The sequence below is a fragment of the Thermonema rossianum DSM 10300 genome, assembly GCF_000426825.1.
GTDB lineage: Bacteria > Bacteroidota > Bacteroidia > Cytophagales > Thermonemataceae > Thermonema > Thermonema rossianum.
The window spans coordinates 57,672-115,342 of record NZ_AUGC01000008.1 but is presented as its reverse complement, the minus strand read 5'-3'; the positions used below and the strand labels follow the sequence as shown (position 1 = coordinate 115,342).

General features: G+C 49.1%; 48 protein-coding genes and 1 tRNA gene (2 of these 49 cut by a window edge). 18 read left to right on the top strand and 31 right to left on the bottom strand.

Going from position 1 to position 57,671, the window contains the following annotated elements:
* The 4 genes from K384_RS07040 to K384_RS07025 form a co-directional block, all read right to left on the bottom strand.
* On the bottom strand, positions 1 to 1,286 hold the 5' portion of the coding sequence (locus K384_RS07040) for a TonB-dependent receptor (RefSeq protein WP_038030774.1). Its footprint begins 1,357 nt before the window's first position; 1,286 of the gene's 2,643 nt are visible here — the first part of the coding sequence; its start codon is at positions 1,284 to 1,286; its stop codon lies off the left edge, out of view.
* 27 nt (positions 1,287 to 1,313) lie between these two features.
* Complete coding sequence (locus K384_RS13360) at positions 1,314 to 2,186, bottom strand: GLPGLI family protein (RefSeq protein ID WP_071837465.1); 873 nt, start codon at positions 2,184 to 2,186, stop codon at positions 1,314 to 1,316.
* A 57-nt stretch (positions 2,187 to 2,243) separates the two neighbouring features.
* Entirely contained in the window at positions 2,244 to 3,128 is an 885-nt protein-coding gene (locus K384_RS13355; protein WP_051633209.1) for a GLPGLI family protein, read from the bottom strand.
* Positions 3,129 to 3,211: 83 nt separating this feature from the next.
* Positions 3,212 to 3,580 carry a hypothetical protein gene (locus tag K384_RS07025; protein ID WP_038030771.1) on the bottom strand — a complete coding sequence of 123 codons (369 nt, stop codon included), beginning with the start codon at positions 3,578 to 3,580 and terminating at the stop codon, positions 3,212 to 3,214.
* 243 nt (positions 3,581 to 3,823) lie between these two features.
* On the opposite strand from K384_RS07025, the gene K384_RS07015 reads away from it, so the two are divergent.
* From K384_RS07015 to K384_RS13350, 5 genes are all read left to right on the top strand, one after another.
* Positions 3,824 to 5,197 (top strand): cystathionine beta-synthase, encoded by a 1,374-nt coding sequence (locus K384_RS07015; RefSeq protein ID WP_038030767.1) that lies wholly within the window; start codon positions 3,824 to 3,826, stop codon positions 5,195 to 5,197.
* A gap of 347 nt (positions 5,198 to 5,544) precedes the next feature.
* Complete coding sequence (locus K384_RS07010; RefSeq protein WP_038030765.1) at positions 5,545 to 6,084, top strand: TRAP transporter small permease subunit; 540 nt, start codon at positions 5,545 to 5,547, stop codon at positions 6,082 to 6,084.
* Positions 6,085 to 6,087: 3 nt separating this feature from the next.
* Positions 6,088 to 7,410, top strand: coding sequence for a TRAP transporter large permease (locus tag K384_RS07005; RefSeq protein WP_038030763.1), 1,323 nt, complete (start codon positions 6,088 to 6,090; stop codon positions 7,408 to 7,410).
* Positions 7,411 to 7,421: 11 nt separating this feature from the next.
* Positions 7,422 to 8,573 (top strand): TRAP transporter substrate-binding protein, encoded by a 1,152-nt coding sequence (locus K384_RS07000; protein ID WP_038030761.1) that lies wholly within the window; start codon positions 7,422 to 7,424, stop codon positions 8,571 to 8,573.
* A gap of 462 nt (positions 8,574 to 9,035) precedes the next feature.
* Positions 9,036 to 10,895 carry a T9SS type A sorting domain-containing protein gene (locus K384_RS13350; protein WP_051633208.1) on the top strand — a complete coding sequence of 620 codons (1,860 nt, stop codon included), beginning with the start codon at positions 9,036 to 9,038 and terminating at the stop codon, positions 10,893 to 10,895.
* Between the two features lie 63 nt (positions 10,896 to 10,958).
* Here K384_RS13350 and K384_RS06990 read toward each other — a convergent pair whose 3' ends face one another.
* The 7 genes from K384_RS06990 to K384_RS06960 all read right to left on the bottom strand — a co-directional run bounded on the left by K384_RS06990 (position 10,959) and on the right by K384_RS06960 (position 18,246).
* Positions 10,959 to 11,981: a DUF1207 domain-containing protein gene (locus tag K384_RS06990; protein WP_038030759.1), complete on the bottom strand. Its 1,023-nt coding sequence runs from the start codon at positions 11,979 to 11,981 to the stop codon at positions 10,959 to 10,961.
* 129 nt (positions 11,982 to 12,110) lie between these two features.
* Positions 12,111 to 13,058: a DNA adenine methylase gene (locus tag K384_RS06985; protein WP_038030756.1), complete on the bottom strand. Its 948-nt coding sequence runs from the start codon at positions 13,056 to 13,058 to the stop codon at positions 12,111 to 12,113.
* A 110-nt stretch (positions 13,059 to 13,168) separates the two neighbouring features.
* A complete protein-coding gene (locus tag K384_RS06980; protein ID WP_038030754.1) occupies positions 13,169 to 15,223 on the bottom strand; it encodes a M13 family metallopeptidase in 2,055 nt (684 codons plus the stop codon).
* A gap of 121 nt (positions 15,224 to 15,344) precedes the next feature.
* Entirely contained in the window at positions 15,345 to 15,974 is a 630-nt protein-coding gene (locus K384_RS06975) for a TerD family protein (RefSeq protein WP_038030752.1), read from the bottom strand.
* Between the two features lie 17 nt (positions 15,975 to 15,991).
* On the bottom strand, positions 15,992 to 16,552 hold the full coding sequence (locus tag K384_RS06970) for a TerD family protein (RefSeq protein ID WP_038030750.1): 561 nt from the start codon (positions 16,550 to 16,552) through the stop codon (positions 15,992 to 15,994).
* A 66-nt stretch (positions 16,553 to 16,618) separates the two neighbouring features.
* Positions 16,619 to 17,179, bottom strand: coding sequence for a TerD family protein (locus K384_RS06965; protein WP_038030748.1), 561 nt, complete (start codon positions 17,177 to 17,179; stop codon positions 16,619 to 16,621).
* A gap of 32 nt (positions 17,180 to 17,211) precedes the next feature.
* The gene (locus K384_RS06960) at positions 17,212 to 18,246 is read right to left on the bottom strand and encodes a PspA/IM30 family protein (protein ID WP_038030747.1); all 1,035 of its coding nucleotides are present in this window, start codon (positions 18,244 to 18,246) and stop codon (positions 17,212 to 17,214) included.
* Between the two features lie 172 nt (positions 18,247 to 18,418).
* On the opposite strand from K384_RS06960, the gene K384_RS06955 reads away from it, so the two are divergent.
* Complete coding sequence (locus K384_RS06955) at positions 18,419 to 19,810, top strand: sodium:solute symporter family protein (RefSeq protein ID WP_038030745.1); 1,392 nt, start codon at positions 18,419 to 18,421, stop codon at positions 19,808 to 19,810.
* A 48-nt stretch (positions 19,811 to 19,858) separates the two neighbouring features.
* Positions 19,859 to 20,410, top strand: coding sequence for a DinB family protein (locus K384_RS06950; RefSeq protein WP_157630089.1), 552 nt, complete (start codon positions 19,859 to 19,861; stop codon positions 20,408 to 20,410).
* Between the two features lie 29 nt (positions 20,411 to 20,439).
* Here K384_RS06950 and lptC read toward each other — a convergent pair whose 3' ends face one another.
* Genes lptC through K384_RS06910 form a run of 8 tightly spaced genes read right to left on the bottom strand, consistent with a single transcriptional unit; the run spans position 20,440 to position 28,310 of the window.
* The gene (gene lptC, locus K384_RS06945) at positions 20,440 to 21,018 is read right to left on the bottom strand and encodes an LPS export ABC transporter periplasmic protein LptC (RefSeq protein WP_071837469.1); all 579 of its coding nucleotides are present in this window, start codon (positions 21,016 to 21,018) and stop codon (positions 20,440 to 20,442) included.
* A gap of 14 nt (positions 21,019 to 21,032) precedes the next feature.
* Entirely contained in the window at positions 21,033 to 22,352 is a 1,320-nt protein-coding gene (locus tag K384_RS06940) for a hypothetical protein (RefSeq protein WP_038030739.1), read from the bottom strand.
* Between the two features lie 57 nt (positions 22,353 to 22,409).
* Positions 22,410 to 23,672, bottom strand: coding sequence for a porin family protein (locus K384_RS06935; protein WP_038030736.1), 1,263 nt, complete (start codon positions 23,670 to 23,672; stop codon positions 22,410 to 22,412).
* A complete protein-coding gene (locus K384_RS06930; RefSeq protein WP_038030734.1) occupies positions 23,653 to 24,390 on the bottom strand; it encodes a type III pantothenate kinase in 738 nt (245 codons plus the stop codon). Before K384_RS06930 ends, K384_RS06935 begins: the two co-directional genes overlap by 20 nt.
* Positions 24,387 to 25,538, bottom strand: a complete 1,152-nt coding sequence (locus K384_RS06925) for a serine/threonine protein kinase (protein ID WP_051633206.1) — start codon at positions 25,536 to 25,538, stop codon at positions 24,387 to 24,389. Before K384_RS06925 ends, K384_RS06930 begins: the two co-directional genes overlap by 4 nt.
* A gap of 4 nt (positions 25,539 to 25,542) precedes the next feature.
* On the bottom strand, positions 25,543 to 26,580 hold the full coding sequence (locus K384_RS06920; protein WP_038030731.1) for a protein phosphatase 2C domain-containing protein: 1,038 nt from the start codon (positions 26,578 to 26,580) through the stop codon (positions 25,543 to 25,545).
* Complete coding sequence (locus K384_RS06915; RefSeq protein ID WP_038030728.1) at positions 26,577 to 27,248, bottom strand: vWA domain-containing protein; 672 nt, start codon at positions 27,246 to 27,248, stop codon at positions 26,577 to 26,579. The genes K384_RS06920 and K384_RS06915 overlap by 4 nt, the downstream gene beginning before the upstream one ends.
* A gap of 3 nt (positions 27,249 to 27,251) precedes the next feature.
* Positions 27,252 to 28,310, bottom strand: coding sequence for a hypothetical protein (locus K384_RS06910; RefSeq protein ID WP_157630088.1), 1,059 nt, complete (start codon positions 28,308 to 28,310; stop codon positions 27,252 to 27,254).
* A gap of 48 nt (positions 28,311 to 28,358) precedes the next feature.
* Between K384_RS06910 and K384_RS06905 the strand changes: the two genes are divergently transcribed.
* The gene (locus K384_RS06905) at positions 28,359 to 29,513 is read left to right on the top strand and encodes a glycosyltransferase family protein (protein WP_038030725.1); all 1,155 of its coding nucleotides are present in this window, start codon (positions 28,359 to 28,361) and stop codon (positions 29,511 to 29,513) included.
* Between the two features lie 173 nt (positions 29,514 to 29,686).
* Positions 29,687 to 29,760, top strand: a tRNA-Arg gene (locus K384_RS06900).
* Positions 29,761 to 29,802: 42 nt separating this feature from the next.
* Here the strand turns inward: K384_RS06900 and K384_RS06895 are convergent.
* The gene (locus K384_RS06895; protein WP_038030723.1) at positions 29,803 to 31,383 is read right to left on the bottom strand and encodes a GAF domain-containing SpoIIE family protein phosphatase; all 1,581 of its coding nucleotides are present in this window, start codon (positions 31,381 to 31,383) and stop codon (positions 29,803 to 29,805) included.
* 113 nt (positions 31,384 to 31,496) lie between these two features.
* On the bottom strand, positions 31,497 to 31,772 hold the full coding sequence (locus K384_RS06890) for a hypothetical protein (RefSeq protein WP_038030720.1): 276 nt from the start codon (positions 31,770 to 31,772) through the stop codon (positions 31,497 to 31,499).
* 202 nt (positions 31,773 to 31,974) lie between these two features.
* Between K384_RS06890 and greA the strand changes: the two genes are divergently transcribed.
* The 5 genes from greA to K384_RS06865 all read left to right on the top strand — a co-directional run bounded on the left by greA (position 31,975) and on the right by K384_RS06865 (position 35,091).
* On the top strand, positions 31,975 to 32,457 hold the full coding sequence (greA, locus tag K384_RS06885; RefSeq protein ID WP_038030719.1) for a transcription elongation factor GreA: 483 nt from the start codon (positions 31,975 to 31,977) through the stop codon (positions 32,455 to 32,457).
* Between the two features lie 103 nt (positions 32,458 to 32,560).
* The gene (locus K384_RS06880) at positions 32,561 to 32,965 is read left to right on the top strand and encodes an HIT family protein (protein ID WP_038030717.1); all 405 of its coding nucleotides are present in this window, start codon (positions 32,561 to 32,563) and stop codon (positions 32,963 to 32,965) included.
* Positions 32,966 to 32,967: 2 nt separating this feature from the next.
* Complete coding sequence (locus K384_RS06875; protein ID WP_071837464.1) at positions 32,968 to 33,942, top strand: acetyl-CoA carboxylase carboxyltransferase subunit alpha; 975 nt, start codon at positions 32,968 to 32,970, stop codon at positions 33,940 to 33,942.
* Positions 33,943 to 33,958: 16 nt separating this feature from the next.
* Positions 33,959 to 34,798 carry an MBL fold metallo-hydrolase gene (locus K384_RS06870; protein ID WP_038030715.1) on the top strand — a complete coding sequence of 280 codons (840 nt, stop codon included), beginning with the start codon at positions 33,959 to 33,961 and terminating at the stop codon, positions 34,796 to 34,798.
* Positions 34,799 to 34,857: 59 nt separating this feature from the next.
* Positions 34,858 to 35,091, top strand: a complete 234-nt coding sequence (locus K384_RS06865) for a hypothetical protein (protein ID WP_038030713.1) — start codon at positions 34,858 to 34,860, stop codon at positions 35,089 to 35,091.
* Here K384_RS06865 and aroC read toward each other — a convergent pair.
* The 3 genes from aroC to K384_RS06845 form a co-directional block, all read right to left on the bottom strand.
* A complete protein-coding gene (gene aroC / locus K384_RS06860) occupies positions 35,088 to 36,167 on the bottom strand; it encodes a chorismate synthase (RefSeq protein WP_038030712.1) in 1,080 nt (359 codons plus the stop codon). The genes K384_RS06865 and aroC overlap by 4 nt on opposite strands.
* 128 nt (positions 36,168 to 36,295) lie before the next feature.
* Positions 36,296 to 38,707: a GEVED domain-containing protein gene (locus K384_RS13585; RefSeq protein ID WP_084147147.1), complete on the bottom strand. Its 2,412-nt coding sequence runs from the start codon at positions 38,705 to 38,707 to the stop codon at positions 36,296 to 36,298.
* Between the two features lie 171 nt (positions 38,708 to 38,878).
* A complete protein-coding gene (locus tag K384_RS06845; protein ID WP_038030711.1) occupies positions 38,879 to 40,375 on the bottom strand; it encodes a Do family serine endopeptidase in 1,497 nt (498 codons plus the stop codon).
* A gap of 290 nt (positions 40,376 to 40,665) precedes the next feature.
* Here K384_RS06845 and K384_RS06840 point away from each other — a divergent pair, with 290 nt between their 5' ends.
* The 4 genes from K384_RS06840 (at position 40,666) to K384_RS06825 (ending at position 47,721) form a co-directional block, all read left to right on the top strand.
* Complete coding sequence (locus K384_RS06840) at positions 40,666 to 42,417, top strand: HAL/PAL/TAL family ammonia-lyase (RefSeq protein ID WP_038030709.1); 1,752 nt, start codon at positions 40,666 to 40,668, stop codon at positions 42,415 to 42,417.
* Positions 42,418 to 42,429: 12 nt separating this feature from the next.
* Positions 42,430 to 43,002: a hypothetical protein gene (locus tag K384_RS06835; RefSeq protein WP_038030707.1), complete on the top strand. Its 573-nt coding sequence runs from the start codon at positions 42,430 to 42,432 to the stop codon at positions 43,000 to 43,002.
* 136 nt (positions 43,003 to 43,138) lie between these two features.
* Entirely contained in the window at positions 43,139 to 47,110 is a 3,972-nt protein-coding gene (locus K384_RS06830) for a hypothetical protein (protein WP_038030705.1), read from the top strand.
* Positions 47,111 to 47,184: 74 nt separating this feature from the next.
* A complete protein-coding gene (locus K384_RS06825) occupies positions 47,185 to 47,721 on the top strand; it encodes a hypothetical protein (protein WP_157630087.1) in 537 nt (178 codons plus the stop codon).
* 38 nt (positions 47,722 to 47,759) lie between these two features.
* On the opposite strand, the gene K384_RS06820 is transcribed toward K384_RS06825, so the two are convergent.
* From K384_RS06820 to K384_RS06790, 7 genes are all read right to left on the bottom strand, one after another.
* Entirely contained in the window at positions 47,760 to 48,683 is a 924-nt protein-coding gene (locus K384_RS06820; protein WP_051633205.1) for a DMT family transporter, read from the bottom strand.
* Between the two features lie 41 nt (positions 48,684 to 48,724).
* Positions 48,725 to 52,036, bottom strand: coding sequence for a sensor histidine kinase (locus K384_RS13345; protein WP_051633204.1), 3,312 nt, complete (start codon positions 52,034 to 52,036; stop codon positions 48,725 to 48,727).
* A gap of 247 nt (positions 52,037 to 52,283) precedes the next feature.
* Positions 52,284 to 54,209 (bottom strand): M1 family metallopeptidase, encoded by a 1,926-nt coding sequence (locus K384_RS06810; protein WP_038030859.1) that lies wholly within the window; start codon positions 54,207 to 54,209, stop codon positions 52,284 to 52,286.
* Positions 54,210 to 54,447: 238 nt separating this feature from the next.
* The gene (pheS, locus tag K384_RS06805; RefSeq protein WP_038030857.1) at positions 54,448 to 55,473 is read right to left on the bottom strand and encodes a phenylalanine--tRNA ligase subunit alpha; all 1,026 of its coding nucleotides are present in this window, start codon (positions 55,471 to 55,473) and stop codon (positions 54,448 to 54,450) included.
* Between the two features lie 102 nt (positions 55,474 to 55,575).
* The gene (locus tag K384_RS06800) at positions 55,576 to 56,493 is read right to left on the bottom strand and encodes a TraB/GumN family protein (RefSeq protein WP_169737626.1); all 918 of its coding nucleotides are present in this window, start codon (positions 56,491 to 56,493) and stop codon (positions 55,576 to 55,578) included.
* Positions 56,494 to 56,503: 10 nt separating this feature from the next.
* Positions 56,504 to 57,499 carry a quinone oxidoreductase family protein gene (locus tag K384_RS06795; RefSeq protein ID WP_038030699.1) on the bottom strand — a complete coding sequence of 332 codons (996 nt, stop codon included), beginning with the start codon at positions 57,497 to 57,499 and terminating at the stop codon, positions 56,504 to 56,506.
* Positions 57,500 to 57,564: 65 nt separating this feature from the next.
* Positions 57,565 to 57,671, bottom strand: the 3' end of a protein-coding gene (locus K384_RS06790; protein ID WP_038030698.1) for a pseudouridine synthase. It continues 550 nt past the right edge of the window; the window shows 107 of its 657 coding nt (coding positions 551–657); its start codon lies beyond the right edge, outside the window — the gene reads right to left on this strand; its stop codon occupies positions 57,565 to 57,567.

Here is a 57,671-nt window from a genome sequence, read left to right as displayed (position 1 = left end):
TGTTCTATGGCTTGAGCAGGAAAAGCCACCTGTGCCATGTTCGCATGCCCCTTCACCTCAATATAATGCCGCACAAAAGCGGTAGCCAGGTTCTTTTCCGCCTGTATTTCTGCACGCCACTGATGCCGCTGCTCTTGCCAGCGCTGTGGTTCTACAAAATCGATGGTGTCGGCAGGTAGAAAAAAGCGCTGCCGCGCTTCGGGCTGCCAGTCGTTTTGGTCGAAGCTGTAGTGCAGCTTGCTCTTCCATTCCACATCCCGCTCGTTTTTGTGCATACCATTGAGTGCCACACTCGCCGATTGGTTGTATAAAAAAAGTTGCGGTTTGAAAGGGGGGCTGTCTTTCACCACACCGTAAACAGAGCGCTCTTGCAAGAGAGAGAAGACATTATCCCAGGTGGCACTGCCCCCTATCACCACTCTTTGCAGCTCACCGGCAAGCTGCTCGCCTGTGTTGTTGGCTTTCAGCAAGTGCAGGCTTTGCCTGCTGCTTCCGAAGCGCATCCACTGCCCGTGGTAGGCACCCAGAATGCGTTGACGGTGGTCGATGCCTGCGGCAACGGTATTGACCACGTCAGCTTTGCCCTTGAACTCCTCTTTGAGAATCACATTCATCGCCGGCGCGTCGCTCCTGACGCCCATGCTGTCGAGCATTTTCACCGGTTGATGATTCTCGTACACCTCGATGCGCTCCACAGTCTGTGGGCGCATGTTGCGGCTTGCCAGTGTATAGTTGGCATCCAGTAAGTTCAAGCCTTCCACATAGAAACGGTTGATGGCTTTGCCTTTGTAGCGAATGGTGCCGTTGTCAAGCACTTCTATGCCGGGCATGCGTCGCAGCACCTCCTCCAGACTGATGTCTTGCTTTTCAAGGAATTGGTTCAGGTCATACACTACCGTATCGGAACGGATTTCCACGGGGCGGTCTTCTATCTTCACCTCTCGAATTTGCAGGGGGGCTTCGCTGAGCCGGACCGTGCGGGGTGGCGGCAACTGCTCAAAAGCAGCGAGCGACAGGCGGCGGGTAGCATAGCCGTAAAAAGAGAATTCCAGCCATGCGTGCTTCAGACTGTCGGCTATGGAAAGCATGAAGCGCCCTGCTTCGTCGGTGATTGAGTGGGCATAGATTCGCTGCCCGGTAGAATCGGTCAGCAACACATTGGCATAGGGCAAGGGCTGCGCCGCCGTGTCTTGAACCACGCCCTCTATGGACCGTTGGGCATGCAATGCTTCCGGCAAACAGATTGCCAAAATCAAAGTAAAAAAGTAGGGGCAAAACCGCTTCATTACATGCAATGATATATGCGTGCTACATTATTGCTTCTTCCCGTTCCTCTCCGGCAGAAACTCTATGGGGTTGAAGTGTTCGATGGCTTCATAACTACCGGAAAAAGAAACGTTCTGCATACCTATAGACATTAAAACCGTTTTATAATACTTCTCAGGCTCCAAGTATTTTTGATATACAAGCTTTGTGTATTCTTCAAAGCTACTTGGCATATAGCGTTCCAATGAAGCATCGTTATAAAATATTTTTGCCGGTACGTCTATTTTTTCAATGCCGACCAGCTCGAAACGATAAGGGGCGGTACCGCTGCTTTCTGCCTTCACAATCAAACCGGGCAAACCGCGCAACTTCCACGGTCCAAAAGGCAAAGGCACTTCTCTTGTAAACCAAGCCACCCAGCGACGCCCCCGCCATGTGGTAGTAGCTTTTTGACATCGAAAACCGGCTACGTTCTCTTCTTCTTGCTCAATGGACCATTGGGGTAGTTGCGCCTCGGTATAATACACATTATTCACACCCCATGAAGTATATACTATGCTTTTATTGCGCAGCTGAACACATACGTCGTTATTCAAGTAATTTTTCTTGTACACACTCCCCCCCTTGAATACCCCTCCATACACCCGGTTGTATTCTTCAATGGTCATGTTTTCCATTGCATAGTTTAGCGAATCTTGCCGGTAAAATAAAGGGTGATGATAGTACGCTTTTCCTTGGCAAATCGTCAACCAAAGCGTATCGACCAAGGCGGTAGCTTGATTCAAAGAGTCCAACTGTCCCGTTACACGGTAGGCTGCCCTAAGCAAGGCGCGCTCTTCTGCTGTTTGTGCATGAATCGAAGCTGTTAAGCACATCAGTGTCAATAGCTCAACAAACAAGAAACTCACTTTTGACTTCATAAAACAATATACTTGGATTGACAAAAACTCACATGCCGGCACTTGCCTGTTGCACCACTACTTTTTTGCCTGCCGCTTCTCCGCTAAGAATTCCATGGGGTTAAAGTGTTCAAAGCCTTTCATTTTTGCTATACTCCGTTCTATGCCGGGCAACGTCAAACCGCCTTTCTGCATACCTATGAGGGTTGCCTGCGCCGGATTGGTATAATAAAAGTGCAAATATTCTATTGCCTCTTCATGGCTTGCTTCCACATACTCTTTTTCCAAAGAGGGGGCGTAAAACAACTTCATGGGCATTTGTACCTTCTCTATACCCACCATCAAGAAGTAGTACGGCGATGTGCCGCTACTTTTGGCTTTCACAATCAAGCCGGGCAAACCACGAAGCTTCCATGGTCCGTAAGGCAAAGGAATATCTTTGGCAAACCAAGCTGTCCACTCCCGTCCACCATAGGTCGTTTTTGCCTTTTGCAACACCAAGCCATTGACTTCTTCCGTTTCTTCAAAAATCTGCCAATCAAGTATCCCTTGTTCAACATATTTCATCTTGCCGTACTTCAACTCCGTATAAACTACCAACCAATTGGGGCGTTGCCATATGCGCTCCCAATTCAAGGGCGTAGCTGTATAATCCGGCGGCTGGGTCACATCTATTACAATGATATCGCCCCGCTGCCTTTGCAAATCCATATTATGAATGATAGAGTCTTCCTTAAAAATCGCAGGGTCAAAGTAAAAAGCGCCTTGGTCACCAATCAGTAAATGCAGGGTATCTATCAGCATCGTCCTCTTTTTTACGGAATCTACTTCGCCCCAAGCACGGTATGCTACGCGCAAGAAAGCTGTCCCTTCCTCTGGCACATCGCCCTGCGCCCGTGTGGCTTGCTCCGCCCCTGCTGCTATCAACAGCCAAACCATCATCAAAAAGTAGCTCTTTTTCATAGCTTTTACCTTTTGTATTACAGAGTTAAGATTGTTTTGGTATCGCGAGAGAGGGCATAATTGCTGCCCTCTCAAATCATTCATTAATCATTGATTAGATCTCCGGGATCCCAACCACCTGCTCCCCAATCATTGCCACTACCCATACCACATATGATGGCTGCTAAGTCACGGGCAACTCCCCGTAAATAAGAACTACTTGCTCCACAAGGCGCCGTACCGCTGAAAAATCCACAGGGCAGGTTAAAAGCAACATACGTGGAACAACTCATTGGTGTTGTATGCTCCTGTAAGTTTTCTGCATCGTCCGTTATTTTTAACGACAAATAGTCATTCATACCTGATTTTGCCGGCAATAATTCAGCATCAAACCCCGGCTTTACCGGCAGGATTTCTGCTTTTGCAAATGCTGCACACAGCAGCAAGGCGAAGAATACAACTAACTTTTTCATAACAAATACAATTTTAAAAGTCCAACCATTTTGTTTTGCAGCCAATGCCTGTGGTACCGGGCAGGCAAAGGGATGCGCTTTTTAGTGATTGCACCGGTGCTGTGTCGACACTACACAATGCTAAAAAAAAAAAAAAGCATGTCAAGTTTTTTGTGTAATTTTTTTTGATTCCAATAAAAAAACACACCTCCCCCATGTCTGCCTATTTTTTGTAACTTTGCGGGCAAATCAGAAGAGATACTTATGCAATACTATCAGCATCTTATAGAAGCCATTGGCAATACGCCTTTGGTAAAACTCAACAAGGTAACGAAGGGGATTCCGGGCACCATCTTGGCGAAGGTCGAGTATTTCAACCCGGGCAACTCCATCAAAGACCGCATAGCCCTGAAGATGATAGAAGACGCCGAAAAAGCCGGCATTTTAAAGCCCGGCGGCACCATCATCGAAGGCACTTCGGGCAATACGGGCATGGGCTTGGCACTGGTGGCCATTGCCAAAGGATATAAGTGTATTTTCACCGTATCCGACAAACAATCACAAGAGAAAATCAATGTGCTGCGGGCATTAGGTGCCGAAGTGGTGGTGTGCCCCACCAACGTGCCGCCCGATGATCCGCGCTCTTACTACTCGGTAGCCAAGAAGCTGAACCGCGAGATTCCGAACTCTTTCTACCCGAACCAATACGACAACCTGTCGAACAAGCAGGCACACTACGAGACCACCGGTCCCGAGATATGGCAACAAACCGAAGGCAAAATCACACACTTTGCTGCCGGCGTGGGCACAGGCGGCACCATCTCGGGCACGGCGCAGTACCTCAAAGAGCAAAACCCCAATGTGTTTGTGCTGGGTATTGACACCTATGGTTCGGTGTTTAAAAAATACCATGAAACGGGCATCTTCGACGAAAACGAAATTTATCCCTACCTCACCGAAGGCATAGGCGAAGACATTCTGCCCAAAAACGTCGATTTTTCGCTGATAGACCGCTTCGTGAAAGTAACCGACAAAGATGCGGCACTGATGACCCGCCGCTTGGCACGCGAAGAAGGCTTGTTTGTGGGCTGGTCGTGCGGGGCTGCCGTGCATGGTGCTTTGGAATATGCCCGCGACCATATGAAAGAAGACGATGTGATGGTGATTATACTGCCCGACCACGGCACCCGCTACCTCAATAAGATATACAACGATGATTGGATGCGTGACCACGGTTTCCTCGAACGCCGCGACTTTGCCACCGCCCGCGACATCATCCGCAGCAAAGGGAACAGCCGCCTGATTACCATCCAAGAAAAGCAAACCGTAGGCGAAGCCGTTGCCCTGATGTTGAAAGAAGGCATTTCGCAGTTGCCCGTAGTGGATGAAAACGGGCATTTCACCGGCAGTCTTAGCGAATCGAAATTGTTGCACAAGCTGATAGAAAATCCCGAGTTGCGTCAAACTGCCATCCGTGAGGTAATGGACCCGCCGTTCAAGTTCGTAGGCATGGACAACACCCTCGACGTGCTTTCTTCCTTGCTCGACAAAGAAAACAAAGCATTGCTGGTGCGTGATGAAAATAACCAAGTGCACATCATCACCCAAGCCGATTTGTTGATGGCATTGGCTAAGTAAAACAAGTGCGTTACCATACATACGATAAAAGGGCTTTCCTCACAGGAAGCCCTTTTGTATTTTGTCACTTCGAGCGTCTCTCTCCTTTTGTCATTTCGATCGTTAGTGAGAAATCTATTTTACTTCTTGTGGCTTGGTTTGATGAGATTTCTCACCTCACTGCGTTCGGTTCGAAATGACAGGGCTGCGCTTACGCTCCGTTCGAAATGACGTGCTGTTTGAGCCTCAAAAGTAAAAGCAATGATGTGCCCGTTTGAAGGCAGGCTTCGAATGCTTTTTTCGAAAGAAGAAGTTGTTTTTTGACTTTTCGAAGCATTCGTTGTATTTTTTGCCGAAAAAAGCACTTTATGTCAAAAGACTACTTCCGGATATGGGTTGACCACCTCGACCGGTTCAATGAGTACATAGGCAGGGGCATCCGATGGACTGCCCTGCTCATGGTGCTGGTCGTCTGTGTCGATGTTACTTTCCGTTATTTGCTCAAGGAAGGCAGTGCCCTTTTCCCCGAGCTTGAATGGCATCTTTTTTCTCTTATGTTTTTGCTGGGCAGCGGCTACGCCCTGCGCCACGACAAGCACGTGCGGGTGGACGTAATTTATGCCCGCCTGTCCGGCAAACAAAAAGCATGGCTCAACCTGTTGGGGCATCTGCTTTTGCTGCTTCCTTTCTGCTTTGTGCTCTTCTATGCCTCCGAGCCTTTTGTGTACCGTGCTTTCGTCATGCAAGAGCAGTCGCCCGATCCGGGCGGGTTGCCCTACCGCTTCATTATCAAATCGGCCATTCCGGCAGCCGCTGTTTTGCTGGGGCTGCAAGGGATTGTAGAAATAGCCAAGTGCGTATATGTGATTCGCTATGGTAGTTATTCTGCCAAGCATTCAAACGATTAAAGTATGAGTTTGGAAATATTTGCGCTGATTTTATTTGTTGCCATACTGGTGGTTTTGTTTCTGGGCTATCCGGTGGCTTTTGCCTTAGGGGGCGTGTCCATCTGGGTGGGCAGCATGGTGATGGGCATTAAGTTTTTCGATTTGTTGCCTCTGCGCATCTATGGCAACATGCAAAATATCGTTCTACTGGCAGTGCCCCTTTTCATCTTTATGGGTTTGATGCTCGAGAAGTCGGGCATTGCCGAACGCATGCTGCAAACGCTTACGCTGTTGATGGGCCGCCTGCGGGGTGGTCTTGCCCTGGCGGTCATTATTGTGGGTATTCTGCTGGCGGCTTCCACAGGTATTGTGGGGGCTACGGTAGTAACCATGGGCTTGCTGAGCCTTCCCACCATGCTCAAACGCCAATACTCCAAGCGTTTGGCTACGGGCGTGATTGTATCGGCAGGTACCTTGGGACAAATCATCCCGCCCAGCATTGTATTGATTCTTTTAGGTAGTGTCATGAATGTGCCCGTAGGCGATATGTTCATGGGGGCAGTCATACCGGGTTTGCTGCTCTCACTTGGCTATGTGGTGTATGTGTTGGTGTATGCCCGGCTTCATCCTCAGCAGGCGCCTGCCGCAAGCAAAGAAGAACTAGCTGCCTTTCGCAGTGGCTCTATGACCAAAGATATATTGCTTAGTTTCTTACTCCCTTTCCTGCTTATATTGGCGGTATTGGGCTCCATCTTTGCGGGCATAGCCACCCCCACCGAAGCCGCCGGCATTGGTGCTTTGGCTGCCTCATTGATGACTGCGGCGCAAGGCAAGCTCTCTATGAAGGTATTGAAAGAAGTGATGAGTGAGACCACCTTCTTGACCTCAATGGTCTTCATGATACTGGTAGGTGCGGCAGCTTTCAGCCTTACCTTCCGGGCATTGCAGGGCGAACGCCTCATCATAGAAGCCATCACGCAAAGCGAGCTTTCGCCTGCCGCCTTCTTCTGGCTGACCATGCTGGGCATATTCATAGCAGGCTTCTTCATCGACTTCATCGAAATCACTTTTATTTTCGTGCCCATTCTTACGCCCCTTTTTCAAAAGTTTGGTTTCGACTTGCTGTGGGTGGGTATTCTCATAGCCATGAACCTGCAGAGTTCGTTTCTCACGCCGCCCTTTGGTTTTTCGCTTTTTTACCTGAAAGGCGTGGCCCCCAAAGAGGTGCGCACAAGCGATATTTACCGGGGCGTTGTTCCTTTCCTTCTGGTACAAGTAGTGGTGCTATTGCTAATTTACCTCTTCCCCGGATTGGTCTTGTGGTTGCCTGATGTGTTGAATAAATAAACCAAAAAATAATGCAGCAAGATATAAACAAGCATATACCGCCCCGTAGAGACTTTCTTAAAAAGAGCCTGCAAACCTTGGCTGCGGGCAGCCTGTTGGGGCTTTCGGCTTGCCGCGACGACCTTAAGCAAGCCGCCGGGCTCGAACAAGCAACGGAAACATACAACGGTGAAACCATCGAATGGATGGCAGCTACCACTTGGCCCCCCAACTTCCCTATCTTGGGTGAAGGCGTGCAGATGCTTGCCCGGCAAATAGAAGTCATGTCGGCAGGGCGCTTAAAAATCAAAGTATATGGCGGTGGAGAGTTGATTCCACCCTTGGAGGTGTTCGATGCCGTAAGCAACGGCAGCATTCAAATAGGGCATGGCGCTGCCTATTACTGGAGCGGCAAAATACCGGCTGCCAACTTCTTTGCGGCTGTCCCCTTTGGCTTCAACGCACAACAAATGAATGCATGGCTCATCAGCGGGGGCGGCTGGCAACTCTGGCAAGAGATTTATGCCCCTTACAATGTGATTCCCTTCCCTGCCGGTAACACGGGCGTGCAGATGGGTGGCTGGTTCAACCGTGAAATCAACACACCGGCCGACCTGAAAGGCTTAAAGATGCGCATTCCGGGCTTGGGGGGCAAAGTGCTGGACCGTATGGGAGGCGCTGCCGTGCAAATAGCGGGCAGTGAAATATACACCAGCCTCGAGCGCGGGGTGATCGATGCCGCCGAGTGGATCGGTCCCTACCATGACTATACCTTGGGCTTTCACAAAATAGCACGCTATTATTACTATCCCGGCTGGCACGAACCGGGGGCTACGCTGGAGCTGCTGGTCAACAAACAAGCTTTTGAATCGCTGCCGCCCAGCTTACAGGAAATCATACGCACTGCTGCTCTGCGTGCCAACCTGTGGATGCTGTCAGAGTTTGAAGCCAAAAATGCCGAGTATTTAGAAAAAATCATTTCGGAAGGCAAGGTGGAAGTGCGTCCCTATCCTGCCGAAGTTTTGCGCGCCTTGCAAAACACCACCGCGCAGCTGTTGGAAGAGCTGGCCGCTCAGGATGCCCCTACCAAAAAAGTATGGGAACATGTACAGGCATTCAAGCAAAAGATGAACCGGTGGAATCAAATTTCTGAATCGGCTATTTTACCTTACCTGCAGGCTTAAAGCCGGGAATGCTTGCGGACCGGCTTCATAAGATAAAAGCGCTTTGCCTTTTTATCGTGTGCTTTTGTTGCCCCCCGGGGCTTTTTCACTCTTTTGAGCCCCGCCCTGTCTTTCCTGTTTCCCTTCTTTGTCATTTCGAGCACAGCGGGAAATTTCTTTTACGTTTTGTGGCGTGGCTTGATGAGTTTGAGATTTCTCGCCTCACTGCGTGAGATGAGAGATGACAAGGCACACTTCATTCCGAAGCGCAAGAAAAAAGAACAGCTTCCGGCATTGATGTTTCCTGCATGCTTTGCCCTGCCCCCCTGCTTTTCATTTTCCCAAAAAAGCAATCTATTTTCTAATAAAAGTGGAAATAAAAATTACTTATTAAACTTTACACTCATACTTTTTGTGAAAACAAAAAATATTAGTATGATTACATACAATATGCTTATTGTACAATTTTAAACCTTAAAAACTATGAAAAGAACAGTACACTTGTTGGCAGGCATCTTATTGATGATTGCCTTTTCTATTTCAGCTTACGCGCAAAAAATACGCGAAGTACAGCTTGTTGAACCCGACAGATTTCAAACTGCCGGCGGGCTTATCGGCGGTGCCGGCGACGTGGGTGCCATCTATTACGGTGCCGTGCCCCCCAACAGCAGCAGCAAACCCGTGCTGGTTTTCATTCACGGATACACCAGCAATGCGCGCGTTTGGTGGGAAGACAACGACATGTACAGCAAAGCCTACAACGACGGCTACCGTACAGCCTTTGTTTCGGTGCACCCCGACAAATCGATGTGGGCTAACGGACAGATGTTTGCCGGCATGCTCAATACCATTGCCAATCATTACGGGGTAAACCGTGTGGTAGTGATTGCACATAGCAAAGGAGGCGTAGATAGTGACGCGGCACTGGTGCATTATGGGGCTTACAACCGTGTGGAGCGGGTCATCACCTTAGGCACCCCGCACTTCGGCACGCCTTTGGCGAACCTTGCCCAAAGCGGTTGGGTATCGTGGTTGTCTTACGTATTTGGGCAAAAAAACGAAGCAACCTATGTGCTGCAAACCGGTTACATGGACTATTTCCGCAGTGTTACCGATCCTCATGTAAATCGTCCGAAAACCAATTTCCGCACTTTTGGTGCATGGGGATATAGCGGCATATTGACCGTATCGGGTTGGTATTTGAACCTGAACGGTGGCAGCAAAAGCAACGGTGGCAACGACGGCGTGGTAAACTACAACAGCACCAAACGTCCCAATTCGGCGGTTATCTTCGGCAAGCTGGACAGCCGTGGCGATGTCAACCACTTTGAAATAGCCGAAGGCAGCAAAATGTGGAACCATATCAAAGGGCAGCTGCCAGGCACACTCAGCCGTGAACAAGCGGCCGAAATGATAGCCGGTGCCTATAACCCCAATGCCGTAGTAGAGAGCCAAGCTCAAATCATAGCCAGCGAAAACGGACAAGCCACCGTTTTGGTGGAGCCCGGTGCACGTGCTCTTAAAATAGAAGTATTCACCGAATCACCGGATGAGGTATGGTTGCTTAACCCGCAAACACAGGAGCGTATCTTACTGCAAACCGAAGCCAATTTGCGCAATGACTTCTTGGGTGATTTTGTACATACTGCCGAAGTCGAGCGTGTCGGAGCTACCGAGTATATTATTCTCAATGCAAGTAAAAGCCGCATGGTGGTGATTGCTGCCACCGAGGGAGGCAGCATCCTGCGTTTCTCTTCCGACCTCAATGCGCAAAAACTCACTTATGAGCGCGGTGAGCCCATGCATTTGCAAGTGCAGGTGAATGGTTATCTGCCAAGCAATGCAGAAGTAAGCGGCACCCTGCTGTATGTAGGCGACTTGGAAGGCAAGCCCGCTGAAGGTGGTGCCGCCTACCGTTTAAGCTTCAAACATGCCGGGAACGGACAGTTCAACACTACCTTCACAGAAGACCTGAAGCCGGGCATCTATGCCATCAATCTGGAAGCGCGCGGCAATCAAATGCAGAAAAATATTGTACACACCATTGCCGTTGTAGAACGCCAAGCCAATGGTTACAACCAAGACACCCAAGATGAGCAGACAGGCTTTGCAGTGTATCCGAACCCCAGCACCACCGGTTACTTTAGTATCGTGCTGGACAAAGCCGAAGCCCCTGCCAACATACGTGTTTATGATATTGCCGGACGCCGCATTGCCGCATGGAGCACCACCACACTACAAACCCAATGGCAAGCGCCTGCCCATCTGCAAAACGGCATTTATTTAATCGAGGTTGAACAAGACGGGCAAAGCCGTACTCAACGCCTTGTACTCAACAGATAAGAACACTTCTCATGGATGTGCCAAAAAGCAGTTCTCCGCCGGAGGACTGCTTTTTTTCATACTCTATGGGCGATAAATAACACCTACACCCAGAACGGGGAAATTACCAAGATTGCGAAATTGCCCGTGATAGTTGATTCCCCAATACAACCGCATGTAGGTAAAAGTATTGCTCAAAGAGCCGTCGTTGCTGCGCCAACGGTAGCCGGCCAACAGATTCATGCAAGGCTCATAAGCTTCTTGCCGGGCGTGCTCTATCCAAAGACTGCCGCGCTTTTCATACCACGGGTAACCATAACGCACACGTAAACTCATGTCCACAGACAACACCCACAAGCCACCATAGCCCCAAAAAGACGATGGCTTCTGCCACTGATATTGGAAGTAAGGTTCGGCACTGCGCCGTGAAGGGGGCACCTTCGAAGTGTCGCTTTCGAGCGGGTCGGCACGATACCATCCTTTGCGTGCATCCCACAGAATGCGCGCCCCCAGCACAAACATATGGTTTTGCTCATCTGCCCGCGGCTGATTAAGCAGAAAAGCCAAATCCATCACCTCATAACTCACATTGATGCGGGTAATGGGCAGCGCATTGCGCAGGCGTTCTATGGTCAATTCGTCGCCCAAATGGGTGCTTTCGTGGAACAAAGGCACCCAGCGAATGCCTATGTTCCGGAAAGGCACGCCGGAAAGCTCAAAAAAGGCATTCCACTCCAACACGCCCACCCGGTAATCGGTATTTAGAATGGGCGACGTGCGCGCTTCCAAGAAGTCGAACCAAACAGAGAAAGAAATAGGGATAGACAAAGCCCACTGCCAGCGTGGGCTCCGGTGCACCGCAAGGGGCAATGCCACGCCCAAAACAGGCTCATTGTAAAGTACAAAGCGACTTTTTTCAGTACGGATATCGTAATCGTCTTTGGCAGGCATAAGGCTAAACCCTATGCGCGTCAGGGGGGCATAGTGGTCGGCGTATGCCGGCAGGTTGAAATCCCTTTTCTTGAAAAAAACGGTTTGGGAAAAGGCGCCCCAAGAGCACAGGCAAAATCCCAAAACAACTATGATGTTGCTCAAACACTTTTTCATGAATGAATGACGTATTTTTCTTTTCTCAACAAGCGAATGCTGTGATAATCTTCAATGTTTTCGAAGAAAACCATACTCCCCATTTTCTACGGTAAGAATACAAAATCATGTTTGTCTATGCTGTATTTCTCAAAAATGCGGTTCCAAGCTTCTTGGTTCATATGCATAATTGGTTATAAGTAGTTCCGATATTTTACCTCTCTTGCTGCCCTTGCTGTTAATGGCACGCCCGGCAGCTACACGAAACAAATGGAAGCCGGCATATAGCTGTTCAAAGAAATGGTCATCGGGATCCATATTTTTGGGGTCAGAGTTCGACAACATAAGCTTGGCTTTCGTTCGGCAGGCTAAATCACGAAAGAAAGCTGCCAGTTCTTTCTGTTGTTCATCGGTAAACTCATGGCCCGTATAAGTGGTAAAATTTGCGGTAGGGCTGAGGGGGCGATAGGGCGGGTCGAAGTAAACCAAAGATGCGTCATTGACCCACGAACGGCATGCCTTGTAATCGGCGTGTCGTATTTCGGCAAGCTGCAGACATTCGGATGCCCGCAAAATCAAAGCCGGATTGCAGATAGCCGGGCGTTTATACTTGCCAAAAGGCACATTGAACTCGCCTTTGGCATTCAAGCGAAACAAGCCGTTGTAACAAGTTTTGTTCAAAAAAATAAACTGGGCAGCCCGTTCTACCTGCTTATCGCTTTTTATATCGCCTGTTGATATAAGATGGCGTTGCTCGTTAAACTTTTTTCGCACTTCCAAAAACAAGGCTTTTCTTTGGGCTTCCGTTTGAGAATCATAAGTTTTTTGATAAAAATCCAAGCGCTCAATCAGTCGCTCTGCCTGCTGTTGCACGACTTGATAAGTAAGAATCAGGTCGGCATTCAGATCGGAAAGGTATGCACTTGATATTTTAAAGCGCTGCACGGTGGCAAAAAACAAAGCGCCTCCGCCCACAAAAGGCTCAATATATCGCTTGATTTCACCTTGATGCAGTTCCTTAGGCAAATATTTTTCCAGCTGGGGCAATAGTTGCGACTTCCCCCCTACCCACTTGATGAAAGGCTTTGCTTGTTGCATGCTTTGTGATGATTTGCCCAAAGTTAATATTTCCCTGCTAATGGCTCGGCAGCAAAAACAAGGGCTGCCCGAAAAGGCAGCCCTGCATATTTAGCTCTTTTTGGCAAGCATTACCAGATTTTCACCCTTTCTTCCGGCTTACGATACATCTTGTCGCCTTCTTTACACCCGAAAGCCTCGTGGAATTCAGGCAGGTTCGACAACGGACCATTCACACGGAAGCGTGCCGGTGAGTGGGGATCAACCAACACCTGTTGCTTGAGGTATTCTTCACGGGCATTGGTGCGCCATACTTGTGCCCAAGAAATAAAGAAACGTTGCTCGGGCGTGAAGCCGTCAATAAGGGGGCGTTCTTTGCCTTCAAGGGCTTTCTGCAGCGCTGTATAGGCAATAGCCAAACCACCCAAATCGGCAATATTTTCGCCAAGAGTCAGGTCGCCGTTGACTTTCACACCGGGCAGCACTTCATAAGAAGAGAACTGTGCCGACAAGGCTTGTGCACGCTCTTTGAAGCGCTCGGCATCTTCGGGCATCCACCAGTCACGCAGGTTGCCCTCCGCATCGTATTGACGCCCCTGGTCGTCGAAGCCGTGGCTCAACTCATGCCCGATGACGGCGCCCATGCCTCCGTAATTCACCGCGTCATCGGCATTGGGGTCAAAGAAAGGTGGTTGTAAAATACCTGCGGGGAACACAATTTCGTTCATGGGCGGATTGTAATAGGCATTGACGGTGGGCGGCGTCATGAACCATTCGGTTTTATCGACGGGCTGCCCCAAGCGCTTCACTTGGCGCTCAAATTCAAAACGGTGTGCATTCTTCACATTTTGCCAATAATTGTTACGCACGATTTCCAAGCCGCTGTAGTCCTTCCACTTATCCGGATAGCCGATCTTGCGCTTGAAGGCTGCCAGTTTTTTCAGTGCTTCTTCTTTGGTTTTTTCGCTCATCCAGTCCAGATCCTTGATGTGCTGCTCATAGGCATACTGTAGGTTGTCTATCATTTCCATCACCTTGGCTTTGGCTTCGGGCGGAAAAGCCTTTTGTACGTAAAGCTGCCCTAAGGCTTCGCCCACGCCGTCATCTACGGTTGCCAGCACACGCTTCCAACGCTCTTTGTTTTGTTTTTGTCCACGCAGTGTTTTGTTATAGAACTCGAAATGCGCCTGCACAAACTCATGATGCCAATAAGGGGCGCCGTTGTTGAGTGCATGGGCTTTTAAGTAGAGCTTCAAGTCTTCAACGGGGGTCTGCTGCCAAAGGCGGGCAACGGCTTTCAGGAAGTTGGGCTGCCCCACAATCACCTCCTTGGCTTGTGCTGCTCCTGCCAAAGTCAGTGCATTTTTAATAGAGAACGGTTTAGCAAGTGCTTCGGCTTCTTCTACACTCATTTTATTGTAGTTTGCAATAGGGTCACGCAGCTCAACACGCGACTTGGATGCTTCCGCCAAAGCTTTTTCTATGCCAAATACGGTCTCGGCTGCTTGCTTGGCAGCTGTCTCATCGCTGCCCGACAGCCGAAAGAGCTTGGTCAAATAGGCTTTGTAAGCTTCGCGTATCTTTTGTTTGTCTTCATCTTCTTTTAAGTAGTAATCGCGGTCGGGCATACCCAGCCCGCCTTGGTAAATGTAGATGGCATATTGCTCACTATTTTTCTCATCGGGCATTACGAAGAGAGAAAGCACGGCGCGGCTGCCATTTTTTTTCTGCTCTATCCACTGCTGCAGCAGTTCTTCTTTACCGGTAGCTGCCTCAATGGCTTGCAGCTCGGCTTGCACCCATTCGGGCGCCGCCTTTTCTATGGTCAGGGAATCCATGCCCGAAGCATAGAAGTCGCCTACGAGCTGTTCGTTGCTGCCTTTGGGGGCATTGGCTTCGGCGGCTTTCTCGGCTATCTCTTTCAAAATCTTCTGATTGCGCTCATACACTTCATTGAAGCTGCCCCAGCGGCTTTCGGTTTCGGGAATGGGGTTTTTCTTTATCCAACCGCCGTTTACATACTGAAAGAAGTCCTCACAAGGCGACACGGTGGTGTCGAAATTGGACAGGTCAATAGGCGGCGCTACTGCTACGGCTGTAGAGTCTGCTTGCTGTTTGTCTTCGTTTTTTTGCTGACAAGCGCCCAGGGCGGCGGTCAGTGCCAGCGCATAATACCATTGTTTCATAGTACTGAAAGATTGTTTTGGTTTAAGCATACAACGTTTTAAAATCCGGATTATTTTACAAAAAAAATCCGGACTGTCCACAGGCAGCCCGGTATTCAAGGGTTCTTGTTCCGGCTATGTTTTAAATAAAGTTGCGCAGACTAAGCACAATTTCGCTGTTTTTTTGGTCTTTCAAAGGCTCTCCTATGGCTTCAAACTCCCAAGCACCATCTACGCTCCGGAACAGCTTAGCCATCACCATGGTGGTAAACCCTGCAAAGCGTTCTTCTTTTTCCAGAAAGAAAGAAGCCAAAGGCTTGGAACCATCGGGCGTCTTTTCGAGAATACGTATTCTCGAAAAAGAAAGCCTTTCGAATGTATCGCCACGATAAGAGTTGATATAAAACATCAGTGTCTGCACTTCCGGGGACAGCCTATCAAGAGCAATGTCTATCACTTCGTTGTCTCTGTCAGAAGTGAAAGTATGCCCTTTCAAGTCATCGCCACTGTGGCGGATAGCCCCGTCATCGGAACGCAATTTGCCAAAATATATCAAATCCAGCAGGCGTTTGTCGGCAGCATATAATGCCACACTGCCGTCCAAATCAATCCCTTTGCCGAACAGGCGCCCCAAAAAACCTTTACCTTTTTCGGCGCCCCAGCAAAGCCCTATCTGCACATGGTTCAGCACCACATCACGCTTCTTGAGAGAGAAACGGCTGCCTTTTTTCAGATTAATACCTCCTCCTTTTTTCTGTAAATCAATGCTCATTGTCTTTCTTGTTTATTTTATGCGTAGCGATTCACAAAACCTTCCAAATCTTGTTTGGAACCAATGCCGGAAGCCACAAACACCCAGCCGTGGTCTTGGCGCTGGAGGCGTCCGAATTCCATACCCAAGTTATCTCCAAAGTCCTCATCAAGATCGTAGCGCAGCACCTCGCGTTTGCCTTCCACGTCAACAATGCGGATATAGGCGTCTTGCAACATGCCGAAGTAATGCCCACGGCTCAGGGCATCATGGATAGTAACCACAAAAATCAGCTCTTCTACCTGCGGGCTGATAAGGTCCAAGTTGACGAGTATGATTTCATCGTCGCCTTCTTCCAGGCCTTGGCGGCTGTCGCCGGTATGCTGCACCGCACCATCGGGCGACTTCAGGTTGTTGTAGAACACAAAAAACTCATCGGCAGGCAGCTTGCCGTTGGCGCCTACCATAAATACCGACACATCCAAGTCGAGCGAATGACCGGGCCGGGGTGTCCATCCCAAACCTACCATGGCTTTTTTAAGCGCCGGTTCTTTTTTACTCAGGTCAAAACGACCGCCTTTTTTTAGATTGATAGCCATAATATTCTGTTTTTATTTTGTTGGATTAAATTGATTTCACTTCATGCCAAACGTTGACCCCGCCTTTCATGCATAGCGATTCACATAGCCTTCAAGTTCCTGTGCAGAGCCCACACCGGAGGCTGTAAATACCCATCCGTGGTCTTGGCGTTGTAAGCGCCCGAATTCCATGCCCACATATTTTTCAAAGTCGTCTTGTAAGGGGAAGCGCAGCACTTCCCTGTTGGTATCCACATCCACAAGCCGGATGTAGGCATGGTGTAACAGGCCGAAGTGCTGAGCACGGGCATTGGCTTCATAAATGGTAGCCACAAAAATAAGCTCTTGCACCTGCGGGCTGATGAGGTCCAGGTTTACCAAGATGATTTCGTCGTCGCCTTCTTCCAAGCCTTGGCGGCTGTCGCCGGTATGCTGCACCGCACCATCGGGCGACTTCAGATTGTTGTAGAACACAAAAAATTCATCGGCAGGCAGCTTGCCGTTGGCACCTACCATAAATACCGACACATCAAGGTCCAGATTATGCCCCGGTACGGGGTCCCAACCCAAGCCTATCATGGCTTTCTTCAGTGCCGGTTCTTTCTTCTTTAAGTCAAAACGATCCCCTTTCTTTAAGTTGATACTCATAGCGATAAGTGCGTTAAAATAAAGTACTGATTTTATTTTTTATTGTTAAAAAAATCCTCTATCTGTTTTTTCAGATGCTCATTGATACCTTTTTGGTCGTGTTGGGCTTTTGTATCCTCTGCCGAGGCTTGATTGAAGAATGCCCGTATCATGTCTTCTTTGTTATTTTTAGCCGGATTGTCCGGGTTTTGCACCGAAGGCGGCAGTTCCTGCCCTGCCGGCACTTCTTCGGGGTTGTCCCGGAAAAACTGCTCTATGGTTTTCTTTATTTTTTGGTCTTTATTGTTCTTAAAAAACTCACTGAGCAGTTCTTCGCGCTGCTGTTTGCGGTCTTCTTCCTGCTTTTGGCGTATATGCTTTGCCTTCGATTCAGCGGTATTCAGCAAAATGGCTACCTGCTTGTATAGTTGCTCTTCTTGCTTTTTTTGCTGTTCGATTTGTTTTTGCTGCTCCTCGCGCTGCATGGCAGCCTTCAGCTCTTCTACCGAAGCGGCAGGCGAGGCATCCTGCAGCTGTTGGTCAAAAGCAGCTAAATCGTCCGTTTCATCCTGCTGCAGTCGCAATTGAGCTTCCTCTATCAAATAAGCATCTTCCACAAAGCCCAGCTCATCCATCACCTTCTGCCAATACTCATTGGCTTTCTGCAGGCTTTGCATCTGTTTCAACTCCACGGACAGGGTAGCTTTTTTGGCTTTGAGTTTTTCCAGCTTTATTTGCTGCTGCGCCTGACGCTGCAGCAAACGCTGTATCATGGTTTCTATCTCTTTGCAAAGATTGCGATATTCCTCTATTTGAGGCATAATTGCCTGCTTGCGCATCAGGTATCCTCGTGCCAGTTGCTCCTGACCTTCTTTAATGGCTTGCTTGGCAGCCTCTTCAAGTTTATTTGCTTCACGCTCAAAGTCTGCCAGCTTTTGCAAGAGGTCTTGCTGATGGGCTTGCACTTGCTTTATTTGGCGCTCGCCCGCTGCTATTTCTTCGGCTATGGCATGAATAGCCTTGGCTACCCACTTTTCGGCGTCCCGCTGGTCGTCGTCGTTCTTTTTAAAGAGATTAAAAATCCACATAATCACACGCGCTTTTCTTCTGATTGAAATAAGTCAGGCAAACCGGCTGCCTTGTCAAATATAAAAAACCATGCCAAATATAACATTCCCTTCAAGCATAAAAGGAAAATTGTATGTGCTCATTTATTTTTGCCTGCACGCATGAAATAAACAGATAAATTATTTTTCAAGTATGCAATACGACGCTACCGGCTTGTATATCATAGCGTTTGTGCTTATCAACACGCTCATAGGTCTTGTTTATGCCCGCCGGGTTCGTAATAGTCGCGATTTTTTTCAGGCGGGGCGCCGCTTGTCGTTGCCAGTCAATGCGGCTGCCCTCTTTGCCACCTGGTTTGGTGCCGAAACCATTTTGGGCGCATCGGCTGTGTTTGTTGAATCGGGCCTGCCGGGCGTCATTGAAGACCCTTTTGGGGCAGTCCTTTGTTTTTTCTTGGTCGGCCGTTTTTTTGCGGGTGCTTTTTATCGTTCCAACTGCCTTACTATCAATGACTATATGGGCAAGCGCTTCAACGAAAGCGTCGCGGTGGGCTCTGCACTGCTTATGATTCCGTCTTATTTGGGGTGGATTGCCGCACAATTGCTTGCCGTAGGCTTGATTTTGCAGCATGTATTGGGCATAGACAGCACCACCGGGCTGTGGATTGCGCTCCTGGTCAGTTTGTCTTACACAGGCAGTGGCGGCATGTGGTCGGTAAGCATTACTGACTTTATGCAAAGTTTTTTCATTATTGCGGGCTTATTGCTGATGCTTTTTTATGTGTTTCCTGACTGGCACAGCATTATGACGGCGCTGCAGCGGCTGCCTGCCGGGCACTGGCGCCTGCTGCCGGACGGCAATGCCGTTGCCATCTCGCATTATTTTGCCGCATGGTTCACCATAGGGCTGGGCTCCATTCCTTCACAAGATATCTTTCAGCGCATTATGGCTGCCCGCGATGAAGCCACAGCCCGCCGCTCTGCTTATGTGAGCGCTCTTCTATATCTTACGGTGGGCTTGCTGCCTTTGCTTTTGGCAGCAGGCATCCGCATGCAGTCCGATGTCAGTGGCGAAGATTTTATTTTACAGTGGTTAATGCAACAAAAAGAACAGACCTTCTTGCAGGTGCTTTTTGTGGGTGCTTTGCTGTCTGCCATTTTGAGCACCACCAGCGGCGCAATTTTGGCACCGGCAAGTGTGCTGAGTGAAAACATTTTGCGCCCGCTGTTTAAGCGTCATGCCAAAAAGGAAGGTTTCTTTTTGCTGATGAGCCGTTTGTCGGTTGTTCTTATGGGGCTGTTGGCTGCATGGTTGGGCTTTTCGGGACAAAGCATTTACGAGCTGGTGGGAATGTCATCGGCATTCAGCTTGGTTTCTTTGTTTGTGCCCCTGTGTTTTGCATTGGGCAAAAAGCAGCTGCGTTCGAGCCGGGGCGCCCATCTCTCTATGTGGACGGGGCTGCTGGCGTGGGCGGTGGCTTCTTATTTGGAAAGCAGCATTGCACCGCTTATGATAGGCTTGGGCAGCAGCCTTTTGGCTTATTTTTCTGCTGTTATTGCTGAAAGGTGGATTTCAAAAAAATGACAGGTGTTTATTTCTTGCCTGCAATTGCGTATCTTGAAAACAAAAAACATGAGCAAGCAAAAGGAACGTTGGCTTCAGCGCCTGCAGCGCATGAATACCGAGCTGAATGAACTGCTAAGCAGAATAGAGGCATACAACGAGCAGGAACTGCATTTTAAACCGGCCGCCGATGCCTGGTCTATTGCGCAGGTTTTACACCACCTGTTCATAGGCGAAGCCGGCACCATGCAGTATATTCGCAAAAAGCTGTCTTACGGTCCACCGCCTGCCCTCACCCGGTGGCATCGTCTGCGCGGGCGCTTGTTAAAATTGATGCTTTCACTGCCTTTGAAGTTCAAAGCACCTGCTGTGGTGAGTCAAGTGCCGGAGCGCCCCGACGTACCTGCCATCATAGAGCAGTGGCGCGCCACAAGAAAAGAAATGGAAGATTTTATCCGGAATATGCCCGCAGAATATGAGCACAAGGCACTCTTCAAGCATCCTGTTGCCGGACGCATGGGCATAGAAGGAATCCTTGATTTTTGGGAAGAGCATTTGCGCCACCATATACGGCAAATAGACCGGATAGAACAGCGCATGCAGGCATCGTTTGTAAAATAACGGAAGCAGGACGTCCTGCTTCCGGGGCATTAGTCCATACCTTCTTCAAGTGTGATGATGCCCGTGGGCTTTTGTATTTCGTAATAAGAGAAATCCTCGTTTGCCACCAAGCCTTCGCCTTTGATAATTTCCGTAGGCGTGGTAATAATCACAAACTTATCGGTATATATTTTCTTGTCCTTGGGTGCCCAAAACAGCTCTTCGGTTTGCAGGGTTTTCTTCTCTTTCAGGTCTTCCACCAGCACCTCTCCTACTACTCGATACAACTGTTTTTCTTTGTAATAGAATCCCTGCCTTGCCGACAGCACGGCTTTAGGTTTCATGAAGTCATCGAAGAAAGTAACCTTTACGCCCTCGGGGTACTCGATGTTGCCGTTTTCGTACTGTGCTTGCTTTTTGCCCTCGAGCTTGATTTTCACTTTGGCAGAGTCGCTGTATAACGACACAATGTTTTCACTTTCTACCAGTGGTCCACTATACACCTGCATCTCTTTTATGCCTTTTTTGCGCTCTTCGTCGCAGGCAGTGCTCACAAGCAAGCAATAAGCTAAAAAGAAGCATCGGATAAGGGCTTGCCCCCATCCGATGCCGGAAAATGTGTGCTTCATATCAAAAACAGGCATTATAAATCGCTCAATTGCGGAATGGTCACGGTTTCACCTATCCAGCAGTTGACGGTTACGGTCTTGCCCGCCATGCCCTCGGTAAATACTTCCTCTTTAGTGGGGAAGTACTTGCGCGCCAATGCCATTTTTTGGCTGTTTCCGGCACGCTTATACATGTTATATGCTGCAATGGCATAGGCTTTTTGTTCTACGGGATTTTCACCGTTGCTGCACTCCGACCCGCTTTTCATATACAAATCGCCGATGGTGGTATAAGCCAGAGCAGCTTCGTTGGGGTCAAGCTCTGCCAGCTTGAGCGCATAGTTGCGGCAAGCCTGCTTGGCACCTGTGCGCAGGGTCAAGCCCATCAGCTCTTTATATACTTTTGCTTTTTCTTCGTTGGTAGAAGCCAAGTTTAAGGCTTTTTGGTACATATCCATGGCTTTCGATACCTGATTTTTCGATTCGTAAAGTGTAGCCACCACAATCGCATTGTTGTAAGTAGGCTCTTCACGGAACAGGTAGTCCATGGTTTCAACAAACAAGTCGCTGTTGTAGCACTGTGCCGATTTCATGATGTCGCGAATCTGTGCGGCCATTTCTTTGTTGGGCGACTGACGGAATTTATCCCCAAAAATGCTTTCTATTTGTGCGCAGTCCAGTTTCACGTACTGCATGAAGTAGGCATCCACATTCTTTTCGGTGTCTTGCCACTGCTTTTTGCTTGTTTCGTCTTTGGCAGCTGCCAAAGCCTTGGCTATAATGTCCTTACAGGTAAGGTATATTTTTACTACTTCTGCGTTGTCGATTTTTTTCTGATTGAGCAAGTTAATACCTACCAGCAAGTAGTATTGCACATTGGCAAAGTAGGTGTTCGGGCCGTTCAGTTCGATAATGCGCTCATAGAGTTTGCGCAGCTCTTCCATTTTTTCGGGCTTCTGATAGTAGAAGTTGTAAGCATAGTAGCCCTTATAGTTCAAAGTAGTAGCTTCGTTGTCGAAGTACTTGATAGATTGATCAAAGATGCTCATCAAAGTATCTTGATAAGCTTCTTTTATAGCCGGATCTTCGGTCTTTTGAATTTTTGCATAATAGGCGCGAACGGCATCCGTATAAAGGAAAGCGCCCAAGTCGGGGGTGTTTTTCAACAGCCAGCTGATGGCATCCACTGCCCCTTCCGGTCTTTTGAACACATTCATTTCATCGCGGTAAAAGACAAACTTCTCCATGGCTATCTTGCGCAGCACCGTATCTTCAGGCCAATTGGGCTGCTGGGCCTGTGCCATCCCCACCACATAGGTAAATACCAAGACGAGAGTAACGAACCACTTTTTCATAACACACATAGTTTTGACTTTTAAAATTTTAATCGATATAGCAATTTCCGCTTTTACTTAATCGTATTTAGGACGCTTAAACCACATCAAATCGTTCATGGAAACACCTATTCCAAGCTGCACGAAGCGCTCCTGCAAGCCGTTCTTCTCTACGGTGCCACGCTGCCCCAGGCCAATGTTCCAATGCAGGTAGGTAAAGCGCACCGGGTTTACTCCTACAGGCATAGACATGCCAAAATTGATGCCAAACTCTTCTACACCATTTCCGCCCAACTGATAGGGAAGCTGCCGGTAATTCAAACCTACACGATAAGAAACACGCTCAAAGAAGCTATCTACCGAACGGAAGTTGGGGGTATAAACGCCCCCTACGGTCAGTTGCATGGTGTTGTTAAAGTTGCTGTTTTCGTCCAAAAAGCGGTAGTCGCTCCACTGCTCCATACTTAGTTCGGCACCTATCATCCATTTGTTGGGTTCTTCTATACTCATTCCCAGCGCCCATTGGTTGGGAAGCGTGATGGTGCCCACTTGCCCTTCATACAGGGTATCCACGGTGATGGTAGCCCCTACTTCCGAGCGCTTTTCAATAGATTCAAAGCGTTTGGTTTTTAGCTCATTTCTATACGTATAAGTAGCGCCAATGTTCAATCTTTTTTTTGCCCCCAGATCCTTCTTCCAAAAGACGCCGGGCGTCACAGCCCATCCCTTGGGATTCAGACGGTTATAATAAACCACCTGATAATCGCGGTCTGCCGTGTAGAGCATACTCTGAGTCTCGCTTTCAAGAGCACCAAACATGTAGTTGGCACGTACGCCCACAGACAGCGACTTGGTCAGCTGCACTCCATGTGCCCAGAAGAGCGTATTGATGCCACCGGTCGATTGGTATTTATACTCCACTTCAAAGGGAGTGCCTTCCACGAATTCCACACTGCGGGTGCGAAAGTTGCTTTGCGTGTAAGGCATCAAACCGAAAGCAGTGGACCAGCGCTTGGAAATAGATAAAGTCAGTGAGAAGTAATCTACGTTTGCTCCGAAGTCCTCTTGCGCTTGGCTGTTGTCCTGCATCCACACATAGCGGGCATGTGCTGCTGCGTCGAAAATCGTATTTTTGTTTTTAGCCAAAAGCGCCGGGTTTTTGATATTGCCGGTGAGAAACTCACCATAAGCTACGCCCAAGCCTCCCATGGCTTGCTGAGGAGCAAAGGTCTCAGGCGCAAAATTGCCTATACCAATCAGTGAGTAAGGGGAGCTTTGTGCCCAAAGGCAAGTCAGTGGTAACAAAGCAAATAAGAGGGTGCTAAGTATGTTTTTCCGCATTATAATCTAAAATTCGGTTTAGCCCAATTAAGACCAATTTTGGCTCTGCAAAGGTATGAAATTTTAGTTGTTTTTTAAAGAATAGAGCGTCGCCTCCGCATAAAATTATTTGTAAGTTTGGATATTCCTTTGCAAAAGATTCTGCAAAGAAGGAGATTTCACCAAGCACGCCTTGTACTGCCCCTGTTTTCATGGCTTCGGTTGTGCTACGTCCTATCAGAGCCGGGAGTTCTTCTGCCGGGCTCCATTCAAGGCGCGGCAAACGTGCCGTAAAAGCATGCATTGCCCGCAAGCGCATGCGCACGCCCGGCGAAATGATGCCCCCGGGGTATTCGCCCGTTGGCTTTACCAAATCATAGGTAATGCAGGTGCCAATGTCAACGACCAACACAGGACGAGCGGGGAAAAGTGTATGTGCCGCTGCCGCTGCCGCAATGCGATCGACGCCCAGCGTGTGGGGGGTGCGATAAGTAATATGAATGGGCAAATCGCTTTCATGGGAAAGCTGCATTTTTAAACCTTCTACATGGGCGGTATAAAGGTTTTCCAAGCCGTACTGCCCCACCGAGGCCACTATGAGATGCTGTATATGCGCTTGCGCCTTCAGCCAATCTTGCAGCTGCCAAAGTGTATCGAAATCAAAGTACCGCCACAAGCGCTTTTTTTCGAAAACGCCCACTTTTATACGCGTATTACCGATATCTATGGCTACGTTCATGGTATATCTTTTTCATCTTTGCCGCCTAAGCCGAGCCGAAGTCCTTTTCCCCGCAATGTAGGCTTTTCAGGCGATTCAGGCAGCTTTTTTTCATCTGTGCTTTCTGCGGGGTCCGGCCCTGCTGCCCCGGCAGATAAGGCAGAGACTTTACGAAGCAAAGTTCCTTTTAGCGGGGAAGCGGGCGGTGTCTCCTCTGCCGGGTGTTTGTCTTCTGCTGTTTCGTGCTCCGGTAAAGGCGCACGCTCGTAGGGCTCATCCGACTTAATACTTTTGAGGGTGTCAAAAACGGTGGCTATGTCGGGGCGTTCGTGCGGGTGCAAGCGCAGCATATCATTTACCAGGCGCTTGAGCTTATAAGGCAAGTCTGCCACCGGCAAACGCAGCGTATGCCCTGCCCAGGCAGCCAAGGCCGGATAACCGTACTTTGCCGGGTATTTGGGCAGTTCACCGGTCAGGTACAGGCAAAAAACGAGTCCCAAAGAAAAAATATCGGCTTTGTCGGTCAACATTTCCGGCGTTACTGCTTCGCTGCCTTGCACATAGGCGGCCACTTCGGGCGAATAAAACACCATATCGCCCACCAGGTCTTCGGAAAACTCGGGTGGTTGCCCTATCAGATAGCTATTGTCGAAATCAATGAGCTTGGTTGTGTACAGGTTGGTTTTGGTCTGTTTGATGAGGATGTTTCCGGGCTTGAGGTCGCCATGCACAATACCTGCACGGTGCAAAATCTGCAAGGAGTGGGCAATGGTTTTGAGAATCAACAGGCGGTTGCTCAAAGGCAAGCGGCTAATGTCTTCGGGGCTCAGCGAAGCGGTGTCTATTTTTTCCGTTACTTTGTAGTAGGTGGTTCCTACACGGAAAAAGTCAATAGTAAAAACCAAATTACCCCCTTTGCCACAGCGCTCGTTGATGCGGTCCATCAAGGCGCGGTGGTGGTTTTCGAAGCGCTCACATGCCCGGCGTTTTCGTTCCTTGGATTTGGCACTTCCGGGGGCGTCTTCGGTGGGGTATTTTGGCGAAAGAAATTCCTTGATAAAGTATTCTTTTCCGCCTTTTTCAGCAAAAGACCATTTGCTTAGCCCCCCACCGGCGGTAGAGAAGTCGCGTAAGATGCGATAGCCATTGATGATGTCGCCTTTTTGCATAGCCCTACGGTTGTCTTATCCTTCCCGATGTTACATAATCGTGCCACAGTTGTTTGCGCAGGCGCTGTTTTTCCTGCTCCAAAGCGCCCAGCGCCTCTTCTATTTGCTGCTTGCGTTCTCTTAGTTTTTCTATTTGAACCACCAGTTCATTCAATGGAGCAATGAAGCGACGATAAAACTGCGGATTGTCTCGTGTGAAAACCCACTGCAGCAAAGCGGTGTCGGTAGCAGCCTCGCCCAAAGCCACCAATGCCATGCTCACATCATCGGCAGCCATGCGGTGCAGCTCCTGCTGCAGCAGCTCTGCCCATAGAGACATGCCCCCGCCCCTGCTTAGCTCAAGAGTATGGCGCAACAAATACTCAAAATGGGGTGGCGAAGGCAAATAGGCAAAGCAACCATCAGTAGCCACCAGCAAACACAAAGGAGCTTCTATATTGTAAACGGCCTGATTGATGGCGAAGTCACCGCCGGCATGGATACAATTGTTCAAAGGGGCATCATTGATGAGCTGTTCGAGCAAGTCGTCATGGTCTTGCCGCACATCATCTTTGGTCAAGAGTACCATTTGCATGGGCAACAAAGCATAGGCGCGTGAGTCGCCGGCCCAAAGCACACACAAGCGGAAGCGGTCCACCTGTCCGGGCAGGGGCTCCCATAGCAAAGCACACATGGTGGTAGGCAATTGGCGCACCAAGCGGCTACGCAGCTTCGATTGCCCCGAAGGATACAGCCGGGCAGCTTCCTGTGCAAAAACAGTTTTCAGCTGTTGTTCCAAGCCTTCGGCAAAACCTTCTATACTTCCTTCGTAGGTCTCGAAATAGTCGCGCAGCACCTGAGCCGCCAGGCGGGCTGCCACATAAGCCCCCGGGCGCTCTTCGCCCTGCCATAAGCAAGGAGCCGAGCCTGCCCCGCCCATACCATCGAATACAGCAATTAAGCCTCGCCGGTTACGTGCATTCCACAAACGCAAAGGCGGTGCATCCTCGCCCGAGCCCGGGATTTTATCCAACACAAAATCGAAACCGGGTATTTCTGTCATACGCTATTGGCAATCGCATCCAAAATAGTCTGATAATCCACCTCGCTCAGCCCCTCACCTGCCTTCGACGGATATTGTATGGTATTTTCCCAATGATTGGCAATATCGGTCCATGCATAAGCATCGGGTGAGTAAATAATCAAGCGTTTGGCGGTGTGGCTCATGTACTGCCCTTCCCACCAGTCGGTCAGTTCATCGAAGTCGGCCGGCATATCGGCCGGATACCACTGTGGCTTGGCGCCGGCATGCAGTTCCAAGGGGTGCGTGCTGGCGTCGGTCCAAACGATGATGATTTGACGGCGCTTATCGCCCTCTTTGTTCCATTCCGAGCGGATGGCCAGAGCCAATGCTTCCAATCCATTTTCCGGCTCATCGCCTCCGCCATCTGCCACAATACCATCTACAAAACTTTTGAAACGGCTTTGCTCATCGGGCAACACAAAGAAAGGCGACATTTCAAGTGCTTTGTCTTTGTCGAAATAGAAGTCACGGAAAGCAATCACCTTTACACGCAGCGTGTCTATGGTTTTGGCTTTTTGCTGCATGACTTCCATAAGGTCGTCATAAAAGCGCAGCGCGTTTTCTTTGACACGGTCAATGATAGGCGACATGCTGCCTGTGGCATCAATGCACATGACTATATCCACGTTGTAGTGCAATCCTTGCATAGCTCACTGTTTTAAGTAGAAATCTATTTCGCTAAGTTCTTCTTTTTGTATTTCTTTTTCAAAAGCTTCATACAGGCTTTGATAAGTAGCAATTCCCGATTCATTGATAAACATGAAATACTGCCCGCCCATGTTTTCTTCCGACACGTCTATGCTCAACTTGGCGAGCAAATCCATCACCCGTGGTTTGTAGTCTATAAACTGCGCAATCACCTGCCTGTAAGCCTCGTCTATCATTTTATATGCCTTTCGAAAAGCTTCGTCTTCAAAAATGATATAATCATACACTTCGGGCCGGTGCTGCTTACAATGAGCCAGGTACTGCAGGATGTAATACTTAAACTCAATATAGGGCAGGTACATTTCGTAGAAGTTCGTAAAAAAGTCTTTCCACGGCTTATCATCATGCAAGGGGCGCTCGTTATAATCGGTGGTCAGGGCGCCATAAAATGCCTCACGTTCATAAAAACGATGAAGGGCAAAAGCCACCCGGGCGCTATGCAAGTAAGCATGCCACTCGTCCAACAGCCCATAGATGCCTTCCTGCTGTGGCATCATGCTTTCGTCATCGGTCTCTATAAACTCATAAAATTTGTTTTCACGCAGTACTTCGGGTACCGAAGCTGCCATCAAGCGTGCCGGCGGGGTAGGTTTCAGCTTCACAAGCACCTCACGCGTGGTGTCCAGAGAAAAACACAAGTATTCATCCCCCGGCGAAAAGGGCATCCCCCGTTTTTGAATGAGCGCATAAGCACGACGGTGAGCATAAAGGTGTGTCATTTCGTGCACCATCACCGGTACCGAGTTTATTGCCAGGTCTTTGCGTGTCGTGTCAATGATATAGTGCAAAAAATCTATATGGCGCCCTACTTTAAAAGTGGCATTGGAAAGAGTAAACTCGGAAGGTGTGCGATAGTAGGTCTCCAGCATGGCATACTCTTCCGGCGCATAAATCATCAACACCTGCCGTATGAATTTACGGGCATTGATGTGTGAAATATCTTGCTGGGCAACCCCTTGAAAGATAAGCAAGCATAAGACGGTTGTCAGTAGCTTCCGCATTCGCTGAAAAAATTTGTATGTTGCGAAAATATAATAAAAAACTGCACAATGAGCAGGCTTCCGGCTTCAGCAGGCAAGAAACCCAACGGTATTGTGATTTTAGTTGCTTCGGTGTTGAAGCCCATTCGAGATATACGACATTACCACAAACTAAGTTGGGCATTGGGGCGCCATTTGCCCGAAGCACGTTTTTATTTTGCAGGATACGGACTGCCACAAGCTGCCAATGAGTTTTCTTTATTCAGAGGGCGGCGCCTGTCCTTCGCACGCTTGGGGGCAGTCATGCGCTTTTTGCGCTTGCTTTGGCACCTGCGCCCCCGGGTAGTGATGGTTTGCGCACTTGAGTTGCTCCCTTTCGCCTTGCTTTACCGTTTGCTTTCAGGGGCTTATTTGATATTGGACCTGCAAGAAAATTATGAAGCCAACGTAAAAGCACACGAAGGTTACCGGTTTCGCTTCCTTTGGGCATGGATGGTTCGTGCATGTTACCGCCTTCTTTTGCCCCGCGTGCAATGCATACTTTATGCCGAAGCCTGCTATGCCGAGGAAATTCCCTCTTTGCGCAAGCATCCTCATGCCTTATGCATAGCCAACAAGGTGCGGCGGCATGCGCAACCTGCTCCGGTGCACAACCCTTTCCGCCTGGTACTGACCGGCACACTTAGCAGCCTTTTTGGTTTGTTCGAAGCGGTGGCGCTTTGTCGCCGGTTACACGCCCTCGATAGCCGCTATCATTTAGTATTGGCAGGACAGCTTTCGCCTGCTCTTACAAGCGAAGCGCTTCGTTTGTTGGAAGCCCCTTTCATTGACAGCCGCCATGTCTCCTTCCAGCCTGTGGCGTACGATATCATAGAAGCAACTTTACGGGCAGGCGGTGTGGGACTCATGCTGTATCATCCTAAAAAAAGCATTGCCCGTCGCGTACCCACCAAATTGTATGAATATTTATCGTGGCACATGCCCATAGTAGGCACAGCGCATCCGTTTTGGCAAAGTGTTGCCAATCAATATGCCGATGGGCTCTACTACGGCTTGGTGCTTGAGGAAATCAACGAAGCCGGCAAGCCGGAAGCGTTGCACCGGTGGCTCATGCAACCGAAGCCCACACAAGCAAGTCCGCATATCTTTTTTGAAGTCAGTGAAGCGCCTAAATTAAAACCGCTGGCACGGCACCTCCGGGCGCGCTATCTTCCGAAACCTTGAAATCAAAAGAAACACACCAACCACCGGCGTTTTTTTTACAAAAAAAACCTGCTGATAAACAAGCACGTACATTTTTTTCAAAAAAAATTTTCAAAAAATGCTTGCACAGTTTTTTCGAAGCTGCTACCTTTGCATTGCAATTCGACGGAAAAACGAAGTCGAAAAAAGCAAAAGGCCTCGTAGCTCAATTGGATAGAGCATCTGACTACGGATCAGAAGGTTGGGGGTTCGAATCCTCCCGAGGTCACGAAAAGCGGGCAAAAGCCCGCTTTTTTTGTTTGTTGCCTTGCTATAATAAATGCAGTTTCACCCCCAATAGCAAAATATCATCCACCTGTTTGTGGAAGTAATTCTCCCCATAGCGCCAACTGTTTAGTGTTTCGATAAGGATTTCTTTTTGCTGTTCCATGGACAGGCGGTGGATGTCCATTAGCAAACGCCGCAGGCGCTTACGCATGAACTTGCGCCCTTCGGGTCCACCAAATTGATCGGGGTAGCCATCTGAAAAGAGATAGAAGGTGGTGGGGATAGTCAAATTCACAAAGCGGCGATGAAACGCCTTGGGGGCCTCGCCCACGGTCCATATGCCCCCTACCGGCTTCTTTCCTCCTTTGATTTCGTGCATTTGTCCTTGTTGAATATAAATTAAAGGCATCTTAGCCCCGGCAAACTTCATAATTTTCGTACGACGGTCGATAGTGCAAATACCGGCATCCATGCCGTCTTGCATTTTGGTTTCGTCTTGCTTGAGCAGGCGCTGAATGCCTTTGTGCAATTCTGCCAAGATGCTGTCCGGATCCACGATACCCCGCCCCAACACAATCTCATTGAGCAGGTTAGCGCCAATCAGGCTCATGAAAGCCCCCGGCACACCATGCCCCGTGCAATCAACGGCGGCCAGTATTTGTTTGCTGCCTACCTCTTGAAACCAATAGAAGTCGCCACTCACCACATCTTTAGGCTCATAAATCACAAACGATTCCGGGAAAGCGCGCCGTATGTCTTCCATCTTGGGCAAGATGGACTGTTGGATATGACTGGCATAGTTGATGCTGTCGGTAATGCGTTTGTTTTTGAGTTTGATTTGCTCGGTTTGCTTTTCCACACGGGCATACACTTGTGCATTCTCCATGGCAATGGCCAAATAAACGGCAATACTTTCAAGGAAGTCCACCTCTTCGGCTGTGTACACACCGGCTTGACAAGAAGCCACATACAAGCAGCCCAGCTTAATAGACGAACTGATGAGCGGCACGCAAACGAGTGAGCGGATAGGCGTTTCAACCGCCGACTCGATGTACTCGCCCCCTTCTTCCTGAAAATCGCGGGTATGTACAGTACGCCTGCGGCGAAGACTGTAAGCACAAACATCCTCTATAATCCATGCAGAAAGCGGCGGTTCGTTGTCTGTGCGCAGCAAGTGGCATGCCGTGTCGAAGGTAGTACGAAACATATCATACTGCACAATGGCCAACACCTCATAAGGCAAGCGCCCGTCCAAATAGCCGGCAATGACATGCAGGGTTTTTTCCAAGGAAAGGCTTGCCGTAATTTTTTTACCTATTTCACTAACCACCTGAATGTCTTGTAATGCCTTTTCGAGCTCTGCCTGGTGCCTCTCAAGCAACTGCTGGGCTACCTGCTGCCCGGCTGTCTGCGTTTCCAGCTCGTGATGCAGGTCTTGCAAGCAGCGAAAAAGCGCCCACACAATGGCGGCCTGCAACAGCCAAAGGAAAAGAAAAAGCAGGCTTAGCCCCAAAGGCAAAGGGGGTACAAGCTGAATAAATAAAAGCAACTGCAGCAACAAAAGTGCGATAAAGGAAGCAAAAAAGAGCTTCCGCCAAAAAGAACGTTGCAATAAAGAGCGCATAAGGTAGTGTAAAGTTATCGGCTTTGTGGTTAAAATTTAGCGATAACTTTATGATAAAAGAAAAAAGCGGACTTCTTTTGCCCGCTTTCTTTTTTGCTTAAGCTTCCGGTGTGTTAGTCGTCGTTTTCTTCCGATTCTTCTTTGCGCTTGTCGCAAGCGTCTTTCTTGCCTTTCTTGCAGCAGCTTTTTTCTTCTGCTTTAGCATGTGCTTTGGCTTTGCACTTTTTACACTTCTTGCCTTCTTTGCACTTGTCACACTTTTTCTTTTCTACCTTCTCCACCTGCTTCACTTGATGTGCTGCCGGCGATACGGCCTGCACTTGTGCAGAAGCGTTCTGCGCAAAAAACATCAATGCCAAAGTAAACACCAATGCCACAAATTGTTTCATAACCTTATCGTTTTTTAGATGAACAAACAAGTAACGCTCAAATATACGTTTTTTTCAGGATGGAAGTTGAGAAAGTGGCAACACTTGCTTTTTTTAGAATGATTTTTTACCTTTGTAATCAAGAACAAAACAAGAGCGGTCTATGGTAAAACATATGACCGTTCTCTTTTTTATTTATGGGTAATTCAAAAGAAAGATTTCTATGGCAAAGATAAATTATTATACCAAAGAAGGATTGGAGCGATTGAAAGCCGAATTGCAGGAGCTGAAAACCAAAGGACGCGCCGAAATAGCCCGTCAAATAGCCGAAGCTCGCGATAAAGGTGACCTCAGCGAAAACGCAGAATATGATGCGGCAAAAGATGCACAGGGCTTGCTGGAACTGAAGATATCGCAGCTGGAAGAGCTTATCAGCAATGCGCGCATCATTGATGAGAGCAATATAGACTTGTCGAAAGTGTCTATTTTAACCACCGTGAAAATACGCAACACCAAAAACGGCATGGAGATGACCTACACACTCGTACCCGAAGAAGAAGCCAATTTAAAAGAAAACAAGATATCGGTGCAGTCGCCCATAGGCAAAGGCTTGCTGGGCAAAAAAGTAGGCGAAAAGGTAGATATTACCGTGCCGGCAGGCACCATCACCTTCGAGATCCTCGAAATCTCGTTGGCGCAACTGTAAGCTTTCAAAAGATGAAAGTATTCCAACATACCCACGCCGGTAAAGCTTGTGCTTACCGGCTTTTTTCATGATATTTACCCTAACACCAAATCCGCAAAACGCTATGGCTTCTATATTTACCAAAATCGTGCGTGGCGAAATACCCTGCCATAAAATTGCCGAAGATGAGCGTTATCTGGCTTTCCTCGACATCATGCCCGTAGCCAAAGGGCACACGCTGGTCATTCCCAAAGAAGAAATAGACTATATCTTTGACCTGCCCGACGACCTGCTGGCCGGCTTGCACGTTTTTTCAAAAAAAGTAGCCAAAGCCATCGAGGCGGTGGTACCCTGCCAACGTATTGGCGTGGCAGTAGTCGGTTTGGAAGTACCTCATGCCCATGTCCACTTGATACCGCTCAATTCAATTCATGATATTAACTTTGCACACCGGATGAAAGCCACCCCCGAAGAATTGGCTGCCGTGGCTGCATCCATCAGAAGTGCATTTGAAAAACAAAACACTTAATTATGGCAAACAACAAAGTGTATCTCGACTTTGAAAAACCCATCGCCGAACTGGAGGCGAAGCTTGAAGAAATGATTCAGATGGCAAAAGAAAAAAATACACATAGCTTTGATGAAGCTATCAACAGTCTGAAGGAAAGCATTCAGAAATTGAAAAAGGAAACCTACAGCAACCTGACCCCCTGGCAACGTGTGCAGCTGTCGCGCCATCCCGAACGTCCCTACACCATGGACTATATCCGCGCGCTCTGTGAAGAGTTCATTGAGCTGCACGGCGACCGCCAAGTGCGCGACGACAAAGCCATTGTGGGCGGCTTCGGGCGCATCGGCGAGCAAACCATCATGTTTATAGGGCATCAGAAAGGGCGCAACACCAAAGAGCGCCAATACCGCAACTTTGGCATGGCCAACCCCGAAGGCTACCGCAAAGCCTTGCGCCTGATGCGACTGGCTGAAAAATTTGACAAGCCGATTGTCACGCTCATAGATACGCCCGGTGCCTTTCCCGGCATGGAAGCCGAAGAGCGCGGTCAAGGGGAAGCCATCGCCCGCAACCTGCGCGAAATGTTTCGTATTAAAGTGCCCATCATCTGCATTGTCATTGGTGAAGGGGCTTCAGGTGGTGCCTTGGGCATAGCCATCGGCGACCGCGTGTATATGCTTGAAAACACCTGGTATTCGGTCATATCGCCCGAGTCCTGCTCTTCTATTCTGTGGCGCAGCTGGGATTACAAAGAGCAGGCTGCCGAAGCGCTCAAGCTCACAGCCGAAGACATGCTCAACAATAAACTGATTGACGGCATTATTCCCGAACCGTTGGGCGGCGCCCATCAAGACCCGGAAACGACCTTCCAAACAGTGAAGGAGTTCATTTTGCGTGATATCGAAACGTTGAAAAAAGAAGATACGACGCAGTTGCTGGCTGCCCGTATCGACAAATTTTCACGCATGGGCGTATTCATTGAAAACCCGGCTTAAAAACAGAAGAGAACCAATGCAATTACACGTTATAGAAACCGGCTTTTTTAAATTAGACGGTGGGGCGATGTTTGGCATCGTCCCTAAGTCTATATGGCAACGCTATGTGCCTGCCGACGAAAACAACATGTGCACCTGGGCCATGCGCTGTTTGCTCATCGAAGACGGCAACCGTCTCATACTCATAGACACGGGCATTGGCAACAAGCAGCCTGAAAGCTTCTTTAAGCACTACTATCTGCATGGCGACGACAGCCTGCTCGGCTCTATTCAAAAAGCGGGCTTCTCACCTACCGAAGTAACGGATGTCATCCTTACCCACTTGCACTTTGACCACGTGGGCGGTGCCGTGCAGAAACAAGGAGAGCGGTATAGCCTGACTTTTCCCAATGCACGCTACTGGTCTAACACGCGCCATTGGGAATGGGCTACGCACCCCAACGCCCGGGAAGTACACTCTTTCTTGCAGGAAAACTTCATGCCCATTAAGGAAAGCGGGCATTTACACTTTATAGAAGAAGGGCAGCCTTCGCCTTTCGAGCACATCGATTTCTTTTTTGCCGACGGTCACACGGAAAAACAGCTGATTCCCATCATCCATTATGGTAAACAGCGGATTGTGTACGCTGCCGACCTTATTCCTTCTCATGCCCATATACCGGTGCATTATGTCATGGGCTACGACGTGCGCCCCTTGCTTACCTTCGAAGAGAAAGCCCGCATGCTCGAAGAAACCGTACAAAACGATTATGTGTTTTTCTTCGAACATGATGCCCGCCATCAATGCGCACGCGTGCATCGCACCGAAAAAGGCATCCGCCTGAAAGAAACCTTCCCGTTGGAAGCTGTTTTATAAAAACGCAATCTTTTGCAGCGCTTTGTTGTTATCGTAACAGAACAACTCTTCATCACGTCATGACAACTTTTCTTTTTACCATAGGCATTTTCGCTATCTTTTTTGTTTTCTTGGGCTTACGTCTGCTGCTGGGCAAAGACGAAAGTGTGCGCGGCACCTGTGCTTCTCAAAGTCCCTTCCTGCGTGAAGAAGGCGCCGTTTGTGGTTTCTGTGGAAAGCCCGTAGATGACTGCCCCAATGATAAAAAAGACAGTGACGCGGCAGAGCCGGCACCGCTGCCTAAAATCGGCTAAAAAGCGGCATAGGCTTTGCGCCGAAGCAGGAAGTCCATTATCACCATGGCTGCCATGGCTTCTACAATGGGCACGGCACGCGGTACCACGCAGGGGTCGTGCCTTCCTTTTCCTTCTATGATTGTTTTTCCCCCCTGCTCATTTATGCTTTCTTGGGGACGCATGAGGGTAGCTACCGGCTTGAAGGCAACCCGGAAGTAAATGGTTTCGCCATTGCTGATGCCACCTTGTATGCCACCGGAATAGTTGGTGCGGGTGCGCACGCGCCCGTGTTCGTCTGTGTAAAACAGGTCGTTGTGCTGCGAGCCCCGCATCTTCACCCCCTCGAAACCGCTGCCATATTCAAACCCTTTGGCAGCATTGATGCTCATCATGGCTTTAGCCAGTTCGGCATGCAGCTTGTCGAAAACGGGCTCTCCCAAGCCGGGCGGTACGCCCTCGATGACTCCACTGACCACACCACCTATTGTATCGCCCTCTTTGCGTACCTGCCGGATCAGCGAAATCATAGCATCGGCTGTGTGAGCATCCGGGCAGCGCACCTCATTGCTTTCCACGGCTTCGGAATTTAGCTCATGCCAAGCCTTTTGCAAGGCTATTTCGCCTACCTGCGACACATAAGCCCATATTTTAATGCCCTCACGACGCAATATCTGCTTGGCAATGGCGCCGGCTACCACGCGGGCAGCGGTCTCCCGGGCAGAGCTTCGCCCCCCGCCCCGGTAGTCACGAATGCCATATTTGACAGCATAAGTATAGTCGGCATGTGAAGGGCGAAAAGCGTGTGCCAGATGTCCATAATCCTTGCTTTTGGCATCGTGATTACGAATAAAAAAAGCAATGGGCGTGCCGGTGGTTTTTCCTTCGAAGATGCCGGAAAGGAACTCTACCCGGTCGCTTTCCTTGCGCTGCGTCACTATTTTGGACTGCCCGGGACGCCGCCGCTCCAGTTCCCTTTGAATCTCCTCTTGGTCCAGTTCAATATTGGGCGGACAACCGTCTATCACGCCGCCAATGCCCGGTCCATGGGATTCGCCGAAGGTGGTCAGACGGAATAAAGTACCGTATGTATTCATAGCTGATTCTTTTTTACAAATATAAACAACAGAATTTCTTTGCTGCACGAAGGCAGCTTGCAAACAAAAAACGCCCTGCCAGGCGGCAGGACGCTTTTGCTTAATTTGTCTTGTCCTATGTAACGTCATCAGTTTTGCACTGACAAACGCTTAATGGTTTGATTGCCTTGGTTATCAATTACCTGTAACAGGTAAATACCTGCTTTTGTTTTCGATAAGTCGAAAGTAGTTTCGGCAGTAGTTACGGTGCGCTCCTCAATCACTTTGCCTTGCATGTCCATCAGGCGCACGGTGTAAGCTTCGCCGCTGATGCCACCCGCAATAGACAGTGTTGCAAAATGCATGGCAGGATTCGGATAGATGTTTACTTCCATACCAGATACTGTATGTGCTGCCACAGCCTCACGTGCCGCCACTATATTCACCGTATAATCTTCCACTTCGCCATAAGTAAAGGTTTCGCAAGGCGACGGATAGGCGTTGTACTTCATAGACACACGCATGCGGGTAGCACCGGTCAGTGCAGAAGAAGGCACTGTAAAGCTGCCCGATATGCTCGTAGAGGTAGTACGGGCGCGGGAATATACCAATTCGCCTGCGTCGTCGAAGTCACCATCTTGGTTGAAGTCAATCCACACGCGGTAAGCCTCACGGTACTTGGTACCGGACCATGCCGGTGTGATGTAAATGGTGTAGCTGCTTCCTTTGGCTAAGTTGGTAGAAAGCGAAGTGAAGTCGGCATAACCGCCATTGTTGCCGGAATTGTTGTCGATAGAACCTAAACGCACGCGCTGAATCCACTCATCAGAGGTGTTTTGTCCTGCCGAGCTGCAGTAAGTAACGGTACCCGCAGAGGTGGTGACTGTTTGGGTTGCAGACCAAGCACTGCTGCCGCCACTGCAGTTGGTGCGCACTTGCCACTCATAGGTGGTAGAAGCTGCAGCGCCGGTTACATTCAGGCTGGTGGATGTTTGTCCATTGAAGTTGGTCCAAGAGGTAGTACCTTGTGCACGCACGCGTACATCGTAAGAAACGGCACCGCTGACAGCTCCCCAGTTCAGGGTGAAAGAAGAAGCCGTCACATTGTTTGCGCTCAAGCCGGCAGGTGTATTGCAGGTAGTTGTGCCCCCTGTGCTTATATTGATGGTGTAGTCTTCCACTTCGCCATAAGAGAAGGTTTCGCAGGCGGTAGGCGCTGCGTTGTATTTCATAGACACACGCATACGCTTGGCGCCGGTAGCTGCCGAAGAAGGTATGTTCAAAGTGCCGCTTACGGCAGAGGTAGAAGGTCCGGCGCTAAATACGAGTTCGCCGGCATCGTCAAAATCTTTGTCATCGTTGAAGTCAATCCATATTCTCCAGTATTCGTTGTAGGTAGAGCCGGAGAAGCCGGGTGTTAAGGTGACGGCATAGCTGCCCCCTTGTGCTACATTCACCGTTTGAGTGGTGAAGTCGGCATAACCTCCGTTTTGTCCGGAATTATAGGAGAAAGAGCCTACTTTCACAGTTTGAATCCACTCGTAAGAAGCATCATTGCCTTTGGAAGCACAGTAAGAAGCGGGGGGCGGTGTAGAGCCACCTCCGTTTGCGAAGCTCTCGCGAGCACCACCGGGTGCAAACAAAGCACGCATACGGGCTTTCTGCCCGGCAGAGAACATGTTCATGCAGGCATCATCTACATAGTCCATGTAGTTCATGAACTGGTCGCTGGTCCATCCGCCATTGTTTTGGCAAGATTTGGAGGGGTACGAAGGGCAGCCATAGTTAGGACCACCGGCAGTGGGCGTGTCCGATACGAAATCATCCACACTACAATTGCCATCACCCCAAATATGACGCAGGTTCAACCAGTGTCCTACCTCATGGGTGGTTGTACGTCCTTTATTAAAAGGCGCTTGAACATAACCGGTACGTCCAAAATACTGCGGGCTAATAACCACCCCATCGGTAGCAGCAGGACCGCCCGGGAACTGCGCGTATCCCAAAATGCCCCCACCGATATTACATACCCAAATGTTCAGGTATTTGTCGGTAGGCCAAGCATCCACCCCACCTTTTGAGGAATACTTCATATCGTCGTTGGTGCCCCATTGCGTACGGCTTGAAGCCTTGCGGGTAATGCCGTTGGTAGGGTTGCCATTGGGGTCGGTCGAGGCCAGCACGAATTGAATTTCCACATCGGCGGCATAAGGCGCAAACTCGGCCGGCGTATTCACCTTGTCGGCATTCAAGCGGCGAAAGTCTTCATTCAGCACATCGATTTGTGACTGAATCTGCGCATCGCTGATGTTTTCATTTGAATTGCTGTAAATGACATGCACCACTACGGGAATGGTGATTACCGTGGTGGCTGCTTCGGCTTGGTTGAAAGAAGCCACATAGCGCTGTGTCTGGCGTTCGATTTCAGCCATGCGCTGTGCCATTTCGGGATGCTCTTTGAGCAAACGCTCATGCACCTGGTCGGTATAGCACACGCGGTGTTGTGCCCACCCCCAAGTGGTTAAAAGCATCAATAAAGAAAGAGTAAAGAACTTTTTCATAAGACATCGATTTTAATAAGACATGTAACATTTTGTTAAAAACAGCTTCAAATATATGGCCTACACTCAAATTATCCAAATTTTTTATTAACAATTTATTAAAACAAACAAAAAAAGCGGGCCATACAGCCCGCTTTACCTAATAAAAGCTTGAATAGTCAACACATTGAATTACAAGCCAAAGGCGTAATAGAATTTAGCACGGGGCATATCTTCATAAAAACCTTCAACCATCACCCCACCTTCTTTCTTGGCTAATTTTTCGGTCAACTCCTTCACCGAATGCACCTCTTCTTTATCAATGTGTGTGATAATGAAGCCCTCTTTTACACCGGCCGTACGCAGCTTACCCGGATACACCTTTCGCACCTTCACACCGCCTTTTATCTTGAACTTCTTGGCTTCTTCCTTGCTCAGGTCTGCCAATTCAGCCCCTAAGCGAGCCACTACTTCGGGGTTTTCGCTTATCTTGGTGATACGGGTTTCACCTTCCCGGCTTTTCAATACCACTTGTAGCTCCTTCTCTTTGCTGCCACGCAATACTTTAATGCTCACCTTATCGCCCGGGCGGTGGCGTGCAATCAACTCCTGCAATTCGGCGCTGTTGTTCACACTTTTGCCATCTACGGCTACAATCACGTCGCCTGCTTTGATACCGGCTGCTTTGGCTGCTCCATTTTCAACCAAGCTATCTACATACACCCCGGTTGTAGTGCTCAAGCCTTTTTCTTCTGCCAAAACTCCATCCACATCGCGAATCAGCACGCCCAGATAACCACGCTGCACAGAGCCATATTTCAGAATATCTTCCACCACCTTCTGAACGATTTTAGATGGCACGGCAAAGCCATAGCCGGCATAAGCGCCAGTGGGGCTGGCAATGGCAGTATTGATGCCTATCAGGTCGCCTTGCAGGTTCACCAAAGCACCACCACTGTTACCGGGGTTGATGGCCGCATCGGTTTGAATAAAAGACTCTACCGCATATTGATCGCGCAAGATGCGTATGTTGCGCGCCTTGGCACTTACAATACCGGCTGTTACCGTTGAGTTCAGGTTGAAGGGGTTGCCTACTGCCAATACCCATTCACCTACTTTTACGGCATCGGAATTTCCAAAGGGGATGGTCTTCAAGCCTTTGGCATCGATTTTCAAGACAGCCAAGTCGGTCGAAGGGTCAGTGCCCACCACTGTTGCTTTAAAGGTGCGGTTGTCGTGCAGCGTTACCTCTATTTCCTGTGCGTCGCGGATGACGTGGTAGTTGGTTACTATGTAGCCATCTTCTGAAATAATCACGCCTGAGCCGGACCCCATTTGTAACTGCGGCCGTCCGTCGTCGAAGCGCTCTATACGAAAATCAGGTCCAAAAAACTCACGGAACAAATCATCATCGAAGAAGGGTTGTATAGAGCGGTTACTCACCAGCATGGTAGATTTGATGTGCACCACGGCATCCATTACTTTTTCGGCAGTAGCCGTGAAATCAATGGGCACAAACTCGCCATTCTCATTTTGGGTAAACAAAGCCCCTTTGACCGGCATGTTGCTTACAGTTTCTACCTTGACCACCTTGGCAGGCAGCCAGTAATAAGCAGCCAGAACGGTAAGCACACTCGCCAGCAAAGCAGCGATGCCACTTACTATCCAATTTTTTTGCACTTTCATCATGGTTCCTCCTTTCTGTTTTTTTATTAACGGGTGTTTCCTGCTTTATTTCGCATAAAAAACGGATATTCCCTTTCTTTTAGTATAAACAAACAAAACACAGACCGTTGCCACTATTCAAGACATCTTGTCAGAAAAAAGCGGTTACAAAAGACAAATTGACAAACAAGAAGGCTTTATAAAAAAGCAGAGCATTGGTGAGCCGGCAAACTACTTTTCAAAAGAAAAGAAAGGGCAAGCATGATAGATTTTTCGAAGAAAAGGTTGAACTTTGCAGGCAAATCAAAAGCATAATGGAAACAATTGTTTTAAACGGTCAATCGCTCGACATAGAATCGGTATATAAAATAGCCCACCGCCAAGCCACTGTGCGTCTGTGCCCCACAGCCATGCAGGCGGTCAAGCGCAGCAGCGACTTCGTGCAAGCTCAAGTCAAAGAAAAACGTGTGATTTATGGTGTTACTACGGGTTTTGGTGCCAATGCCGCCAAAGTCATCAACGATTACGAGCAAGCACAAGCCCTTCAGCGTAATTTGTTGCTGTCACATGCCACGGGCATAGGTGCGCCCTTCGACGAAGCCACCAGCCGCGCCATCATGCTTATCCGCCTCAATACGCTCATGGCCGGCCATTCAGGCATCCGCCCTTTGGTACTGGAACGCCTGGCTTTCATGTTGAACGCAGGGGCATACCCTGTCATTCCCTCGCAAGGCTCGGTAGGTGCCAGTGGTGACCTTTGCCCTCTGGCTCACATGGCACTGCCCTTAATTGGCGAAGGCGAAGTGATATGGAAAGAGCAACGCCTGCAGGCAAAGGAATGGCTAAGCATGCAAGGGCTCGCCCCTTTGGAACTATGGCATAAAGAAGGCATTGCCCTGCTCAACGGCACCACTGTCATGAATGCCATCGGTGCCTTGACTGTCATGGAAGCCGAACGTCTGTTTTTACTTGCTTGCCTGACAGCCGCTGTTTGTTTCGAAGCATTATGTGCCCGCACTCAAGCCTTTGACCCGCGCATTCATCATCTGCGCCGCCACCAAGGGCAGCAATATACGGCCGCTTTGATACGGGCAGCCACCGAAGGCAGCCGCCTCATGGGCTTGCAAGCCGGCGATTTACTGAAGGCACTTCCTGCCGAGTTATGGCAACACATAGAACAAGCACCGGCAGTAGCCGGGCAGCTGAAACGATTGATGGAAGGCAAGATAGAACCCTTTCCGCAAGAGGTGTACCGTCTGCTGCCTTTGCGCGAACAACAACCTTCATGGAAACAGTGGCGAAATATCTTTTCTATCATAGAGAAAAAAATATCGCCCCAAGACGCCTATTCGGTGCGCTGCACCCCACAGGTGCTGGGCGCCAGCATAGAAGCCATTCAACATGTGCGCACCGTGGTGGAACAAGAGTTGAATGCAGTGGTGGACAACCCTCTGTTGTTTGTAGATGAAGGCGACGCACTCTCCGGGGGCAACTTCCATGGGCAGCCTTTGGCACTGGCACTTGACTATCTGAAGATAGCGCTTTGTGAAATAGGCAATCTGCTGGAACGGCAAATCAACAAGTTGGTAGATGAGCATACCAACGACGGACTGCCGGCATTCTTGGTGGAAGACACTTCGGGACTACACTCCGGGCTCATGATTCCGCAATATGCTGCTGCCGCCTTGGTTTCTGAAAACAAGGTACTGGCCCATCCGGCATCGGTGGACTCTATTCCGACCTGTGCCAATCAGGAAGACCACGTAAGCATGGGCACCATAGCTGCCCGGCAAGCAGCCGAAATACTGCAGAATGTGAAAAAGATTGTGTGCATTCACCTGCTGTGCAGCACGCAGGCACTTGATTTGCGCATCCGGCAACTGGGCGACCTGCTGCCTGTGCAGACGGGCAAGGGCAGCGCTTGGCTACATGAAAAGCTGCGCCACCATGTTCCTTTTGTAAGCGAAGACCGCTTTTTGCATCGCGACCTGCAAACCATTGAGCGTTTGTATGAGGAACTTACAGCGCAGGCGCAAGCGTTTTTTGGTGAAATCGGACAAGATTAAGCTGTAATTTTTATGCATACCATTCTGCCATATGAGGGATGGCTCGTCTTCTATGATGCATCGGAAGACGAGCGCTCCCCTTTTTACGGCAAGCAATATGACTTTTCGCACTATAACCAAGCCATTTACAACTACTACATAGACCCGGCGTGGGACTTTTTCGGCTCGGAAACACTTTATATGAAGTTGCTTTACTGCAACTATCACGAGCAGCTTGCCATCATTGAGTTGATGGGCGAATGGAACGATACGCTTTACAACGACATCATGCACTTGAAGCGCAACATCATTGACCGCCTGCTGCGCCAAGGCATCCGTTTCTTTATTCTCATTGGTGAAAATGTGCTTAACTTTCACGGCTCCGACGACGCTTATTATGAAGAATGGTTCGATGACCTGGACGAAGGCTGGATTTGTGCGCTCAATTTCCGCCCACATGTCTATCAAGAGTGGGAAAAATATGACATTGATTATTACATACATTATGGCGAAAGCCTGAACATGCTGGCATGGCGCACACTGGAACCCCTGCAGTTGTTTGAAGCGGTAAAAAACATTTTAAACCGCCGTATTGCCCTTTCATGACACAAAAGAGCAGCTTGCTCCCCCTGCCCTGCCACCCAAGTCTTAAAGCAGTGACCGGGCAACCAAAGTTGGCAGCATTCGTTTCTGTTGTTTATCTTACTTGGCATTGAAACAACAGAATAAGCGACACGCGTCCATGCAACAAAACAAAGAGGATAGGCAGCCGCTGCACAAGCGCCAACAGAAAGCAGCACGCCGTTTGGTGCGTGTGAGTCAATTCCTCTTTGTGGGACTTCTTGCCATCAATATCCTTTACAGGCTTTTTATTCCTACTTTAAAACGTGCCATTTCCGAATGGATATATTATCAAAGTGAAGGTGTTTACAGCCTGGAAATTGAAAACGTCTTCATTGATTGGCAGGACGGCAGCCTGTTACTCAAAAACATAGTCTTGCAAACTGACAGCAGCCGGTGGCAGGCGGCAGTTCAAACATACCGCACACAGCCTGTTGTTCAAAGTCAATTGGCACTGTTGCGCATAGAAGATATTGACTGGTGGCGTTATTGGCGCCACGACAGCCTTTTTATCCGGAAGATAAGCATTCGAAACGGACAGCTCCATTGGCAACAGCAAGGCAGCCGTTCATCCGGTGAACGCAAACTGAACTACTATCGCATCACCCGTGCATTTTTGGAAAGTGTGCAGGCTGTTACGCCCTCGTTACGCATCGGAGAAGTGGAAATAGACAGCTTGTCTTTATGGTTAAAGATAGACTACGAAAACGGCAGCCAAAGCCACCGGCTCGGCAGCCTTTCGAGTAACATCTATGATATTGTTGTTGAAAAGAATACTCTTCACTCGCCCCGGCGTCCATTTTTTGCACGCTATGCCACCTTTTGGCTGCATCGCTACCAAATCCGCTCATCCAAGAGCCATATGCAGCTTGCAGCTTTGCATATAGATACACGCCACCCTGACCTTTACATTCTGTCGCCTTCGCTCCAATGGACCAAAGGCAAGCTGCAGGCAGAGCGTCTTCATGTCAAGGGCATTCAGTGGACGGCGCTTTTCTTCGATCGTCGCCTGCACCTGCATTATATTCTCCTACAAGCCCCCCGCTTGCAACTTAATGGGAAATTGGCAGGAAATACCTCCTTCTTATCTCAAAAAGAAAACTGGAAACGCCGGCTTCCGGCACTCACCGGGCAATGGTTCGACGAAGTGCGTATCGACAGTCTGCACTTGTCGGATGGCAACATACAACTTCCTAAAGGCAGCGTGGAAGGCATCTACCTGCAAGCCAATGCCTTTTCGCCCACTGACAACACAAAGCCTTTTTTCTGCGAAGACATTCAGCTATTTGTGAAGAAGGTGCAGCTGCAAAACGAACGAACGCAACTCAAAGACATACAGCTACACACCCTGCGGCAACATTTGTCCATCGGGCAAATAGCCCATCGCGGCACCGGGCAAAGCCTTTATTTGCACAATGTGCGACTTACGCCCGACTTTCAAACTTATTGGAACGACAGCCGCTTGCCGATAGGTTACCTCGGTGCCCGGGAAGCAAACATTGAAGCCCAAAGTAATGGCAATACCTCAAAGGCTTTTTCATGGCAGGCGTGGTTTCGTCAGTTAAGCATACAGCGGCTTCATGTGAACAAAGGAGACCTGCTGCTGCGCTTCCCTTCTTCCCACGCACAATTGACACTGCAAGACTATAGCCTGCGCCTGCGCACCTTGCAATTCCCGCGAAAAGATAGTCTGCCCGCCTGGCAGGCATTGGGACAATGTGTAGAAGATTTTCATGCCCGCCGCCTGCAGTTCCAAAGCGACAGCTTGCAATGGGGCATGCAAAACCTGCATATACTGTCCGACACCATGGGCATAGAAGCCCGTAAGCTGTACCTTGCCAGCCCTGCCCTGGCGGCCTCTTTGCCTGTGCTCTATGTTCCCGGGCTGCGCTGGTCTGCTTTGTGGAAAGAAAAGCGCTTACACATCGATACCTTACACCTAAGCGGGCTGGAGCTGTATTTGTCTCCGGCGCTTGCAGCAAAAGACAACGACAGCACGCACGTTCTGCCTCCCGGGCAACGCCTCGCTCAATGGATACAAAAAAGCCAATGGCGCTTGTTGATTCATCATTTGCATGTCTCCGTACCTGTGTTGTATTGGCTGCCTTCAGCTTCATGTCCCCTTGAAGGGGAAATAAAAGAGCTGCTGATTCAGGCAGACAGCCTGTCTGCACAGGATTCTTTGGATGTGCTGCACAACAGTTTTTTAAGTAGGCATTTTTACATAAAGACCAAACAGGGACTTTTTTCCTTCCAAAACCAAACGAAGCTGCGCTTCGACTCGCTTACGATAGACAAGCAAAAGGCAGCTGTACAGCTGCACCGCTTCAGCCGGCAAACCCCTTCGCAGCGCTTGCGCATGGTACAAGGGCGCCTTCATGGCATCGCATGGGATTCACTATGGCAGCAGGGGCGCTTGCATGCACATAGTCTTGCTTTCATCAGACCACAAATAGAGCTTAAAGGCAAGCAGCAAGTACAAGCCGCGCCCCCCCTTTCGCTCCGGCTACTGCATCTTGATACCGTACTGGTATCGAACGCAGATGTATTGTGGCAAGACGGTCAAACACAGTATCGTATGCAGCATACCAACCTGCTTGTTGGCGCTATTGACGGGCGCTATCCGCTGCTTGACTCCCTGCATTTTTTGCGTTCTACGGCACGTTCTTTTTTCCGTCTTAGCCCCCACGATACACTAAGCTTTGCCCACATGCAGTGGGACGCGAAGGGGAGTGGCTTGCGGCTGCGCGATTTGCAGTGGCGTGCCCCACATGCACATGTTTATTTCCCCTATTTGTATGTGCAGCGCATCGACTTACCGGCCTTGCTGCATGGCGACAGCCTGTTGGTGAGCCGCATACAAGTGGGCAATGTATCTGCAAGCATAGAAAAAGACAATTGGGCAGAGCCTGTACAGGCTGCCGACAGCACAAGGGCTTTTCCTTTTGCCTACTTGCAAATCGACTCTCTGCAAGTCAAAAATAGCCGTTTACAACTTACAATGATGAGCCGGCAAGGCATCACCCGGCATAGTGTCCGGGGCATCGATGCTTATATTCAACGTTTCACGCATACCAAGGGACAAACGGACATAAGCAACGACTTTTCGCTGGCCGTCAAACACTACGAGATAGACTTTCCGGATCCGCTTTACCACCTTGACTTTCGTCATATTCATTTGCAGGCATCGCAACCCGCAGTGCAAGTAGGTGAAATAAGTGTCTTTTCGACTGTCAACGTCGATGATTTATGGAAACAGCGCCTTTATACCAAAACCATTTTACAAGCAAGAATAGAAGCGCTGCGTATTCCCCGGCTGCCGTGGGCTGCCCTGCTCAACGGCAAGGAGGTATATATTCCGCACCTTCAGGTAAAAAAGTGGGAACTGGCCGCTACCGATGACCTGCGTTTGGCTAAGAACCCATTGCGTCGTCCGCCCATGCCACATGAGCTTTTGCAGAGAAGCCCCGGTACATGGCTTATCGATACCGTCGTTTTTGAAACGGGTACCATTACTTACGAGCAAAAGCAGTGGAACAACGTAGGCAGTGGCAAAATTGGTTTTCATGATGCCCACCTGCAGATGTATCATCTGGGGAACCGACCGGACTCCTTGCCCCTGCGCCTGGAGATGGCTTCGCTGTTCATGAAGCAAGGCGTGCTGGCTATCAACATGGAAATGGCGCGCCATGGTCCGGTGTTGCAAGCTTCTTATGCAGGCACTTTGGGGCAGATGTCGGCTATTTATCTGAATCGCATGCTGGAACCCACTGCGCAAGTACGTCTGCAAACAGGCATTATCAAAAAAATCACATTCAAAGGCAGCATAGAAGACCGCCACCACCGTGGGCAAATGCTGGCTATCTATCGCAACTTCAAGGTCAGTGTGTTAGATGCGCAAGCCAAGCGCAAACGCCGTATTGTTTCAAAATTAGCCAATTTATTGATACGCAACACCAACCGCCGGAAAACGGGCACCATACAGTATGAGCGTCTTCCTTCAGACGGCTTCTTGCGTATTTTATGGCAAGGGCTGGCGTCGGGCTTGCGCGATACGCTTCTGCCCGAAATATTGAAAGAGCGGGGAAATTAGTCTTCGCCCACCAGTCAGCCGCTTTGCAAGCTTGCAAAAAGCACCTGCCACATGCCCAAAGCACTACTTTTGGCATGTCACCCAAACACAAACGAGCCATGCAAAACGTAGGTAAGTTATTGTTTGTTCTGTTGCTGTGTACCCTCAGCCGGGCTACTTTTGCTCAAAACTACTTTTACATAGGCGAACAGCGATACAAAGCTACGCCCTCCCGGAGCTTCTCTTTTCCGGGAAAGAATGAATTTTTAATAGATTACGATGGGAGCACTCCCTTCATCAATGTAAGCATAGCCAAACGAAGCAACGGTGGCTATCTGGTACTTTCTCTTTATTGCACTTTCCGTTTCAACCAATTTTCAGGCAACGTATTTCTGTACTTAAGTGACGGCTCCGTAATTAAGTGCTACGACAGAAACATGGGCGACTATGTAAACAACAAAATCATAGGTGTTTATTTACTCTCTCCTGCCGAAATAGAGCGTTTAAAACGGCATCGTATTGAAAGCATCCGGTTTTCTGTAAAACATAGATTTGAGGTGCAGTCCCAATCATACATTGCCACCGGTAGTGCAAACACAACCGAAGACGTGCGCATGCTATTTGGCAACTAAAGCAAAAAAGTGCATGTGGGGGCTTCCCCCCTCTTTTTTTAACCCTTTTTCACAAGCGGGGCATTCTTTGTGCTCTTTTGTATGCTTACTAAAAAAACACCTGTAAATATCAAAAGGGCAGCCACAACGGTATATACCGTAAGCGATGCCTTGCCCTGCCACAAATCGAGTGTGGCGGCTACCAGGGGCTGAAAGTAAATATAGAAGCCTACCACCGAAGCGTGTGTGTATTGCAGCGCCCACGCATTGAGCGAATAGGCCGTCAGCGTCGTTGCCAACACCACATAAGCCACCGAAGCAAAGACAAACCAGGGCAGCTGTTGCCATTCGGCGGCATACAAACCCTTGTAACCAAAAGGAAACACGCCTATGATTCCTATGGTAAAAAGGTAAAACATGACAACCAAGGGATGGTAACGCCGCATCAATGGTTTGACCAGCACCAGATAAGCACTATACGACAGGGCATTACCCAGCACCATCAAATCGCCCCATACGTTTGCCTGCTGCAATGCCCATTGCCCCTGTGTGATGAGCACATATCCGCCCAATCCACCTAAAAAAACGCCTGTCATGCGGCGAAAAGTAGGCTTTTCCAAGCCCATCAACAAAGAGAAGAGCAGCACAAAAATGGGACTCATGGTCATAATAACCGACGCATTGGTTGCCGTGGTACGCGCCAAGCCTTCGAAAAACAACAGTTGATTGAGTACAACCCCCAGCAGCGCACAAACGACCAGGCGTAAGCGGTGCGCCGGTTCTATACTTAAGGGCGTGCCACGCCCTATGTGCCACAAACCTAAAAGCAAGGATACGGCTGCTACACGCAGCAAAATCACGGATGAAGGTTCCAAATAATGCGGGATGACAAGCTTGGCAATGCTGTAGTTGAAGCCATAAATAAGGGCAACCAGCAACAAGGCGGCATGCACAACCCATCCGGCAGGCTTTTTCACCGACACAGTTTTACTTTTTAGTTTCGAAGCTGCAAAGATATGAAATTCTACTGCATTGCCTGCTCACCCTGTGTCTGCGAGTAGTTGTCTTGCCGGTTAGGCGTATGGTCTGTCAAAGGCAGCGTAAAGTAGAAGGTTGTCCCCACATCCACTTGGCTTTCTACCCATATTTCACCGCCATTGCGTTCTACAAACTCTTTCACCAGAATCAAACCTAAGCCTGTGCCTGTTTCATTGGCAGTGCCTTTGGTACTCACCCGTTTATCTACTTTAAATAGCCGTTCTTGTATTTCTTTGGGCATACCTACCCCCGTATCACGCACAAATACCACGGCTTTATGTCCGTTGACAGACGCCCCCACAGTTACTTCCCCCCCCTCACCGGTGAATTTAATGGCGTTTGAAAGCAAATTACGGATGATGGTATTCAATGACGGACGATCGGCGTATACAACCAGGTCGGAAGGCACTTCATCCCGCAGCTCTATACCTTTATTGGAAGCACTCATGTGCAGCAGCTGTAAATTTTCTTTTACTATGTTCTTCAATGGCAGCTCCTCGAAGTTGTATTCTATAACGCCCATCTGTGAGCGCGACCAGGAAAGCACATTTTCCAATAACTGATACAGGTTTTTCACAGAGCGGTTCAGGCTGCTGCTCATGAACTGTATGTCTTCTTTACTCATTTCGTCCAAATGATTGGACATAATATCCAGAAAAGCAGTCAAAGAGTTTAAAGGTCCCTTGATATCATGTGCCAAAATAGAGAAGAAACGGTCTTTGGTGGCGTTGAGCTGCTCAAGATAGCGCGCCTGCTCTTCCAGCTCTTTTTTCTTCTCTTCCAGCTCTTTGTTTTTTTCTTCCAAATCTCTTTTTGCCTCTTTTATCATGATTTCCAAGCGCTGTTTTTGCCTTCGTATGCGCTCGGAACGCCACCACATAATGGCGAAAACCACGCCAATGAGTGCCAACGACATCAACACATAAAACCATGTAGAGCTATAAAAAGGCGGCCGGATGGTAAAGGAGTAGCGCAGGGGCTTGTCCAGCAAAAGCTCGCCATCAGAAGTGCGTGCATTCAACCAAAATGTATAAGTACCCGGACTAAGCCCGGCATAGGTGATTTCCCGGCGTTTGCTCCACGGTACCCACTGCTTGTCAAGCCCTTCCATCCACCAGCTGAACTCTATTTTATGGGCATAAGCATAATCCAAGGCTTCAAATACAAAAGTCAAATTGTTTTGGTCATGTGGAAGCCTGAGCCCCACGGGCTGCGCAAAAACACTATCTACAGCTGTGTAGTACCCTTGCCATTCTTCGGCGGTCCAGTTTACCGGTTGCAAAAAGAGATAAATTTTAGAAATTCCTACCCAAGCAGCCTTAGGCTTTCGAAAAGGCTGTGGATGGTCGAAGCGGTGCACTCCCTGAATGGTGCCCATCCAAATGCGGCCACGGCTGTCACGATAAATGGCAGCCGCATTGCTTTCTCTTGCAGAAAATCCATCCTCTGCTTGAAAAGAGCGGCGCTTCACCACTTCGCCCCGCTCATTGACCTGCCAGCAATTGGCGCCTTGTTGAGTGCCAATCCATAGCTTGTCGTCCACACAAAGAACCGAGTACACAATATGGCTATTGAGCCCCTGCTCCGTGCCGTAGGTCCGGAACTGCTTGCCATCGAAGCGAAGAAGCCCCCCCAGGCAGGCAAACCACACATTGCCCCAAGCATCTTCGGCGGCTTGCAATACATAGTCGTTTGGCAAATGCACTGTTTCACGTGTGTAATGTGTCCACTCACCACCGGGCGATAAAGCCGAAATGCCATAGGTAGTGCAGACCCATAAAGTGCCTTTACTGTCTTTCAGCGTATAGCGCACGAAGTTGCTGGGCAAGCCAACCGATTGTGCGTCATAATGGCGCAGCGTGTCAGGTGTTTTTTCGTAGAGTCCATTCCCCAAAGTAGCAATCCAGAAAGTAGATGCTTCCGGTTCATACAATATATGTGCTATTTGCTTGGCACCTTCCAATCCGTATTTGCCACCGGCATTTATGAATTGCCCGGTACGCACATTGTATTCCCACAAGCCATAATGCGTGCCCAGCAACAAAGTGTCGTCATTGAGTGGAATAATGGCAGTAACTCTTCCCAAGAAAGGCAGCACTTGCTTGCTTTCTGCCCGTACCATGCGCTCCGCTTCTTCATCGTAGTGGTACAAACCCAAGCTGCCGGAAGTACCAATCCAGATGTTATTTTGTTTGTCTTCGGCAATACTCCAGACTTCACCCCGCGCCAAGCCTTCCGGCTCGCCGTAATGCAAGAAAGAATCTTCTTGATAAAAAAGCAGCTGGTTGTTATTGGTGCCTATCCAAAAGTCGCCCCGCGAGTCTTGATAAATAAAATTGATGCTATTGACCGGAAGCCCGTGTGCTTCATCCCAGCGGTACTTCACCCGTCCTTCGTGTGTGCATATCAAGGAGCCATCACGTAGGATCCACCAATAAAACCCTTTTTTATCACGAAACAACTTCACCGCGATAGATACTTCATCACTTTCGGGCAGCACTTCCATGGTGCCATCGGTATGCGCCCGGTAAACAACAAAAGAGTCAGTGGCCACCTCCATCGAAAGAATGACCGAACCGGCATCGCCTGCCCATAATAAACGCTTCACAAGCGGAAAAACTTCTTTACCGTCTTTTGGCTTGGGCGCCAGCCACACGGTATCTGACCGCCCACTCTCCGGAGCACTATAAAATAAACCGTGAACATTGCTTATCCATAGATGTTGCCGGGCATCCATGAGCAAGTCAGGCAAGTAGCCGGAAACAGAGTACAAGCCCAAGGGCAACTTTTTCTCTTGAAAACGTCCGTTTTCATAGTGAATCAATTTCACTTCGCCGTACTCGGTGCGCACCCACGCCCACCAGTCTTTTCCACTTTTGCCCAACCACACTTTGAAGGCAACGCCATGAGGGAACCCTTCCTTTTGCGAAAAGGAAGTAAAGCGTTGCCCATCGAAGCGGGACACGCCCCGCTCTGTAATGCACCAAAGGTAATTGTCGGTGGTGAGCAGCAGCCGGTGCACGCGGTTATTGACCAATCCTTTGCGCTCATCCCACACTTCAAACTGATGGCCGTTCCAACGCACCAAGCCCCCTAAAGTAGCCGCCCACAGACGGCCATAACGGTCTTCCAGCAAATCTTCTATTTGTGACTGTGGCAAGCCCACTTCCACGCCATAGCTACGAAAGGCATAGTGTTGGGCCTGTCCCCATTCGGGACAAAAAAACGCTACGCACGTAAAGAGTTGAAAAAGGACAGTTGTTAAGCCTTCATCTATAAAACTTCTTTTTATACTCATCCCCTTTACTATTCTTAATAAGCCTAATAAGCCACAAGCTTGCTTGACAAGGTGTTCATTCACATCGAAACCGACGTTTCTTATTACAAGATAGTTTTTTAAAGGTAAAAAAGCAATAAAACAGGCAGTGGTCCTATTGAAAAAACAAATTTCAATGTAATGCAGGCAAATATCCTGCCAAAAAGAAACAGCAAGGGCGCTGAAGTAAACCTTCAACGCCCTTGGTTATCTTTATGCAGCCTTACAATTACGGCGTCCAAGTATTATTGCCATAATTTATATCCATCATCAGTTTGTCCGGATCCAAAGTAATGGCACTAATACGCGAGGTTGTAGGCAAACGCAATTCCTTGGTATTCCCTTTCATCCATATTTCCACAGAGAACTGCAGGCGGTGCACCTTGCCGTTTTCCTCTTTTACTTCCATCACCACCGGCATCAGCAGTTCGCCTTTGTTTTCAAGCGCCACAATAGCCCCTTTGGCAGGGTCGTCGTCCACATATTTTACTTTACTTACTGCCTGGTCCAGTGCCCAAGTTTCATAGAACCAGCCCCGCCAAAACCAATCCAGCTCTTCGCCGGCCACATTTTCTATGGTATTGAAAAAGTCAATGGGTGTAGGATGCTTATAAGCCCAAGCGTTTATGTAGGCACGGAAAGCACGGTCGAAGCGCTCGGGACCCAAAATCACTTCACGTAGCAAAAACAAACCATAGCCGGGTTTGAAGTAAGCTGTAATGCCCAAGTTGCTGTCATTTACCACATCAGGATAGGTGGCTATGGGCTCACGGTTAGGCGAAAGGAAAATGTATCCTGCCAAGCGCGAGGCATATTGCAAGTAGTCCGATTGTTTATATTCCCCGTTGTTGAAAGCTATGGTGCTGTAATGATTGATAAAGGTATTGAAGCCTTCGTCCATCCAAGGATAGAGACGCTCGTTGTTGCCCACAATCATAGGGAACCAGTTGTGCCCAAATTCGTGGTCTGTTACGCCCCATAAATCATCGCCTTCATCCGACCACTTACAGAAGCTCACCCCCGGGTATTCCATGCCGGCAACAATACCGGCCACATTCACCGCCGTAGGGTAAGGGTATTCATACCACATCGTAGAGTAGTGCTCAATGGATGCCTTGGTGTATTCAGTAGAGCGTTGCCAGCCCTTCATGCTTTCGTGCGGATAGCATGAAATAGCCAAGGCTTTGCGCCCACTGGGCAAGTTGATGCGGGCAGCATCCACAATGAACGCCTGCGAAGCGCCAAAAGCCACATCGCGCGCATTTTTCATTACATAATGCCAGGTAACCTTACCACGACGTGCACGCTCCAGCATTTTGATTTTCTTCTCTACATCTTTGGCAGAAATGATGGTTACCGTTTTGTCGCTGTTTTTGGCTTTCTCCCAAGCTTTCAGCTCTTCGGCAGAATATACCTCTTTGGGGTTTTGCAGTTCACCTGAACCAATCACCACTACGCCGGCAGGTGCCGTGATTTTATAATCGAAGTCGCCGTATTCGAGGTAAAACTCGCCGGCACCCAAGTAAGGCTCCACATTCCACCCGCTAATGTCATCATACACACACATACGCGGATACCACTGCGCCATTTCATACACCCATCCGTGTTCAAACTTCTTGCGTCCCATACGGTCGGCACCATACTCGGGTATGTCGAAAGCATACTCTATGGTAATGGTGGTTTTTCCTCCCTTAGGGGCAAGCGGGGCAGCCAAGTCAATACGCATGCGCGTGTCAGACACTATGTATTGTGCATCTTTGCCATTTACTTTCACTGACTTCAACTCATAGCCATTGGTGATGCTTCCTATATGACGCCCCCCTTCCACGGGCATGGTGGCAGTGCCACGTGAGTCGGCTTTGAATTTATTTTGGTCTAATTGCAGCCACACGAAAGGCAGAGCATCGGGGCTGTTGTTGGTGTAATCGATGGTTACCTTGCCTTCCAGACGGTGCTTGTCGGTAAGCAGCTCGGCTTCAATGCGGTAATCGGCACGGTTCTGCCAGTATTCCGGTCCGGGAAATCCCGACGCCGAGCGATAAGGCGTGGCTCTAAAGTCGAACAGTTTGTCGAACTTAGGCTGTTGGTTTTTGATTTGCGCCCAAGCTGCCAAATGCAAAACCATGAGCACAAACAATGCGGTGAGTCTTCTCATAAAAGAATTCGTTTTTATTTCTTTTAACTCAAAAATCAAAAAAATATTACTACAATGCAAAGAAAGTGTTGCTTTTTGAAAAGCAGAGATGCTTGCTTAAACCATACTTGGTGTATTATTGAAAGGGTGGCAGAAAAAGCATCGAAGCGATAAGGTGGTGTTTGAGCTGTTTTTTTAAAAAACACACAAGAGCGCGCAGCTGCCTGACAACTGCACGCTCCTGCAAAACTGCGGGGTGTTAAGACAAGCCCTCAAACTGCTCGAGAAAACGCCAGTCGTTTTCAGTGAATAAGCGCAGGTCTTTGATTTGATATTTGAGCATGGTAATGCGCTCCAAGCCCATTCCAAAGGCAAAGCCGGTGTATTGCTCCGGATCTATTCCGCAATTCTTCAGCACGTTGGGGTGAATCATGCCTGCCCCGCCGATTTCTACCCAGCCGGTATATTTACATATGTTACATCCTTTGCCTTTGCATATATTGCATGAGATATCCAGCTCGGCACTTGGCTCCGTAAATGGGAAGTAAGAAGGGCGCAGGCGTATTTGGGTGTCTTTACCAAACAACTCTTTGGCAAAATGATAAAGCGTTTGTTTTAAATCAACGAAGCTTACCGCCTTGTCTATAAAGAAGCCTTCAACTTGATGAAAAATACAATGGGCGCGTGCCGAAATGGCTTCATTGCGATACACCCTGCCAATGGAAAACATACGCATGGGCGGTTGTGTGTTTTCCATCACGCGTATTTGCACCGACGAGGTGTGGGTGCGCAGCAAAATATCGGGGTCACGCTCAATAAAGAAAGTGTCTTGCATCTCCCGTGCCGGGTGGTCAGCCGGGAAGTTCAGTCCGGTGAAGTTATGAAAATCGTCTTCTATTTCGGGTCCGTCCGCCTGGCAAAAGCCCATACGCTCCAGAACCTGCACTATCTGACGCCGCACGATGGTAAGCGGGTGCACGCCGCCCATCGGTTCGGTGAGCGGAGGCAAGGTAAGATCAATGGGGGGCTCTACCACTTCGGGCACTTGCTCGAGGCGTTCCTTATGGCTGCGCCATTTCTCTTCTGCCAGCTGCTTCAGTGCATTGACGGCTGCCCCATAATTGCGGCGCTCCTCAGGGGCAATGTCCTTAATCTTGCCCATGAGGGCAGGAATCGCTCCTTTTTTGCTAAGATATTGTTGACGAAACTGCTCCAGTGTCGTTTCATTGGTGATTTCGAAGGCTTCTACTTCTTTTTTTAGTGCTTCTATATTTTCGTATGCCATGGTTTGCATGAGGCTTTGAGGTTGTGTTGTTACAGTTTCAATGAAATGCCAAATATAGGTATATCGCAGCGTAAGCAAAAGCAGGGAATGGCTTTTCGTTTTTTATTCCAGCTTCAGTGGCAGTGGTTCCAAACGGTACCCCAAACGCTGCAATTGCACTAAAAGCCCTTCTTCGCCGACCAAATGTCCGGCACCTACCACAAAAAAAGCAGGCGCTTTCTGCATGATGGCTTCCATTTTCGGCAGCCAGCGGCGGTTGCGCTCCACTATCAACAAACGGTATTGTTGTTCATCGAAGTTTTCACGTAAAAGCTTTGCCATGCGTTTAAGATCTTGTTTTTTGTAGGCTTCTACGAGTTGAAGCGCTTTTTGCTTGTCGCTCTTTTGTGTACTGCCATTCTTCACGTAATCGGCCAGTGTGCGGGCTTGCTCTTGCAACGACATGCTGCCGGTAAGCGCTTGTATCTGCTCTCTGACGGTCTCCAGTGCCCGCACTTCTTTGCCTGCCTCACGGGCTGTCCGTTGCAAGTACACATCCATGAGCCCATCCACATTCATGCTTGAAAAAGAAGAATCGCCTTGTGCTTGCATGCGTTCGGCTTCGTCTATGGTAGTAAACAGGAAATAAAGAAAGATGGGGCGCATGCGTCCAAAAAAGCCCAAGCCAACGCCCATTTTTTCCTGCATGTAGCGGTCAACACGTTGATACTCTTCCTGCGACAGCAAGTCTTGTAAAGTAGTATCGCCGGGCATGACCATCTCGGCAAACAACTCAAACATGGCAGACGAGTTCATTTCCAGCTCACCTACAAACACGCTACTGCTGTCAAAAGCCTGTTTCACGGCTGCCTGCTCAAGCAGACGACTGCCGTCATATACATGCATTGAGCCCAATAAGTAAGAAGGCTGCTGCAGTCCTTTGCCCGTAATTTTCCAAAATACTTGTGCCTGTGCTACCTGTGTCCACAGGGTAATCCACACGAAAACACAGCCGAGCCACCAGAAGGTTGTACGTTTCATTATCATAGCTTTAGGGCTTTAACACAACTTTTCCGAATATTTTTCCGTCGCGCATATCATTGAAAGCGGCAATGCCTTCGGCAAGAGGGCGCACCGAGTCAATGATGGGATGAATGCCATGTTGCTCTACGAATTGAAGCATTTCTTTAAACTCTTCATCGTTACCCATGGTGGTGCCTTTGATGGTATATTGCCCGAAGAAGATACGCGGCATATCCAGCTTGGAAGGGCTGCCCAAGGTAGCCCCGTAGAACACCAGCGTAGCAGCCGGCTTCATTGTTTTTAACAGCAGGTTAAAACCATCGCCCCCGGCGCTGTCAATAATTACGTCGAAGCCGCCGGACATCTTTAAAAGCGCTTTGTGCCATCCTTCTTGTTTGTAGTTCACCCCGCCGGCTACGCCCAAGCTCTTCATCTTTTCAATTTTGGCATCGCTACCCGAAGTAACATACACCTCTGCGCCCAAGGCAAGGGCAAACTGGCAGGCAAACTGTGCCACGCCCCCGCCAATGCCCGTTACCAACACGCGATGCCCTTTTTGCACTCCTCCTTTGCGACGCACCGCCCTGTAGGCTGTCAATCCGGCTAAGGGCAAAGCAGCAGCTTCTTCGTGGTTGAGGTGTGCAGGCTTGGGGTGCAAACGGTCAACGGGCACACACACATATTCAGCCAAAGTGCCATCGGAAGGCATGCCCAAAATGGTATATCGCTCCGATTGATATTCAGGATGGTCGCCCCAATTTTGATTAGGGTTAATCACCACCTCTTTTCCTATCCATGCTTCATCCTGCGGGCTGCCCACTGCTTCCACCGTACCACAGGCATCCGAGCCCAAAATGCAATCATAGGTCATGCCCGGATAAAGCGCCACACGAATCCATTGGTCGCGGTGGTTGAGCGCGGCAGCCGCTACTTTTACCAAAGCTTCACCTGCTTTGGGCGTAGGCTTGGGGCGCTCGGTAAAAACAATGTCTTTCTTTTCGGAAGATAAAAAAATGGCTTTCATGCTTGATTGAATTTGTTTTTTCGAAAAGTTAAGAAAAATAAACGTCTATCATGAAAGAGATGAGGCTAAGAGCGGAAGCCTTTGTTTGTTGTTTTATGCTTGCCGGGCAACGGCACACCCACCGCCCGGTATATCTCCTGCCTGCTTAGCAGGCGCACCTCGCCGGCTTCCT

What these genes read in the sequence shown, in the direction of transcription:
- K384_RS06835 (WP_038030707.1), top strand. Translation starts at nt 42,430, where the DNA reads ATGCATACCATTCTGCCATATGAGGGATGGCTCGTCTTCTATGATGCA.
- K384_RS06870 (WP_038030715.1), top strand. Translation starts at nt 33,959, where the DNA reads ATGCAATTACACGTTATAGAAACCGGCTTTTTTAAATTAGACGGTGGG.
- K384_RS13355 (WP_051633209.1), bottom strand. Translation starts at nt 3,128, where the DNA reads ATGAAAAAGAGCTACTTTTTGATGATGGTTTGGCTGTTGATAGCAGCA.
- K384_RS06895 (WP_038030723.1), bottom strand. Translation starts at nt 31,383, where the DNA reads ATGCGCTCTTTATTGCAACGTTCTTTTTGGCGGAAGCTCTTTTTTGCT.
- K384_RS06950 (WP_157630089.1), top strand. Translation starts at nt 19,859, where the DNA reads ATGAGCAAGCAAAAGGAACGTTGGCTTCAGCGCCTGCAGCGCATGAAT.
- K384_RS06890 (WP_038030720.1), bottom strand. Translation starts at nt 31,772, where the DNA reads ATGAAACAATTTGTGGCATTGGTGTTTACTTTGGCATTGATGTTTTTT.
- K384_RS06865 (WP_038030713.1), top strand. Translation starts at nt 34,858, where the DNA reads ATGACAACTTTTCTTTTTACCATAGGCATTTTCGCTATCTTTTTTGTT.
- K384_RS06800 (WP_169737626.1), bottom strand. Translation starts at nt 56,493, where the DNA reads ATGAAACGTACAACCTTCTGGTGGCTCGGCTGTGTTTTCGTGTGGATT.
- K384_RS06915 (WP_038030728.1), bottom strand. Translation starts at nt 27,248, where the DNA reads ATGCAAGGATTGCACTACAACGTGGATATAGTCATGTGCATTGATGCC.
- K384_RS06875 (WP_071837464.1), top strand. Translation starts at nt 32,968, where the DNA reads ATGGCAAACAACAAAGTGTATCTCGACTTTGAAAAACCCATCGCCGAA.
- K384_RS06940 (WP_038030739.1), bottom strand. Translation starts at nt 22,352, where the DNA reads ATGAAAAAGTGGTTCGTTACTCTCGTCTTGGTATTTACCTATGTGGTG.
- K384_RS06810 (WP_038030859.1), bottom strand. Translation starts at nt 54,209, where the DNA reads ATGAGAAGACTCACCGCATTGTTTGTGCTCATGGTTTTGCATTTGGCA.
- K384_RS06795 (WP_038030699.1), bottom strand. Translation starts at nt 57,499, where the DNA reads ATGAAAGCCATTTTTTTATCTTCCGAAAAGAAAGACATTGTTTTTACC.
- lptC (WP_071837469.1), bottom strand. Translation starts at nt 21,018, where the DNA reads ATGAAGCACACATTTTCCGGCATCGGATGGGGGCAAGCCCTTATCCGA.
- K384_RS06910 (WP_157630088.1), bottom strand. Translation starts at nt 28,310, where the DNA reads ATGCGGAAGCTACTGACAACCGTCTTATGCTTGCTTATCTTTCAAGGG.
- K384_RS06985 (WP_038030756.1), bottom strand. Translation starts at nt 13,058, where the DNA reads ATGCAACAAGCAAAGCCTTTCATCAAGTGGGTAGGGGGGAAGTCGCAA.
- K384_RS06970 (WP_038030750.1), bottom strand. Translation starts at nt 16,552, where the DNA reads ATGGCTATCAATCTAAAAAAAGGCGGTCGTTTTGACCTGAGTAAAAAA.
- K384_RS13345 (WP_051633204.1), bottom strand. Translation starts at nt 52,036, where the DNA reads ATGAGTATAAAAAGAAGTTTTATAGATGAAGGCTTAACAACTGTCCTT.
- K384_RS07005 (WP_038030763.1), top strand. Translation starts at nt 6,088, where the DNA reads ATGAGTTTGGAAATATTTGCGCTGATTTTATTTGTTGCCATACTGGTG.
- K384_RS13360 (WP_071837465.1), bottom strand. Translation starts at nt 2,186, where the DNA reads ATGAAGTCAAAAGTGAGTTTCTTGTTTGTTGAGCTATTGACACTGATG.
- K384_RS06930 (WP_038030734.1), bottom strand. Translation starts at nt 24,390, where the DNA reads ATGAACGTAGCCATAGATATCGGTAATACGCGTATAAAAGTGGGCGTT.
- K384_RS07010 (WP_038030765.1), top strand. Translation starts at nt 5,545, where the DNA reads ATGTCAAAAGACTACTTCCGGATATGGGTTGACCACCTCGACCGGTTC.
- K384_RS06960 (WP_038030747.1), bottom strand. Translation starts at nt 18,246, where the DNA reads ATGTGGATTTTTAATCTCTTTAAAAAGAACGACGACGACCAGCGGGAC.
- K384_RS06935 (WP_038030736.1), bottom strand. Translation starts at nt 23,672, where the DNA reads ATGCGGAAAAACATACTTAGCACCCTCTTATTTGCTTTGTTACCACTG.
- K384_RS06925 (WP_051633206.1), bottom strand. Translation starts at nt 25,538, where the DNA reads ATGCAAAAAGGCGACATCATCAATGGCTATCGCATCTTACGCGACTTC.
- K384_RS06980 (WP_038030754.1), bottom strand. Translation starts at nt 15,223, where the DNA reads ATGAAACAATGGTATTATGCGCTGGCACTGACCGCCGCCCTGGGCGCT.
- K384_RS06965 (WP_038030748.1), bottom strand. Translation starts at nt 17,179, where the DNA reads ATGAGTATCAACTTAAAGAAAGGGGATCGTTTTGACTTAAAGAAGAAA.
- K384_RS06840 (WP_038030709.1), top strand. Translation starts at nt 40,666, where the DNA reads ATGGAAACAATTGTTTTAAACGGTCAATCGCTCGACATAGAATCGGTA.
- K384_RS06990 (WP_038030759.1), bottom strand. Translation starts at nt 11,981, where the DNA reads ATGAAAAAGTGTTTGAGCAACATCATAGTTGTTTTGGGATTTTGCCTG.
- K384_RS06830 (WP_038030705.1), top strand. Translation starts at nt 43,139, where the DNA reads ATGCAACAAAACAAAGAGGATAGGCAGCCGCTGCACAAGCGCCAACAG.
- K384_RS06905 (WP_038030725.1), top strand. Translation starts at nt 28,359, where the DNA reads ATGAGCAGGCTTCCGGCTTCAGCAGGCAAGAAACCCAACGGTATTGTG.
- K384_RS06845 (WP_038030711.1), bottom strand. Translation starts at nt 40,375, where the DNA reads ATGATGAAAGTGCAAAAAAATTGGATAGTAAGTGGCATCGCTGCTTTG.
- K384_RS06920 (WP_038030731.1), bottom strand. Translation starts at nt 26,580, where the DNA reads ATGACAGAAATACCCGGTTTCGATTTTGTGTTGGATAAAATCCCGGGC.
- K384_RS13585 (WP_084147147.1), bottom strand. Translation starts at nt 38,707, where the DNA reads ATGAAAAAGTTCTTTACTCTTTCTTTATTGATGCTTTTAACCACTTGG.
- K384_RS07025 (WP_038030771.1), bottom strand. Translation starts at nt 3,580, where the DNA reads ATGAAAAAGTTAGTTGTATTCTTCGCCTTGCTGCTGTGTGCAGCATTT.
- K384_RS06825 (WP_157630087.1), top strand. Translation starts at nt 47,185, where the DNA reads ATGTCACCCAAACACAAACGAGCCATGCAAAACGTAGGTAAGTTATTG.
- K384_RS07000 (WP_038030761.1), top strand. Translation starts at nt 7,422, where the DNA reads ATGCAGCAAGATATAAACAAGCATATACCGCCCCGTAGAGACTTTCTT.
- K384_RS06975 (WP_038030752.1), bottom strand. Translation starts at nt 15,974, where the DNA reads ATGAGCATTGATTTACAGAAAAAAGGAGGAGGTATTAATCTGAAAAAA.
- K384_RS13350 (WP_051633208.1), top strand. Translation starts at nt 9,036, where the DNA reads ATGAAAAGAACAGTACACTTGTTGGCAGGCATCTTATTGATGATTGCC.
- aroC (WP_038030712.1), bottom strand. Translation starts at nt 36,167, where the DNA reads ATGAATACATACGGTACTTTATTCCGTCTGACCACCTTCGGCGAATCC.
- K384_RS07015 (WP_038030767.1), top strand. Translation starts at nt 3,824, where the DNA reads ATGCAATACTATCAGCATCTTATAGAAGCCATTGGCAATACGCCTTTG.
- pheS (WP_038030857.1), bottom strand. Translation starts at nt 55,473, where the DNA reads ATGGCATACGAAAATATAGAAGCACTAAAAAAAGAAGTAGAAGCCTTC.
- greA (WP_038030719.1), top strand. Translation starts at nt 31,975, where the DNA reads ATGGCAAAGATAAATTATTATACCAAAGAAGGATTGGAGCGATTGAAA.
- K384_RS06955 (WP_038030745.1), top strand. Translation starts at nt 18,419, where the DNA reads ATGCAATACGACGCTACCGGCTTGTATATCATAGCGTTTGTGCTTATC.
- K384_RS06880 (WP_038030717.1), top strand. Translation starts at nt 32,561, where the DNA reads ATGGCTTCTATATTTACCAAAATCGTGCGTGGCGAAATACCCTGCCAT.